The organism is Halomonas salinarum (genome assembly GCF_012062845.1).
GTDB lineage: Bacteria > Pseudomonadota > Gammaproteobacteria > Pseudomonadales > Halomonadaceae > Onishia > Onishia salinarum.
In genome coordinates, this window is the sequence record NZ_WWNB01000013.1 from 1 (window position 1) to 57,120 (window position 57,120).

Consider the following 57,120-nt stretch of genomic DNA (forward strand, 5'->3'; position numbering starts at 1 on the left):
GAACCAACTCAGCTTCCACCAGGCCGCCCACTGGATCATCAAGGAGTTAACGGTCCTCCCCTGGGTCTCGCCGGGGCGTGTGCCCGGTGTGATTCAGTCGATGCTGGAGATGGCGCCTGCCTTCGTCTTGCCTGAGCGACGCGAGCGATCTTACCCCCGATCAGTCAGGCGCCGACCCCAGAAGTACCCGACCAAGAGAAATGCCAGTCAGCGTTAACTGACTGGCATTAGGGCCTGAGCCCGGTTGCTGTTGGTCAACGCCAGCCTGGTTTGTCAGGCGAGATAACGCCGATCTACTCGCTGACGATGACCTGCTCGCGCAGTTCCTTGGGCATCGAGAAGGTGATGGTCTCCTCGCGGCCGACGAGTTCCTGCGGTGCCTCGGCGCCCAGCGCCTGCAGCCGCTCGATCACGCCATTGACCAGCACCTCGGGGGCGCTTGCGCCGGCGGTGATACCGATCTGATCGACGCCTTCGAGCCAGTCGGCCTTAATCTGCTCGGCGTCATCGATCAGGTAGGCCGGTGTACCGACCCGCTCTGACAATTCGCGCAGGCGGTTGGAGTTGGAGCTGTTGGGACTGCCCACCACCAGCACCAGCTGACTGCCGGCGGCGAGTTCACGCACGGCGTCCTGACGGTTCTGGGTGGCGTAGCAGATATCGTCCTTGCGCGGGCCTTCTATCTCGGGGAACTTGGCGCGCAACGCATCAATCACCCGGGCGGTGTCATCCATCGACAGCGTGGTCTGGGTGACGAAAGACAGTCGGCTGGGATCTTTCACCTCGAGACGCGCGACATCGTCTTCGTCCTCGACCAGGTAGATGGCGCCGCCATAGCTTGTATCGTAGCGCCCCATGGTGCCTTCCACCTCGGGATGCCCCTGATGGCCGATCAGGATGCATTCCTGGCCGTGGCGCGCGTAGCGCAACACTTCCATGTGTACCTTGGTGACCAACGGGCAGGTGGCGTCAAAGATCCGCAGGCCGCGCTGCTCTGCTTCTTCCTGCACCGCACGGGAGACGCCGTGGGCAGAGAAGATCACGATCACGTCATCGGGCACTTCGTGGAGTTCCTCGACGAAGATCGCACCGCGCTCGCGCAGGGTGTCGACCACGAAGCGGTTATGGACCACCTCGTGGCGGACGTAGATGGGCGCGCCAAAGACATCGAGGGCGCGATTGACGATCTCGATGGCGCGGTCGACGCCGGCACAGAAACCGCGCGGGTTGGCCAACTGGATATGCATGCTTGCCTAGCCTTGATGCCCGCGGGCATCGCTTGCGAAAAGAAGCGACCCGGGCCTCGCCCGGGCTAGCGTTCAGTGGGTGGTCGCGGGGGCGACCTTGATCACTTCGACCTCGAAGGTCAGCGTTCGTCCGGCCAGCGGGTGGTTGAAATCCACCTTGACCTGCTCACCATCGATATCGGCGATCACGCCGGGGAGCTCACCGCCGGCGGCATCTGCAAATGACATCACCGTGCCGACCTCGGGCACTTCGCCCTCGAAGTCATCACGCTTCATCAGCTGCACGTTCTGCGGGTTGTGCTGGCCGAAGGCATGCTCCGGGGTGATCTCGTAGCTGCCGGCGTCGCCGTCGCTGAGGCCGGTCAACGGCGCCTCGAAGCCCGGCGGCAGGTTACCGTCGCCGACCTGAAAGGTCGCCGGCGCCTTGTCGCGGGTGGAGTCCACCTCTGTGCCGTCCTCGAGCTTGAGCGTGAAGTGCAGGGTCACTTCCATGCCCTCGTCGATGCGATAGTCGCTCATTTGCTTGGCTCCGTCAGGAACTGGCTCGCCCACGGCGGGCGTCGCACAGGGATTCGATGATCAGGCCGATGGCCCCCAGGGTAATGGCGACATCGGCCAGGTTGAAGGCCGGAAAGTAGGCCTGGCCCCAGTGGAACGACAGGAAGTCGATCACGTAGCCATGCACCAGCCGGTCGTAGAGATTGCCCAAGGCTCCGCCGATGATCAGCGAAAGCGATACGGCCAACAGCGTCTCTCCCGCGCGCAGCCGACGCATCCAGATCGTGAGGCCAACACTGGCCCCTATGGCGATAGCCGCGAACAACCACCGCTGCCAACCGGCATGCCCAGCAAGGAAACTGAAGGCGGCACCGGTATTATGCAAGAGCGTCAGGTTGAAGACTGGCAGCACCTCAACCGGCCGGGCGTAGGCAAGCCACGCCGTGGCCAGCATCTTGCTGCCGAGATCGGCGACGATCACCACAAGCGACAGCCACAGCCAGCGCAGCGGCCGCCTCATTGGCGGCGCGCTGTGCTGATCGGCTGTCGTCGCGGCTGATGGCTTATCCTCAGGCGCAGATGGCTTCTCATCAGGCATAGTGGCGCGTCTCGCCGGGGCCTTCCGGCAGGTTGGTGATACAACGACCGCACAGGTCCGAGTGCTCGGAGTGACTGCCCACATCCGGGCGGTGGTGCCAGCAGCGCTCGCACTTGGTGTGCTCGCTTTCTGCCACGCTGACCTTGAGGCCCTCGAGCTCGGTGGCTTCGCCAGCCGAGCCTTCGGCGAGCGGCGCCAGGTGCACGTCGCTGGTCAGGAGCACGAAGCGCAGCTCGTCGCCAAGCTTGGCAAGCGTCGCCTCAAGGGCCTCATCGACGTAGAGGGTCACCTCGGCAGCCAGGCCATTCTTGATCTGCTTGGCGTTACGGGCGTCTTCCAGGCACTTGTTGACCGCCTGTTTGACCTCCAGCACCCTTGACCAGAACTCGCGGCCAAGCGAGGCATCCTCGGGAAGCGTCGCCAGCCCCTCGAAGTAGGTCTCGAGCAGCACACTGTCGGCACGCTTGCCGGGAATGTTCTCGAAGATCTCCTCGGCAGTGAAGGAGAGGATCGGCGCGACCCAGCGCGACAGCGCCTCGACCACCTGGTAGAGCGCCGTCTGGGCGCTGCGCCGGGCCAGCGAATCACGCTGGGTGGTGTACTGGCGATCCTTGATCACGTCCAGGTAGAAGCCGCCGAGCTCCAGCGAGCAGAAGGAGTGCACCTGCTGGTAGACATCGAGGAAGCGATACTCCTCATAGGCGGTCTCGATACGCGCCTGAAGCTGGGCGGCGCGGTCGACGACCCACTGATCCAGCGCCAGCATGTCCTCAAAGGCCACGGCGTCACGCTCGGGCTCGAAGCCGTTCAGGTTGGCGAGCAGGAAGCGCGAGGTGTTGCGGATCCGGCGGTAGACGTCGGCGGTGCGCTTGAGGATCTCGTCGGAGACCGCCATCTCGCCAGAATAGTCGGTGGAGGCCACCCACAGGCGCAGGATATCGGCGCCCAGCTTGTCCATGACCTCCTGGGGCGCGACCACATTGCCCATCGACTTGGACATCTTGCGGCCCTGGGCATCGACGGTGAAGCCATGCGTCAGCAGGCCACGGTACGGCGGGTGGCCGTCGATGGCGCAGCCGGTCAGCAGCGAGGAGTGGAACCAGCCGCGGTGCTGATCCGAGCCCTCGAGGTACAGATCCGCCCGCGGGCCTTCGCTGTGCCCCAGCTGGTGGGAGTCACGCAGCACGTGCCAGTGGGTGGTGCCGGAATCGAACCAGACGTCCAGGGTGTCGGAGACCTTCTCGTAATCGGCCGCCTCGTCGCCGAGCAGCTCGGCGGGGTCGAGGTTGAACCAGGCATCGATGCCCTTCGCCTCGACAAGCTGGGCGACGTCTTCCATCAGTTCTACGGTGCGCGGGTGCAGCTCACCGCTCTGCTTGTGCAGGAAGAACGGGATCGGCACGCCCCAGTTGCGCTGGCGGGAGATGCACCAGTCCGGGCGGTTGGCGATCATCGAGTGCAGGCGCGCCTTGCCCCAGGCCGGCACGAACGTTGTCTGCTCGATACCGTCGAGCGCCGCCTCGCGCAGGGTGCGGCCGTCGCGGGCGGTGACGTCCATGCCGACGAACCACTGCGCCGTGGCGCGGTAGATGATCGGCGTCTTGTGGCGCCAGCAGTGCATGTAGCTGTGGCTGATCCGCTTGTGCGCCATCAGCGCGCCGGCTTCATCCAGGGCCGCGACGATCTTGGGGTTGGCCTTCCAGATCATCATGCCGCCGAACAGCGGCAGGTCGTCGACATAGACGCCATCGCCCTGCACCGGACTGATGAAGTCGTCGAATTCCAGGCCATAGGCACGGCAGGTGTTGAAGTCATCCACGCCGTGGGTCGGCGAGGAGTGCACGATGCCGGTGCTGCCCTCGTCACAGGTGACGTAGTCGGCCAGGTGGACCGTCGAGGCACGCGCGTAGAGCGGATGACGGAACTCGACCAGGTCGAGGGCCTCGCCGCGGGTAGTGGCGACCACCTCGCCCTCGAGGCCGAAGCGCGCGAGGCAGCTCTCGACCAGGTCCTCGGCCAGCAACAGCAGGCGCTCGCCGACGTCGACCAGGGCGTAGTTGAACTCCGGGTGGACGTTGAGTGCCTGGTTGGCAGGAATGGTCCAGGGCGTGGTGGTCCAGATCACCACCGCGGCGGGCTTGGCAAGCTCGTCGAGGCCGAAGGCCGCGGCCAGCTTGGCGTCATCGCCGCTGGGGAAGGCCACATCGATGGCCTCGGACTTCTTGTCGGCGTACTCCACCTCGGCCTCGGCCAGCGCCGAGCCACAATCGAAGCACCAGTTGACCGGCTTCAGGCCCTTGAAGACGTAGCCGCCCTTGACCATCTCGGCCAGGGCGCGGATCTCGCCGGCCTCGTTGACGAAGTCCATGGTCCGGTAGGGCTTGTCCCAGTCGCCGATCACGCCCAGGCGCACGAAGTCCTCAAGCTGGCCCTGGATCTGCTCGCCGGCGTACTCGCGGCACAGCTCACGGGCCCGCTGCGGTTCCAGGCGCTTGCCGTGGGTGGTCTCGACCTTGTGCTCGATGGGCAGGCCATGACAGTCCCAGCCGGGCACATAGGGGGCATCGAAACCCGCCAGGCTCTTCGACTTGACGATGATGTCCTTGAGGATCTTGTTGACGGCGTGGCCGATGTGAATGCTGCCGTTGGCGTACGGAGGGCCATCGTGAAGCACGAAGCTCTCGCGGCCGCGGCGCGCCTCGCGCAGGCGCTGGTAGAGATCCATTTCCTGCCAGCGAGCCACCCGGGCGGGCTCTCGCTTGGGCAGCATCCCGCGCATCGGGAAGTCGGTCTCGGGCAGATTCAGTGTGTGCTTGTAATCGCTCATAGCCTTGGGGTCAGCCGTCATCTTGGTCGGTAGGGGCCGGGCCCACCGAGGAGTCAGAAGTCGCGGCTTCGCGCGCCAGCGGCGCCGATGCCAGAGGAAGTGCAGTAGAAAGTGCCGTAGCAGGTGCGCTTGAAGATGCCGTGTCATCCGCGGGACCGGCGGCGTCCTGCCGCGCCCCGCCTTGCTGGGTGCTCGCGCCGTCATTGGCGAGGTGGCCGGCAAAGAAACGCCGCGCCTGAGCCTGGTCGATCCTGATCTGCTCCTTCAGGGGCTCAAGCCCGTTGAACTTGATCTCACCACGCAGCCGGGCGCAAGGATAGACCCGCAGCCGCTGGCCATAGAGATCCTCGTTCACATCGAACAGATGCACTTCAAGCACCGGTCGAGTGCTCCCCACCGTGGGGCGCCAGCCGATATTGGCCACCCCGGGCAGGCAGCGGCCATCCGACAGCTCCGTGACGACCGCATAGACACCGCGCAGCGCCAATGGCTGTGGCAGCAGCGGCACGTTGGCGGTGGGAACACCGATGGTGCGACCCAGTTGCTGGTCGACGATCACGCGACCGGCTAGCCGATAAGGCCGCCCCAGCATGCGGGCCGCCTGCGCGAAGTTGCCGCTCTCCAGCAGGGTGCGTATGTGGGTGCTGGAAACACGCTCACCATCGAGCAGGAAGGTGCGGGTATTCTCGACACCGAAGCCGCACTCTTCCCCCACCTTGGCCAATAACGTGAAGTCACCATCGCGCTCGCGGCCAAAGCGGAAGTCATCCCCCACCACCAGGTGGCGCACCCCCAGGCCAGCAACGAGTGTGCGGTCGATGAACTGCCGCGCCGTCAGACTGCGCAGCGCATCATTGAACGGCAGGCACAGCACCTGGTCGACACCGTAATCAGCGAGCAACCGGGCCTTGTCGCGCAGCCGGGTAAGCCGCGGCGGGGCCTGTTCGCCGGCGAAAAACTCGCGCGGCTGCGGCTCGAACACAACCACCGTGACCGGCAGCCCCAGCTCGGCGGCGCGCTCGCGTAACTGATCGAGAATCGTCTGATGGCCGCGGTGAACCCCATCGAAATTGCCGATGGTGGCCACGCAGCCCTGGGATGCCTGCGGCAGGTTATGTAGTCCTCGAATCACTCGCATGCGTATCTCGCGCGCCAAGTAAAAGGTTCGATTATAACGGCCAGGCCGTCTGCCGCCTATCCATCGCGGCGGACACCCGGTCGCCAACCGGTCGACTGCTCGTCATGCAAATACGGCCGCCTTACCATCCTTCGTTCAAGCGCTAGCCATTCAAACGCTAGCCGTTCAAACGAAAGTGTCGAAGCCGGACACCTAGCGCCGCCAGCCAGGCGAAATAGGCAAGCGCCCCGCCGACAACCAGTGCGCCAAGGGTAGCAACACGTGGCCATAGCCCCCAGCCCAGCCAGACCTGCCAATTGGGCGCCAGTAGATAAAGGCCAAGCCCCATCACCGCACAGCCACCGCCCAGCTGCAGCGCATAGCGCCCCCAGCCGGGCTGGAACACCAGCACGCCCTCGCGGCGCAGCCCCCGGGCCAGTAGCCCGGCATTGAGGAAGGCCGAAAGTGCCGTGGCAAGCGCCAAACCGGCATGCGCCAGTGGCCAGATCAGCAGCAGATTGAAGGCCATGTTGGCGACCATGGCGATGATGCCGATCTTGACCGGTGTCTTGGTGTCCTGTCGCGCGAAGAAGCCCGGCGCCAGCACCTTGATCAGCATGAAGGCCACCAGGCCCAGGGCATAGGCCCGCAGGCTCATGGCCGCCATGGCGATGTCATGGTCGGTCATGGCGCCATAGTGAAACAGCGTTATCAGTAGCGGTTCGGCGAGCACGCCAAGGGCCAGCGCCGCCGGCATGCCCAGGAGCAACACAGCGCGCAGCGCCCAGTCGAGCATCTTGGCAAAGTGTTCCCTGGACTGCTCGGCGTGGCGTTTGGAAAGCGCCGGCAAAATCACCGTCCCGATGGCGATACCGAAGACACCAAGCGGCAACTCGACCAAACGGTCGGAGTAATAGAGCCAGGACACACTACCGGCCGCCAGCAAGGAGGCCAGCACGGTATCCAGCAGCAGGTTGATCTGGGAAACCGACACCCCGAACAATGCCGGGGCCATCAGGCGCAGCACCCGCCGCACCCCCTCATGGGCGAAAGAGGGCCAAGGCTTGGGCATGAGCCCCAGCCGCACCAGGAACGGCACCTGAAAGATAAGCTGGGCGACACCGGCAATCAACACACCCCAGGCCAGCGCCATGGCCGGGGCTTCCATCAGTGGCGTCAGCAGCAGCGCCGCGCCGATCAACGACAGATTCAGCAGTACCGGTGTAAAGGCCGGCACCGCGAAGCGGTTCCAGGTGTTGAGCACACTGCCGGAAAAGGCCGTCAGCGAGATCAGCAGCAGATACGGAAAGGTCAACTGCAGCATGTCGGCGGTCAGCGCCAGCTTGGCCGGGTCGCGACCAAACCCCGGCGCAAACACCCATACCAGCCAAGGCGCGGCGAGCATCGCAAGTGCCGTGATCAGCGCCAGCACCACCGTCAGGCTGCCGGCCACCGCATCGAGCAGCTCGCGCACCTCCTCGCGCGTACGTCGGGTAGCGTACTCGGACAACACCGGCACGAAGGCCTGATTGAAGGCACCCTCGGCGAACAGCCGGCGCAGGAAGTTGGGAATCTTGAAGGCGACGAAGAAGGCATCGGCGCCACTGCCAGCACCCAACAGGGCGGCGATGACCACATCGCGCGCTAGCCCCAGCACTCTCGACAGCATGGTCATGACACTGACCACCAGCCCCGAGCGCAACAGGCCGGCGCGAGCGACGGCCTTGCCAGCCGTCGAGGATCTCGAGGAATCTTGCTGAGACACGCGTGATCGCCTTTCTGTGTTCGAGCATCTACCCGGTGAACGCCATGTTCGCCTGGGCTGCCTACTGGCTTCGATGCTTGGCGGTAAGAAGCTGGGCCATGAAACGGCCATTCACAAAAGCGTCAGCCATAAAAAAACCGGCCGAAGCCGGTTTTTCCCTGAGGGCAAGATGCCTTACGCGCATTGCGCGCCGGCCATGCCCCTAGGTCAGCGTCCGGCTTACGCAGCCAGCGCCTTAATTCGCTTGTTCAGGCGGCTCTTGATGCGAGCGGCCTTTTTCTTGGACAGCGCGTCCTTGTCAGCAATGCGGTCGATGACCGGCTGAGCGGACTTGAACTCTGCCATTGCCTGGCTGTGATCGCCGCTTTGGATCGCCTTGATGACGCGCTTGACGTAGGTACGCACCATGGAACGCTGACTGGCCTTGTGTACGCGACGCGCTTCTGACTGAAGAGCGCGCTTACGAGCTTGCTTAGAGTTTGCCACCGTTATCTCCTTGGAGAATCATTACCGGATTTGCCGGCAACGCTATGTAAATGTTTGACCCTGCTGGGAAAATCACAAGATCCCCAGCCGGTTTGGCCGTAAAAGTCAACGGGCCGTGTCTGAGAGGATGGCATAGTCTAGCATGCCATCCTCGGCCTTGCTACAACCCCCGCCGCCTCTGGGCCTAGCCCCCTAGCGAGTACCTATGGGGCGAGCCCCTGGCCGGGCGCCTCTAGCCGAGCGCCTCTAGCCGGTCGCCTCTAGCCGAGCGCCTCAAATCACCACCAGATTATCGCGGTGGATCAACTCAGGCGCTTCCATATAGCCGAGCAGCCCTTCGATCTGGTTGCTTGGCTTGCCGAGAATACGCACGGCATCCTCGGCGCCATAGTTGATCAAGCCCTTGGCGATGCGCACGCCATGCTCATCGACGCACTCCACCATGTCGCCGCGCACGAAATCACCGGTCAGCGCCTTGACGCCAACCGGCAACAAGCTCGAGCCGCGTTCACGGAGTACCGTGACGGCCCCCGCATCCAGGGTCAGTCGGCCACGCACCTGCAGCTGCCCCGCCAGCCAGCGCTTGCGGGCAGCGATCGGCGCCTGCTCCGGACGCAGCAGGGTGCCCAATCGCTCGCCGTCGATCAGGCGCGTCAGCACGTCTGGCTGACGGCCACTGGCAATGGCCGTCACCGCACCGGAGCGGGCCGCCAGACGCGCCGCCCGCACCTTGGTGGTCATGCCGCCCCGACCGAGCACACCACCGCCACCGGCCATCGCCGCCAGGCGCGCATCATCGGCACGAGCCTCGGGAATCAGGCTTGCCTGCGGGTTATGGCGTGGATCGGCATCGAAGAGCCCTTCCTGATCGGTAAGGATGATCAGCGCATCGGCCTCCAGCAGGTTAGCGACCAGCGCCCCCAGGGTATCGTTATCGCCAAAGCGGATCTCGTCGGTGACCACGGTGTCGTTTTCATTGACCACCGGCACCACCCTCAACTGCACCAGAGTGCGCAGTGCCGAACGGGCATTCAGGTAGCGCTTGCGGTTGGACAGGTCATCATGGGTGAGCAGGATCTGCGCCGTCAGCACGTCATGGCGAGCGAAGTGGCTCTCGTAGCATTCGGTCAACACGTTCTGGCCCACCGCCGCGGCGGCCTGCAGGGCATGCACGGCACTGGGCCGCGATTGCCAGCCCAGACGCACCATGCCAGCGGCCACGGCGCCTGACGATACCAGCACCACTTCAATGCCGCGGCGATGCAACTCGGCGACCTGATCGACCCAGCCGCCAATCGCCGGCTCATCGAGGCCGCGACCGTCGTTGGTCAAGAGGGCACTGCCGATCTTCACGACCACCCGCCGCGCACCTGCCAGGGCTTCACGCCCCGGCGCCTGCTCACTGCCCGTCATCTCCTGCACTCCCGGTAAACCATCGCCAGATCCGTCATCGCCCAACCTGACATCGACACATCAGGGCGCGTATTCGACCTCGACATCGTAATCATCGTCGTCGAAATCATCATCATCGTCGTCGCCGAAGGTCTTGCGCTTGCGGCCCAGTCGCGCCTCGGTGCGCGCGACTGACTCGCGCTCCATGCGCTCGCGCATCTCGCGCTCGTGTTCGGCAACGGCCTCGTCTTCATTCTCGAGGCGACGCTGTTCGGTCAGCCAGCGATACACCGCTTGCACCAGCGGGTCACAGCCATCGCTTGAGATGGCCGAGACACGGAACACCGGCCCCTGCCAGCCAAGACGCTCGACGATGGCATTGGCCACGGTCTCGCGCTCGTCTTCGGGCAGCAGGTCGAACTTGTTGAGCACCAGCCAGCGCGGCCGTTCGGAGAGCGCCTGGGAGAAGGTCTCGAGCTCATGCACGATCGCCTCGGCGGACTCGACCGGGTCGGTCTCGTCGAACGGTGCCACATCGACCACATGCAAAAGCAGCCGAGTGCGCGTCAAATGCTTGAGGAAGCGCAGCCCCAGACCCGCCCCGTCGGAGGCGCCCTCGATCAGCCCCGGCACATCGGCCATCACGAAATGCTGATGCTGGCCGAGCTTCACGACCCCGAGATTCGGCACCAGGGTCGTGAACGGGTAGTTGGCGACCTTGGGTTTGGCCGCCGACACCGCGCGGATCAGCGTCGACTTGCCGGCGTTGGGCATGCCCAGCAGACCTACATCCGCCATCACCTTCATTTCCAGGCGCAGATTGCGACGCTCGCCATCGGTGCCCGGCGTGGTGCGGCGCGGCGCCCGGTTGGTCGACGACTTGAAATGGATGTTACCCAGCCCGCGTCGACCACCCTGAGCCACCAGCACTACCTGACCGATCTCGGTGACGTCGGCGATCACCTCGAGGGTATCCTCGTCGATCACCGTCGTGCCTACCGGCACCTTGACGTGCAGGTCCTCGCCGGCGCGGCCACTCATCTGCCGCCCCTGTCCGGGCCGACCGTTCTCGGACTTGTAGAAGCGCTGGTACTTGAAGTCGATCAGGGTATTGAGGGAATCGTCACCGATCAGGTAGACACAACCACCATGACCGCCATCGCCGCCATCCGGGCCACCCTTGGGCACGTACTTCTCGCGCCGGAAGCTCAGGCAGCCGTTGCCGCCGTTGCCGGCTTCAACGATGATCGAGGCTTCGTCGAGGAACTGCATCTGTCACTCTCCTGACGGGATATTACCGTCATGATACGAAAAGGCCCCGCCGGGGCGGGGCCTTTTTTACTGCAGGTTCGCGGCGTCTCAGGCAGAGACGACAGTCACGAACTTGCGGTTCTTCGGGCCCTTGGTCTCGAACTTGACCACACCTTCGTCCAGAGCGAAGAGGGTGTGATCCTTGCCGATACCTACGCCGGTGCCGGCGTGGAACTTGGTGCCACGCTGACGCACGATGATGTTACCCGGTTCAGCAGCCTGGCCGCCGAACAGTTTCACACCAAGACGCTTGGATTCGGAATCGCGACCGTTGCGGGTAGAGCCCGCCGCCTTCTTATGTGCCATTACGAAAACCTCCTGTTAAGGGGGACCGCTGCGCTTAGGCAGAGATACCGGTGATCTTGACTTCAGTGAACCACTGACGGTGGCCCTGACGCTTCATGGAGTGCTTACGGCGACGGAACTTGATAATCGACACCTTATCGCCACGGCCATGAGAAACGACTTCTGCCGCCACTTTGGCACCCTCGACCAGCGGAGCGCCAACCTTGACGTCATCGCCATCGGCGACCATCAGCACTTCGTCAAACTGCAGGCTTTCGCCGGTGGCCACTTCCAGCTTCTCGAGCTTCAGGGTCTGGCCTTCCTGAACGCGGTACTGCTTGCCACCGCTCTTGATAACTGCGTACATAGCGTATGTCTCCAAACACTCATCGGGTTGAGCTCTTCATCGGCCTGCGGCGAGTGGCGCCCCTTTTGGCAACCATCTGACAGGGAGCATGATGAGTCGGGGGGCGGGATTATAATCGCCCGGCACGCGCCAAGCAAGTCAAGCCCCCTATCTCGCGCCGCGCCTCGCTTGACGCCCTTACAGGCGCCCCATAGCATAAGCGCCATCATTCAAGCCGGCAGTGCCCACGAAGGCCGACTCCCACCTATATACAAGCAGCTAGCCCATGCAGCCTACAGCGTCGCCTATTCATGCGGCGGTGGCCGAGGACTTCGCCGCCGTCAACCGCACCATCCTGGCCCAGCTGACCTCCCGGGTCCCGCTCGTCGAAGCCATCGGCAACTACATCATCGAAAGTGGCGGCAAGCGGTTGCGCCCGCTGCTGGTGCTGCTGGCCGCTCGCGCGCTCGACTACGACGGCGACCGCCATATCACCCTGGCGACGCTGATCGAGTTCATGCATACCTCGACGCTGCTGCATGACGATGTGGTCGATGAATCTCATCTGCGCCGCGGCAAGAAAACTGCCAACGATGCCTGGGGCAATGCCCCCTCGGTGCTGGTCGGCGACTTCCTCTATTCCCGCTCGTTCCAGATGATGGTCGACGTCGGCTCGATGCGGGTCATGGAAGTACTCTCAGCGGCCACCTGCACCATCGCCGAGGGCGAAGTGCTGCAGCTGACCAATATCGGCAACCCCGATATCGACGAAGCCGCCTACTTCGAGACCATCCAGGGCAAGACCGCCATGCTCTTCGAGGCCGCCAGCCACAGTGGCGCGATTCTCGCCGGCGCAACCGCCGAGCAGGAAGCCGCGCTGCAGCGCTTCGGCCGCTACCTGGGCCTTGCCTTTCAGCTGGTCGATGACCTGCTCGACTACCAGGGCGACGCCAAGGCAATGGGCAAGAATGTCGGTGACGACCTGGCCGAGGGCAAGCCCACCCTGCCGCTGATACAGGCCATGGCCAAGGGCTCTCCCGAGCAGACCAAGCTGATTCGCCGGGCCATCCGCAAGGGCGGCCTTGATCATCTCGATGAGGTACTGGCCATCGTGCACGACACCGGCGCACTCGAGTACACCCGTGAGCGTGCCGTTGCCATGGCAGACAAGGCCCTAGCCGAACTGGACGCCCTGTCGCCCAGCGTTTACCGAGACACCATGGCCGAACTGACTCACCTGGCGGTCGACAGGCAGACCTGAGCCTAAACGGACGATAGCTGGAAAAAAGCCAATCACAGGGAGGGCTTGCATCCCACCAATGGATCCGTATAATGCGTCTCCGTTGGGTCGCAAGCCCAGCGCATCGGAGTATAGCTCAGCTTGGTAGAGCGCTGCCTTCGGGAGGCAGAGGTCGTAGGTTCGAATCCTGCTACTCCGACCAAAGAATTCAGTAAAAACGGCCACTTAGCTCCTCGGAGCGTTGGCCGTTTTTCGTTTGGCTCACCTCTAGGTGACATATAGGTGACAGGCGACGGAACCGAACATACTGGCTCTCGCTTGCCGAAACCATTCCTCCAGGGCCACTACCCAATATGGCGAGACGCCCTGTGCATGCCCGAAAAACTGAGCTAGCCATCACGCGGCGATGCCGCCCGGGGTGCAGTTGCCTGCGGCTGAAGAACCCCTCCCTACTAGCATCGGGTGCGCGCTAACTAAGATATCCAGATCCATCAGCCCATCCTCACTCAGTTTGAGGGAGGTCGATCCAGCACCACCCCGAAAGATGCATCGTCTCACCATTGCCGAATGCGTCCATAAACCGCCCTCCACATGACCATACCGCCTCGGGAGATCGCACTACTTGGCTCCGGAGCACAAAATCCAAAATAATCCTGCTCAGCACCTAGCTGCCATCGAGGAGCGGATGTCCCATTGCCTGAAAAAGTAATGGAACGATATCAACGATCATTTGCCAACTTACGCTGGAGATTTCGTAGCATTCTGCCATACGTCACTTATGCAGTTGCGGCATACAGCACCATCAGCGAATCAGGCTTTAAGGAAAATAACCTAGCAGGAAAATATATGGGAAGTTGCCGAAATCTTCGAAAAATGACTAATTCAAGAGACTCTGCATTTAGCTCGAAATCCTCTCAAGCGCACACTTGACTCAGCTCTATCACCCGACCTGGTGTTGTAAACTTTATGACCACATGGGCAGGATTTATTAATAAAACTCTCCTTAAAAAAATCTCGATCAAACTCCCTGACGTAAGTTATTCGACTGCTCGGCAACACCACATCAAAGCTGTAATTCTGATGCGCCTCCCCATTCCTCTGAGCATCAATGTGATGAGTATAGTCTGTGGTTATATGTAACTGGAGATGATCATCACAAAGGTGTCCAGTAAAATAAGGGAGAACTCTTACGTAGCTTTCCGTCTTAGCTGATGCAGGATCGGGCATGGCTGCGACATTGCCAATCACAACTTTTTGACTTTCCATGACAAACATGCATAAACCACTCTGCACCTGGAGCATACTATTTAGAAAAAGCTCCTCAATATGATCATCTTTGATCATTTGTCTAGCAGAGTAAACCGTATATAAGTAGCTATACCAGTGTAGCTTCTGCACAACCAAATAAGCCGTCTGATAAAGACATCCTTGCAATTTATTTTGAGACACCTTAGCAACCCTGGACTTAACAGGGGAGTCGCTCATCATAAATTCATTGTATGCAAGCAAGGCTTTATTGAAGACAAAAATAGAGATAGCTACAACAAAGGTTATGGCTGCCGAAGTTAAACTCACAAGGCTTTCTGCGCTTTCTTTTTTATCTTGGACCAACGCTGGGTCATTGCTTTGCACCAAGGCAGGATCGTAAACCCACCAAAAGCAAAAAAGATAAACTGGCATAAATATTATTAGGCCAGCAATCGCGCTATTAAGCGTGAGTTGCTGGCCATTTGACTTTATAGCAGACCTTTTAAGAGAAGGAGTGGACTTACATGTTATATAGCCGGACACCAATATAACCAGAACCGGCAGGAATTTAATTCCTGTCATTTGACTCTCATACGGTCTTTCCTAAAAGACTTCTTCAGCACTTTTATGTTATCACCAACTTTTTCTGATTTTATCAGTTTTTCAGAATCTACTGAAGCAGCTCCATAGCCAGAAACCTTCATACTGCGAAGGTGGCCGCTTTTCTTAGCGTCCATAAACGCTTGAAAACTGGTTGTCATAGCTACAACCTCCACAGGTTGTTAACAGCTTATTCACTAACGACGAATCATCATTCTAGCAAAACAACTGCACCTGCGAACCCCAGAAGACAAAGATCAGTGGTTTTCTTGACTTCGTAAGAAAGAGGTAAGCATCAACCTTGTCCACACCTCTACTTCGCCAAGCACAACATTTTGTGCCTTACAGAAGGAAATAGCACTATATATTCACTTTCAGTTACTCCCCCTCAAGCTCAGTCTAGCCCTCTGGCTCAGTAGGTGGGCAAGCTCCAAGACAGTGGCCATACCTATTCATGACGCGCCCCACTGGGCAGGCCGGAGCAGGAGCTGCTGGCCTGTCGGACACACTCGGCGGCTGCGGTGGCCATGGTGCTGCCCTTGGCTCATCAACCGGCCGGCCTCGACGCTCACTATCAGCCGGGTGGACTTAGCGAACCGCCTGGGATTCCTGCTCATCGTTCGTCCTCCTCTCCGTTGTCGTATGACAGGTCGATAGCGGGCGGCGCTAGGTCAAGCTCCGGCAGGCTGTCCAAGTCGATGGCCGGCAGCGTCTCCAGTTCAATGCCCTTTTCTAGCCGGGAAGAATCATCATTGCTGCCCTCCCGTAGCCGCAGGTACGCGTCCTGGGCGGCCTTCGACGGGCGGGCCTTGGAGTAAATGGTGTAGTACCTCTCAGAATTACATTAGCGGCTCGCCGACCGGCATTAGCCTTGCAGTGCAGCGACGGCTCGGCCTCGACTGCTGCCATCCAGGTGACCACATAGCGCTCGGCCACCGAGGCCATGGCCGGCTGAGTCATCAGCATCATGTACTTGGCCAGGTAGGACATGTCACACGCCTCAAGTGGGCATCGTGACGCTATCCACTCCAGGGCCTCACTGAAGCTGCCCAGCGCCTCGTTCTGAGACATCACTTTGCTCAGCAACGCAGTGGCCTGTTTGCGCCCTGCGTGGGCACTCTCCGCATGTTCAAAGCAGTCGTCGATGGCCGCCACTAGGTCGGCACGCGACGTGCGGCTCATCGGGCGCATCAGGTCTTCCAGCGCCTTGGTTGGCAGCGCTTCCTCAAGAGGGGATGCAATCGAGAACGGTGCTCGTAGGGGTTAAGAATCCCGATCCGCCCTCGCCTCGTCCCTGCCATATCGCCATCTCACAAGACGCTTGCGAATGACCTCGGCGCATCCGCCTGCTAGCAGACCCCAGAACGGATCGATGACAGCGGTAAAACCTGCCGTTACGGCAATCACTGGCCAGCACGATGGTCTGCAGTCAATGAGACGCCTGGTGAACGCCAGCTGTCCCGCCGTTACAAACAGAAGAGCCCCCAGCCCCGCCCCTGGTATGGCCGCGAGAACGGTAAGGCCAAACCCACCCGGTAACAGCGCGAATGCGATCAACGCCACGCCGATCAGGAGGGGAGCGCCGCCGCTTCGAGCGCCAAAGCGATAATGTGCCGCCAGGCCACCCGCACCATGACACATCGGCAACGCCCCCAAGGGGGTCAGGAACAGATTCGCAAGACCGCTACTGATCGAGAGCCTTACCGGCGTTACATGGGCAGCCCGGTCGCCGAAATAATCACCCGCGAGCAGGGCGGTGAGCAGAATGGCGTTGGTGAAGGTTAGCGAGAGTTGTGGCAGCACGAAAACCGACATTGCGCGTTCAATCTCGGCAAGCGAAGGCCAGGCGGGTAAGGCAACCAGCCCCGTTGGAAGTGTTCCGAAATCCAGTCCTGGCACGTCAAGTGCCTGGGCCAGTAGGGTCGCCGCTACCAACGCGACCAGGGTGGCGGGATAGCGCGGTGATACCAGCAGGCCAGAAAGCAACGCCAGCGTCACCATGGCAATCAAGGGCGCCGATGCCATCAGATCCAGGCTCATGTGAGCAAGGGCCAGCCCGAGCCCAAGCTGGAGGCCGGCAAGTACCGACTGCGGTACGAGGCGCGCTATTCGGTTGATCCCGCCCGTCCAGCCGAGAATCAGAAGGGTCACGCCGATAATGACGCCGCTAGCCGCAAGTCCACCGGGAGAGATCCCTGCGGTAAGCAGAGCGGCCGCTACCGCCTTCATCGGCTGCACCGGCACCGGGAGGCGGTAATAGACCGCTGAAGCGATATAAAAGACGGCAAACCCCAGCAAGACCGGGGCCGGAGCCAACCCGACCAGGGCGATCGTACCCAGCATCATCGGCAAGAGCGTGCCAATGTCGCCTAGCGCCCCGTTCACCTCACGCAGGGTGAAAACAAACCTCTCGCCCCTCATTCCAATGCTCACCACATGTTCTTACCTGCAAGAAAGTCAGAACATCCGGATCTGCAGCGTTCGGACCGGCTGACCACGCTTAAGGTGTGCGTACCCTACCCGTTGACACCGAATGCTCACTTCAATATGTAATAATATAGGCTTTACGGAAACGAGGATGATGTCGAAACCGACATGGTCGCCGTCGGCGTTAACTACGCCTACGCCAACAACACGACCTCCTCCCCAAACCAGGCACCGATGATCCATAACAACGACCTGCAGACCCGTCAGCTCTGTAACGAGGCGGGCAGTATCAAGCTCTCGCCTGATAACAGTTGGGCGACCTTTCTGATGCTCATGCCTTGAGCCACACTTACCTGGAGCGTCGCGCGTTCTGCGACGCAAGGTTCAGAATAAGATATGGAAACGACACCTTCCCGACATGGTCGGGTGTTGCACTCAGAATTTGAGGCCAAGGTCTGAAAAGCTCGCTTGCAGCGCAACGATCCGTGCACATCAGACCTTTACCTTGAGCACTCGTCGTCACCTAGGCGTTGAAATCGCCCGCTTTGCCGCAAACAGGACTCCTCTGGTCGTTGTTGCACCCGTTCTCAAGGGCACTATGCTGGACTCTGACAAAACAGATGATTACAACCACAAGGGATTTATCGATGCCGACTTACCTATCACGCCCTAATGCCTTGTCGTCGTCGCTGCGCACCGCGACGCTATCCCTGCTGACGCTCGGCCTCGCCGCAGCATCGCTGCCGGCCTACTCAGCCGGCATGGACTTTTCCAACGAATACAACGCCAACTCGATCCATGCCCAGGGCGATGCCTGGTTCATAGACCGGGTTGAAACGCTGACCGATGGCGACGTCGACATCACCCTGCACACTGGCGCCGCTCTGGGATTCCGTTCCGGGGATCACTTCTATGCCGTAGCCGACAACGCCGTGCAGATTGCTGACACCCTCTCCGGCAGCCTCGGCGGCATCGATCCCATCTTCCTGCTCTCGTCACTGCCCTTCTTGGCCGACGACGCCGAATCGGCCCACCGCCTCTATGAGATCGCCCGTCCTGAGTACGCCAAGGTATTCGAGGCCAATGACCAGATCCTGCTCTACGCCTCCCCCTGGCCGGCCAGCGGTATCTGGTCTGAGGAACCCGTTACCAGCATGGAGGCACTGGAAGGCCTCAAGATCCGCAGCTATGACCGCAATGGCACCGCCACGCTGATGAATGCCGGCGCCTCTCCGGTGAAGCTCTCCTGGGCCGACGTGGTGCCCCAGCTCGCCACCGGCGGTATCGAGGCGGTCCTCACCTCTGCCGAGGCTGGTGCCAACGGTAACTTCTGGGAGCACCTGAGCGACTTCAATGCCATCCAGTACGCGATGCCACTCAACATGGTGCACATGAACCGCGATGCCTTTGAGGCACTCAGCGAGGAAGAGCAGCAGGCCGTTCTGCAGGCCGCTGAAGAAACCGACGCCCATAACTGGGAAGTCGTGAAAGAGCGCGTCGCACAGAACTACGTCCAGCTCGAAGAGAACGGTGTCACGATCCACGACCCGGTGCCGGCCGAATTCCAGCAACACCTCGAGGAGGCCGCGCAACCGGTGATCAACGACTGGGTCGAGAGCACAGGCGAGCGCGCCACTCGCATTCTCGAGGAGTTCCACCAAGAGAGTGACCAATGAGCTCACAGCATCGTCGTGACGGCGCTGCTTTCCCCAGCGTCGCCACCCTTCTGGTCGATCTTCTCGGCCGGCTGACCAGCGCCCTTGCGGCGCTGGGTGCTGGTCTGGCCATGCTGCTCGTGATCTACATGCTTGGCCATATCCTGCTCGAAATCGGGCTACGCCTGTTCGGCCGCTCCACCTTCATCCTCGATGAATACATCGGCTACGCCGTGGCGGCGATGACCTTCCTCGGCATTCCCTACGCCCTGGAGAAAGGGGGATTGATCCGTGTGGAGCTGGTCTTAAACCGACTGCCCCAGGCATGGCGCTGGCCGTTGGAACTGTTCGCCAGCATCTCGGCGCTACTGGCCTTCGGCTGGATAGCCCGCTACTGGACCATCGCCGTAGAACGCAGCTTCCAGCGCGGCATCACCAGCGAAACCCTGGCCGAGACACCGCTGTGGATCCCGCAGGGCACGGTGCTGATCGGCCTCTACCTGCTGTGTCTGGTACTGATCACGCGGACACTTCGCATCCTGGTGCGGCGCAAAACCTTCGACAGCGGAGAAGACTGAATGGAAACCCTATTAGTCGGGGCCGGTGTCATCGGCCTGCTGCTCGCCGTGCTCGCGTTGGGCAGCTGGGTATTCGCCGGTCTGGTGATCGCGGCCATGCTATCGCTTTGGGGGCTTGGCGACTTCGATCCCCAGCGCATCGGCCTGATCCTCTCCAAGATCATGTTCCGCGCCGCCAACAGCTGGGAGCTCTCGGCGATACCGCTGTTCATCCTGATGGGCGAGCTGATCTTCCGCTCCAACATCTCCGAACGGCTTTTCCGCGGCCTGACCCCACTCACTCGACACATGCCCGGTGGCATCCTGCACACCAACGTTCTGGGCTGTACGCTGTTTGCCGCCGTCAGTGGCTCCAGCGCCGCCACCACCGCCACCATCGGCAAGATCACCACCCGCGAGCTGGAAGAACGGCATTACGACCGCAACCTGTCGATCGGCTCGCTGGCCGGTGCCGGTAGCCTGGGGCTTCTGATCCCGCCATCGATCGTGATGATCGTCTATGGCGTGCAGGCCGAAGTCTCGATCAGCAAGTTATTCATGGCCGGCGTGCTGCCAGGCCTGCTAATCGCCGCCCTGTATGTCGGTTATGTGACGCTGCGCTGCATGGCGAATCCGAGCCTGGCACCCAAGGCCGCCGATACCGGCAGCAGTATCTTCCAGGCGCTGCGCGACCTCGCCCCGGTACTGGGGCTGATCGTAATCGTCCTCGGCTCCATCTATACCGGCATCGCCACGCCTTCCGAGGCGGCCGCCGTGGGTTGCGCGGCCACTCTGGCACTGCTGCTGTGGGAGCGTCAGCTCACGTTTACGCTGTTCATCGACGCCTTGCGCGGAGCGCTGATCAGCGCGGTAATGGTGTGCAGCCTGCTGGTGGCCGCGGCACTGCTGTCTACCGCCATGGGCTACCTGCACCTGCCTCGCGAACTGGCGGGCTGGATTGCCGAGCAGTCCTTCTCGCCGATCGCCCTGCTGCTGGCCCTGGCCGTGTTCTACATACTGCTGGGACTATTCCTGGATGGCATCTCGATCACCGTGATGAGCCTGCCCATCACCCTGCCGATTATCATCCAGGCTGGCTACGACCCGCTGTGGTTCGGTGTCTTCCTGGTGATCATGGTGGAGCTTGGGCAAATCACCCCGCCGGTGGGCTTCAACCTCTTCGTGCTGCAGAGCCTGACCGGCGAGAGCATCGGTCGTGTGGCCCTTGCCGCCGCGCCCTTCTTCGTCCTGATGTGTGTGGCGGCATTGATCATTAGCGTATGGCCGAGCATTGCGCTATGGCTACCCACGGTGCTGTCTGGCTAACAACCGACCCGCCCGCCCTCGCCGGCAAACCGGCACATGATCGTCGCCCCCTTTTGGGGGCGATGGCTTTCTTGGCCGGCGACAATGGCTCAGGTCCTGAATCGCATGGGACTTGGGCCGTTGTCATCTCACGCAACACCCTCCTCAAGCGGCGAGCTCCCGCCGGAAAAAATCAGGGCAGTTCAATAAATGCCCAAACTCCATGCTGATCGCCAAGAAGAAGCGCGACGCGCTAGATGAGCTGGCTCGTCAAAAATACCAGGAGAGCCCCGCGCTCACCTCATGCGCCTTATCGTCTCCTTCCAGGCCTGCACGCAGATCCAGCCTATTGGCCAAGGCCACCCAATGCTGCATTAGCCATCGTGTGCGGCGGCTCTCGTTCCCTTTCAATCCATCGACATGAGTCACTTGCACGACGCTGCGTGCATGCAGGTTGGTCACCTGAAAGGGTGGGCGACGAAGTCAATCCTTGTGTAAGCGATTGACTTATAATAGGTTTTCAGCCCCTTTATAATGCTTAGTGCATTTCTGGGATCGACTCTCTTATTTAGTCCTAACTACTAAATAATGAAAGTAATTCAACAACACATTGGGGCAGCAAAATGCGAACTAAAATCGTCACAATCGCAGCAGCAAGCCTTTTCTCGATGCCTGCACTGGCTGATCAGAAGATAGGCGATTCATATCTCGGACTTCAATATGCCCAAACTAGCTATGAGGACGACAATGGAGTAGAAGCCGAGCCTTCAGCAGCAGTTGGCCGCTTGGGGCATTTCGTCACCGACAATTTCGCCATTGAGGGGCGTGCGGGCTTTGGCATCTCAGAAGATGAAGCCAGCTACTACGGCAGCAATACAAATGTGAATGTTGAAATCGATTCCCTCTTAGGTGTTTACGGTGTCGGGCATCTACCGATCTCTGAAACCGTTTCCGCCTATGCATTAGCAGGTTTCACATCAGGCGAAGCAACTGCGTCTAATGCGGCCGGGTCTGTGAGTGGTGATGACTCAGGATTTTCATATGGCATCGGTGGTGAGCTCAGTTTCACACCAAGGGTATCTGCAACGCTTGAATACATGTCCTACCTCGACAAGTCGGACTACCAGATTAGCGCCATCAGCGCTGGCCTGAACTTCAGTATCTGACTCCCTTGCCCCAGCGAGGCTGATAGCTTTGCTGGGGTAATATTCACACCCTCTCCATCTCGACCTTAGTTTCTCCGGTTCTGTGCTATATCGGGCATGTCTCCGCCCGAGACACCTGGCGGATATGTTGGAGTTCGTCACTACACCAACAACGTCACAACTGCACTAGGTCTTATATTGCAAATGACAGACATGTACCTTGAGCCATTGCAGGGGGTGAGCCACGCCGAGATATAGGGTTACTGAAAACGAATTCAAAGCCGGGGCCGTGGTAGAAGCCATGCACCCCAACACCCGTGAAGACGACTAGGCCTTCTTCCGAGCGCCATCTTCTAACTCGCTGAACACCCCCACAAGAAGGTGGCTGCAACTGAACTTTCGGTGTAACCCGACCATCCTTGAAAGCAGATGTGCTGACGGCGAGAGCGCCCTTTTTTCCGGCCCAAGTCAGGTGCATATTGTCAGCTGTACATCCGGCAACATAAGGAGGCCATCCGTGACTGCCGAGACCCAACCCCAACAGCTGCCCACCACCATGGCCGCCATGCTGCTGACAGGCCATGGCGACATCGACAAGCTCGTCTACCATGAGGACGTGCCGGTACCCCGGCCGGGGCATGGCGAGGTGCTGGTGCGCGTTACCGCAACGGCCAAGAACAACACCGACCGCAAGGCGCGCGAGGGGCTCTACCCGACCAAGAACAAGGGCGAGGTGACCTCATTTGCCATGGGCGGCTCGCCAACCCTGACCTTTCCGCGCATCCAGGGTGCCGATGTGGTCGGCCATGTGGTGGCGGTCGGCGACGGGGTGGCCAGTGTGCGGATCGGCGAGCGCGGCCTTCTGGACTTCAACCTCTACCCCGATACGCGGCCTGACCTGAACCTGGTACCGGACTACTACGGCCACGGCGCCGACGGCGGCTTCGCCGAGTACATCGCCGTGCCCTCGGATCAGTTCCATGCGGTCAGTAACCCGGGGCTTCACGACGCCGAGCTTGCCTCCATGGGCATGTGCTCCTACCAGACCGCCTACCACATGATGACCTCGGCCAAGGTCTCGGCCGGCGAGCGGGTGCTGGTCACCGGCGCCAGCGGTGGTGTGGGCACGGCGCTGATCCAGCTGTGTCGCGTTGTCGGCGCTATCCCCTACGCACTGAGCCAGCCGGACAAGGCCGATGCTCTGCTCGCGCTGGGTGCCGAGGCGGTGCTGGATCGCGGCGACATGGCAGAATTCACCGAACAGGTGAAGGCCGTGACCGGCGGCGCGCCCATCGATGCAGTGATGGACCTGGTCGGCGGCGAGATGACCGATCGTTTCATCGACGCCATGATCTTCGACATGCGTCGTCGCAGCACCTACCCGCGTCTCTCCATCGCCGGGGCCAGCGGCGGCAACGTAAGCGAGATCATGTGGACGCGCATCTATCTCTATCAGGTGCAGATCTTCGGCGTGTCCCACGGCACCCGCGAGGAAGCCGAGCAGCTGATCGAGTGGATCCGCGGCGGCCAGTTGAAGCCGGTATTGCACGCGGCTTTCAGACTCTCCGCGCTGCATGACGCCGAGCGTTACTTCGTCAATCGTGGCAGCAATTACCTGGGAAAGATCGTGATCGTGCCCGATGCCCAGTGGCCGGAGCACGGCGCCCCTTTTGCCCTGGAAGACGCCCCGCAGGAGAACGCATCATGAGCCAACCGCTGAGTTTCCAGCTGATCGATACCCATGCCGGGGGCGACGTCAGTCGCATCGTCATCGGTGGCATCGCACCGCTGCCCGGCGCCAGCGTACGCGAGAAGATGCATTATCTACGCGATGATGCCGACGGTCTGCGCCGGCTGCTGCTCGAGGAACCCTACGGGATTCCGGAAATGTCGGTGGATTTGATCGTGCCGGCCACCGACCCAATGGCCGCGGCGGGCTATATCATCATGGAAGTGATGGGCTACCCCATCTATTCCGGTTCCAATACTCTCTGCACCGCCACGGCGGTGCTGGAAAGCGGCATCGTGCCCAAGCAGGAGGGGCGCCAGCATTTCGCCCTCGAGTCGCCGGCCGGGCTGGTGCAGATCGAGGCGCGGGTCGAGAACGGCGTGGTCGAGGCCATCACCTGCGAGGGGCTACCCAGCTATATCGATACCTACCGGGCCCGCATTCAGGTGCCCGGCATCGGCGAGGTGACCTACTCGATCGCCTACTCGGGGGGCTTCTATGCGCTGGTGGATGCCGGCGCGCTCGGCTTCTCGCTGGTCCGCGAGGAGGAGCGGGCACTGGCTGACTGTGCCCACAAGATCGTCGAGGCCATTAAAGCCGAGCGAGGCTTCTCCCACTACAGCCTTGGGGACGTGGGCCCCCTGCCCTTCCTGCACTTCATGGGTCCGGTCGAGCAGATTGCGGAAGGCTTCTATCGCTCGCGCTCGACCACCTACGTACACCCGGGCGTGATCTGTCGCAGCACCACCGGTACCGGCACCTCGGCGCGCCTGGCACTGATGCACCACGAGGGGCGCATTCAGCCCGGTGACAAGCTAGAAACCGTCTCACTGCGCGAGACAGGCTTCATCGGTGAGTTCACCGGCACGCACCTGGAAGGTGATCAAGCGGTGGTCGAGAACACCATCACCGGCAAGAGCTATGTGCTCGCCCGCTCGGAAATCGTCGTCAACTGTGACGACCCGATGGTGGAGTGCCAGGGGCTGCGCCATATTTTGACGCAGGGCTAGCAAGCAACAGGAAAAAAGAGAAAAGAGGGAAGAAAGGACGCAGCCGGCTCCTATGACGCCGGCTGGATACGCAGCCCATGGCGCTGCATCTTGCGCACGACGCTTGGCTGGCTGATACCCAGCCGCTCGGCGATGGCATAGCTGCTGGCAAGCTCACTACATAGCGCGGCCAGTATCTCGCGCTCGGTGCGCGCCAGAGCGTCCTTGAGCCCTTTACCCTCAGCCAATTGCCGCCCGGCATCCCCCTCGACAGTAGCCTTAAGCGCCCGGGGCTCACGCTTAGGCAGCTCACTGAGGCCCGACAGTGCATCCGCTTCGGGCGTCGCGATCACGCCTCCAGGCGCTGACAGCCAGGCGCGCTCCAGCCAGTTTTCCAGTTCACGCACATTGCCCGGCCAGTCACGTCCCATCAGCTCCTGCCACACGCCACTATCCAGAATCTTGTCACCGCCGTAGCGATGATTGAGCTGCTTGAGCTGTCGCTCGACCAACCCCGGAATATCCTCACGGCGCTCCCGAAGCGGTGGCAGAGTCACGGGGATCACGTTCAGCCGGTAGTAGAGGTCGAGCCGGAAGCGGCCCTCCTCCACCGCCTCGGCCAGGTTCTGGTTGGTGGCCACCACCAGCCGGAAGTCGACCCGACGTGGCGTGGTGTCGCCCAGCCGCATCAGGCTGCCGTCTTGAATGACCTTGAGCAGCTTGGTCTGCATGGCAAGCGGTAACTCGCCGATCTCATCGAGAAACAGGGTGCCACCGGCCGCCTGCTCCAGCAGACCGGCCTTGCCCTTGGGGTTGCTGCCGCTGAAGGCCCCCGGCTGATAGCCGAACATCTCCGACTCGAACAGGCTCTCGGGAATGGCGCCGCAGTTGACGTCGATGAAGGGCCCCTCTCCCCGGGCGCTCCAGCGATGCAGCTGGCGAGCAAAAGCCGTCTTGCCCACGCCGGACTCCCCCAGCATCAGCACATTGGCATCGCTTGGCGCCACGCGCTTGAGCAGCAGGGCGATCTCCTGCATCACCCCGCTGCGCACTTCCAGCACACCTTTGAGACTCGAAAGCCCCGGGTCCAGCTCGCCAGTGGCGGCTCCCTCGCCGAGGCTACGCTTGAGGTGGTCACTGAAGCGCTGCTGCAGCAAGGCGTACTCCTCCTGCAGCAGCTGCAGGTCGGTCAAATCCATCGAGCGGCTGACCACACAGGCCAGTTGCCCTTGGCTGAAGACCGGATGTGCCTGGGCGATGACACGCCGGCCGGCGCCGGTATGCTGCAATAGCTGCGCCGGCTTGCCGGTGCGCAGCACCTCGAGGCTCACCGACGGCTTGAGCACGCCCTGCTCAACCAGCGTGCGGACATTGCTGCCGATAAGCGATTCGCAGGACATACCATAGACGGCAGCAGCGCCAGGGCTTACGTCGCGCACCCGACCGCTGGCATCGACCAGAAAAAAATGATCATGAGCGGTGTCGATGATGGTCCTGAGAATAGCGCTGTCCAGCTCGCTCATAAGATGCCCGCCCGATACATTTTTGAATCAATGATACGAGAGTGCATCACCAAGCGCCCGTCAGGCAATGCATTTTTGCATCATCTATAACGAAACGCCTTACTATTCAACCAACTAAGAGTTGGCATGCTTCCTGCTAAATGAACACCAACAAGGCATTCTCTCAGCACGGCTGACCTATCAGCACGCCTGACAACGACGCCTGTCGGGGGATGCCTTGAAGACCGACACCAAGAACAAGGAGCAGGACATGAGCGACTTCAATCAACCGCTGGGTGGCAACGACATGCCGCGGTTCGGTGGGCCGGCGACCATGATGCGGCTACCGGCACAGGCATCGGCTGCGGGCCTCGACGCCGCCTTCATCGGCATTCCGCTGGACATCGGCACCTCGAATCGTCCCGGGGCCCGCCTGGGGCCGCGCCAGATTCGCGATGAGTCCCGCATGCTGCGCCCTTACAACATGGCGACCCGCGCCGCGCCCTTCGACAGCCTGCAAGTAGCCGATATCGGTGACGTGCCGATCAACACCTTTCACCTGCCCAAGAGCATCGACATCGTCAGCGACTTCTACGATGAGGTCCTGTCACATGGCTGTGTACCGCTCTCGCTGGGGGGAGATCACACCGCTACGCTGCCGGTGCTGCGTGCCATCGCCAAGAAGCACGGCCCGGTGGGCCTGATTCATATCGATGCCCATGCCGACGTCAACGATCACATGTTCGGCGAGCCGATCGCCCATGGCACGCCGATGCGGCGCGCCCAGGAAGAAGGCCTGCTCGACAGCCGCCGCGTCGTCCAGATCGGCCTGCGTGGCACCGGCTATTCGGCCGAGGACTTCGACTGGTGTCGCGACCAGGGCTTCCGCGTGGTCACCGCCGAGCAGTGCTGGCACAAGTCGCTCGAGCCGCTGATGGCCGAAGTGCGCGAGCAGATGGGCGACGGCCCGGTGTACATCACCTTCGATATCGACGGCCTCGATCCGGCCTTCGCGCCGGGCACCGGCACCGTCGAGGCCGGCGGCCTGACCATGCCGCAGGGCATGGAGATCGTCCGTGGTGCCCAGGGCCTCAACGTGGTCGGCGGCGATCTGATGGAAGTCGCCCCTCCCTATGACCCCAGCGGCAACACCGCGCTGATGGGCGCCACCCTGCTCTACGAGATGCTCTGCATCCTGCCTGGCGTCAAGCACCGGGACTGAGCGTCAAGCGCTACGCAATGCCCAAGCAATACCCATTACAACTCCAACAGGTCATACCTCATGTCTTCCGCACTCGACTCAAGCGACGAGATCGCTACCCGCCCGGAGCCTCTGAACCGCCGGGCTTTGCTGAAATTCCTGATTCCGTCTCTGATCGGGGTCAGCCTGTTCCTGGTGCCCTTCTCCGTCGGTGACAGCATCAATATCGGCATGGGCCTGATGGCCGACGGCCTCAAGGCGGCCCTGGGTGACGCCCTGCCCGCCATCGCCGTGGTCGTGCTGTGCCTGTCGGTACTGCTGACCGCCGTGGTCAAGTTTGCCAAGCCGGCCTGGAGCCGTCAGGGCAGCGCCAAGGAGCTCTTCGATGTCGCGCCGCTGTGGTTCGCGATGCGCGGCCTCGGGGCGCTGTTCGCGCTGATGACCTATTTCCAGGTCGGGCCTGCGTTCATCACCGCCGCCTTCACCGGTGGCGTGATGCTCAACGACCTGGCTCCCGTGCTGCTGACCTTCTTCTTCTTTGCGGCCATTCTGCTGCCGCTGTTGGTCGACTTCGGCTTCATGGAGTTCATCGGCAGTCTGGTGCGCAAGCCGTTCCGGGTCATCTTCGGCCTGCCCGGCCGCAGCGCCATCGATGCCACCGCCTCCTGGATGGGCTCCGGCACCGTCGGCGTGCTGATCACCACCCAGCAGTACGAACAGGGCTACTACAACCAGCGCGAAGCGTCGGCCATCGCCACCAACTTCTCGATCGTCTCGATCGCCTTCGCCTTGCTGGTAACCAGCTTCATCGGCATCAACCATCTGTTCGTGCCCTTCTACCTGACCGTGGTGGTCTCGGGCCTGATCGCGGCGGTCATTGTCCCGCGTCTGCCGCCGCTGTCACGCAAGGCAAACACCTACCATGAGCCGGTCGGCTGCCAGATCGCCGAAGAGACCACCGCGGGCATGGGCCTTCTGCGCTACAGCCTGAGCATTGCCGTGGCCCGCGCCGAGACAGCCCCCGGTCCTCGTGCCCTGGCTCGCGTCGCCCTTTTCAACGTCGCCGATATCTTCCTCGGCCTGCTGCCATTGGTGATCGCCATCGGCACCGTGGCGCTGGTGCTCGCCGAGTTCACGCCGCTGTTCACCTGGCTCTCCTACCCGATGGTGCCGGTGCTTGAGTGGCTGCAGATTCCCGAGGCCGCCGCCGCCGCCCCGGCGACGCTGGTGGGCTTTGCCGACATGTTCCTGCCGGCGGTACTGGCCAAGGACATCGACAGCGAGCTGACCCGTTTCGTGATCGCCTGTTTGTCGCTGACTCAGCTGATCTACATGTCGGAAATCGGCGCCCTGCTGCTCAAGTCGAAGATCCCGCTGAAACTCTGGGAGCTGGTGGTCATCTTCCTGCTGCGCACCGCCATCACCCTGCCGATCATCGCCCTGATCGCCCACGTCTTCGTCTTTTGAGGAGTTCAATGATGACCTGTGCCGAACTTCTTATCGCCCTGCTGCGCGATCGTCATGGCGCCGATACCGTCTTCGGTATCCCCGGTGTGCATACCGTGGAGCTCTACCGGGGCCTCGCCGACAGTGGCCTGCGTCACGTCACCCCGCGCCACGAGCAGGGGGCCGGTTTCATGGCCGACGGCTACGCACGCGCCACCGGCAAGCCCGGTGTCTGCTTCATCATTACCGGCCCCGGCATGACCAACATCGCAACCGCCATGGGTCAGGCGCTGGCAGATTCGGTGCCGATGCTTGTGATCTCAAGCGTCAATCGCCGTGACACCCTTGGCCGCGGCCAGGGACGCCTACACGAGTTGCCGAGCCAGCAACAGCTGCTATCAGGCGTTTCTCGTTTCAGCCACACCCTGCTCGAGCCGTCGGCCCTGCCGGAGGTATTGGCCCGGGCCTTTGCGGTCTTTAGCAGCATGCGCCCGGGGCCGGTGCACATCGAGATCCCCATCGATCTGTTCGATGCACCGGTGCCAATGCCGACGCAATGGCAGGCACCCGTCATCCATCGCCCGGCACCGGACCCGGCCGGGCTCGCCACCGCCGCTGCCTGGCTGCATGACGCCAAGCGGCCGCTGGTGCTGCTGGGCGGGGGCTGCGTCGCGGCCCCCGCGGCCGCCCGCGCGCTGGTCGAACGCCTGGATGCCCCCACCGTTACCACCATCAACGCCAAGGGCCTGCTGGGACGCCACCATCCGCTGGATCTGGGCGCCAACGCGGCGCTGCCGGCGGTGCGTGAGCTGGCAAGGGAGGCCGATGTAATCCTCGCCATCGGCACCGAGCTCGGCGAGACCGACTATGACGTAGTATTCGACGATGGCTTCCTGCTGACGGGCCGGCTGATCCGGGTCGATCTGGACCCCGAACAACTGGTGCGCAACCAGTCGCTTGCGCTTGGCTTGATCGCCGATGCCGGCGCCACCCTGGAGGCCCTCGCGGCCCACTTCCCGATAGTTCTGCCGCGACAGGGACGCCGTCGCACCGCCGCCGCGCTCGAAGCCCTGGCGCTGCCCCAGGACCCGGCATTCAAGCCCTTCGTGCCGCTCTTCGAGACGCTCGCCGAGGTGGTGCCCGAGGCGATTCTGGTAGGAGATTCCTGCGCCCCGGTCTATGCCGCCAATCACCTGGTCGCCCAGCCCGAGCCACGGCGCTTCTTCAACGCCTCGACCGGCTACGGCACCCTGGGTTACGGCCTGCCCGCCGCGCTCGGCGCCCAACTGGCCCGCCCGGACCTGCCGGTGGTGGCACTGGTTGGCGATGGCGGGGTGATGTTCACGCTCGCAGAAATTGCCACCGCCGTGGAGGAGCGCCTGCCGGTGGTGATCCTCTTATGGCACAACGGCGGCTACGAGGAGATTCGTCGTTACATGGCCGCCAACGGCGTCACCCCCATCGGCGTGAACCTGCATGCCCCCGATTTTCAGACCCTGGCCGGCGGTTTCGGCTGCCTCGCCACGCGGGCCGAGGACCCGAAAAGCCTGGCCAAGGCGTTATCGCAGCGCCCCGAGAAAGGCCCCTTGCTGATCGAAATCGACGCTCACCGCTGGCCGGCCGGCTGACAACCTCGACTACTGTCTGCGACACCACGATCTATGACATCACGACCTATGACGGAGCGCGTCATGCACAAGCTCGACAAGCAGTTCATCAACAATCATTGGGTGGCCAGTCACGGACAGCGCCGACTGGCCGTCATGGATCCCTTCCGCGAAGAGATGATCGCCGAGATCACCGCCGGTGACGCCGCCGATGTCGAGGCCGCCGTTGCCGCGGCCCGCCAGGCGCAGCCGGCATGGCAGGCTCTGGGTGGCAAGGCGCGCGGCGACTACCTGGACGCCTTTGCCGAGGCACTGAGCGCCCGCCGCGACGAACTGATCCGGGTCTCGTCCACCAATAACGGCAAGGCGCTGATGGAAGCCGGCATTGATCTTGACGATGCCATAGCCTGCTATCGCTACTATGCCGGCCAGGCCCGGGCCCTGGAGGCTCGTCAGGGGCGCCTGGTGGAGCATGCCATGGAGGGCGTCGAAGCTCGCTGCTATGAAGACCCGGCGGGCGTGGTCGGCCTGATCGCGCCCTGGAACTTCCCCCTGGTGACCAGCGCCTGGAAGCTCGCACCGGCGCTTGCCGCCGGCTGCACCGCGGTCTTCAAGCCTTCGGAAGTCACACCGCTGCCCGAGCTGGCCCTGGCCGAGATCGCTCTCGAGATCGGCCTGCCCGCCGGTGTGATCAACTTGCTGCACGGTGACGGCGACGGCATCGGCGCCCCCCTGACGCAGCATCCCGGCATCGACAAGCTCTCCTTCACCGGCAGCAACGCCGTCGGCGAGAAGGTCATGCAGGCTGCTGCCCATGGCGCACGAGGTGTCTCCCTGGAGCTTGGCGGCAAGTCGCCGATTCTGGTGCTCGACGATGCCGACGTCGCAAAGGCCGCCGATTGGGTGATGGCCGGCATCTTCTTCAACAGCGGCCAGATCTGCTCGGCCACCTCGCGCCTGATCGTGCATGAGGCGATCAGCGAGTCGCTGTATGCCGCGCTCGGCGAGCGCATCGATGCGCTGACGCTGGGCGACCCGCTGGATGAGGCCAGCGACATGGGCCCGATGACCAGCGCCCGCCAGCGCGATGCCGTGCAGTCCTACCTGGCACTGGCCGAGCGCGAAGAGCTCGAGGCCGTGCGCGACGCCCGCCACCGCCGCCTGCCGTCTCAGGGCTACTTCGTGGCGCCGACGCTATATCGCGATGTGCCTGAGGATAGCCGCCTGTGGCGTGAGGAAATCTTCGGCCCGGTGCTGTGCGCGAGGAACGTGACAAGCGAAGAAGAGGCGATCGCGCTCGCCAATGACTCCGCGTTTGGCCTGGCCGCCACCGTGATCAGCGGTGATGCCGAGCGCGCCAAGCGCGTCGGCCGCGCCCTGAGAGCCGGCAGCATCTGGTTCAATACCGAGCAACTGGTACTGCCCGAAACCGGTTGGGGTGGCTTTGGCATCAGCGGCATCGGCCGCGAACTGGGGCCCTGGGGCCTGGCTGGCTATCTCGAGGTCAAGCATATCGTCGGCCCCGCCTGAGCCACGCGGCGATCCGACACCGGACCGCCGTTGCGCTTGCCAAAAAAAGAGACCGCCGCGGCGGTCTCTTTTTTCGTTCAGCTTGTGTTTCGTGTGCGCCTGTCAGCAGGCGCAGGAGCCATCAGGCGGCGCCGGGCACTTCAGCGAAGTGGTTACAGGCATGATGATAAAGGATGCTGGCATAGCCATTGCGATTAAGAAGCTTGTGGATCTTGGCCGGATCCTGATCTTCGAGGGCGCGGTGCAGCTTGGCCTGCTGCTCTGAATCGATAGCCTCATACCAGTGGAAGGGCGTGCCTTCGGCTTGGGCCTGTTCGGCCTTCTGCATGAGATCAATCTCCACTCGACCGCCCTGTTGATAGAGCAGGTCGTAGCCTTCCTGGCGCTCCGCGGCGGGAACATCACAGGGCTTCTCCATCGCTTCCAGTACATTGACGTAGTAATAGCTAAGCGGCTGCATCTCGGCTCCTTCTAAGGAAATTGTTGTCTCGCCAACGAGCGTTTTGCCGTTATTACCGGCCACTCCACCATGGGAGGGCTCACTTCGAGTGTATCTCACACACGGCGATCCGACAGCCATCTGAGCATGCCATATTGCGCTTCGCCCTCTGTGTTCTGAAAGCGTCCACATTGCCATTCTCATCACGACCCTGTAAGGATGAATTCTCCTACCTTCATTTCGCTGACCAGCAGATGTGCCATGACTCGACCCGCTTCGCTCTCACTGACAGAGACCACCTCACTGACAGAGGCCACAATGAGCGCTGACGGCTTGCCCGCCTGGGGCAAGGAATGCCTGATCTCGCTTTTTATCGCGGTCTGTCTCGCCATCCTAACACTTGGCGCCGGGATCCTTTTCAGGGCGCAAGGGCTTGGCTGGCTGGCGGTTGGCCCGCTGGTGGTGTCGGTTGGCTGGGTCCTGGCTTGGGGGTTCGTGCTGGTGCGTCACCTCCACAGATCGCTGACCGGCGCCCTGGGCTTCTGGCTTCTTCAGGGAACGCTATGGCACGGCAGCTACCGAGATGGGCCGATGAGTGGGCTCGAGACGGCGCTACTGGTCACCTGGGCACTCGCGCTGATTGGCCTGGCCATCGCCCTGGTATCGCTCTGGATCCAACAGACGCTCAGATACCAGGGGAGACGCATTCAAGGGACGACGACCGCGTTTTCACCCATCACCTGATAGCCCCTCCACCTTGCGCGCAGCACCACACACGCTGGCAAGCGGGTCATCTATACTGCTTGCAGCAGGCCTCGCCGGTCACCTACCAGGCTTCTCCAGAGGCTGGTTCCCGTCAAAGATATGCGCATACCGCATATCTCGTATCAGTATTCATCAGTTCCCGAATACTGCATGCCTCTCTAGAATGGCCAATATTCGTTAGGCAACGCCCACACCCTTCACGCGCTATTCAAGACATCAGCAGGAGCCTCATATGAGTCAACGTATTCTGATGGTACTGACCTCACACGACCAGCTAGGCGACACCGGCAACAAGACCGGCTTCTGGCTGGAGGAGCTGGCGGCGCCCTATTACGCCTGCCTGGATGCCGGCGCCGAGGTGACGCTGGCTTCGCCCAAGGGTGGCCAGCCACCGCTCGACCCTGCCAGTGATGCACAAGACAGCCAGACCGACGCCACCCGCCGCTTCAAGCAGGACGATGCGGCCAATGCGCAGCTCGCCACCACGCATCGTCTGGCGGACATCAAGGCCGACGACTTCGACGCCATCTTCTATCCGGGGGGCCACGGCCCGCTATGGGACCTGGTCGACGATGCCGACTCGATCCGCCTGATCGAGACCTTCTGGGCTCAGCAGAAACCCGTCGCGGCGGTCTGTCATGCGCCCATCGTGCTACTCCATGCCCGTGACGAGAAAGGCGAGCCGCTGGTCAAGGGGCGTGACGTTACCGGCTTCACCAATGGCGAAGAAGAGGCCGTGGGCCTGACCAACATCGTCCCGCATCTGGTGGAAAACGCACTGATCGACTGCGGCGCCCACTACTCCAAGGCCGATGACTTCACGCCCTACACCCGCCGTGATGGCCGCTTGATCACCGGGCAGAATCCGCCCTCTTCCGAGCCGGTGGCCAAGGTGCTACTCGAGGCACTGGGTCTGTAAACCGCCTGTATTCATCGAATGTGGATCATCCCGCCCTTGGATATGGCCGGGGTGATATCAGCGCTTTTCAGTCGGCTACCGACGCATGGCGACCTTGTGACCCACGACCGCTCGCCATGTACCGCTTCGCGATCAACGCTACGGAGACTGCATGACTCAGCACACCATGATGCCCAATCCCGGGCTTGGCACCTTCCGTCTCAAGGGCGACACCCTCAAGAGCGCCGTCACCACCGCACTGGAACTCGGCTATCGGCATATCGATACCGCCCAGATGTATGGCAACGAGGCCGAGGTCGGCCAGGCCATCGCCGATAGCCAGGTCCCGCGGGACGAGATCTTCCTGACCACCAAGGTCTGGTACGACACCCTCGCCCCCGAGGCACTCAAGCAAAGCGTCGACGAGAGCCTTGAAAAGCTTGGCACCGAGCAGGTGGACCTGTTGCTGATCCACTGGCCGTCGCCGAATGATGAAGTGCCGATGCGCGATTACCTCACCGCCCTGCGCGAGGTGCAGAAGGCCAGCAAGACGCGCCATATCGGCGTCTCCAACTTCACCACTGCGCAGATCGACCAGGCGGTGGATATCCTTGGCGAAGGCGCGCTGCTGACCAATCAGATCGAGGTCCACCCCTTCCTGCAGAACCGCAAGCTGGTGGAGCACTGCAAGCGTCATGACATCGCGGTCACCGCCTTCATGCCGCTGGCCGTGGGCAAGGTGATGGAGGACGAGACCCTCAAGCGCATCGCCGCAAACCACGATGCGACGCCGGCTCAGATCACCCTGGCCTGGCTGCAGGCGCTGGATATCGTGACCTTCCCGTCATCCACCAAGGCCGATCATCTCAAGAGCAACCTTGAGGCGCTCTCGATCACCCTGAGCCAGGATGAACTCGATGAGATCGCGACTCTTGACCGGGGAGAACGCATCGCCAACCCGGACTTCGCCCCCCGCTGGGACTGATCGCGAACGCAGCGCACTTCACAAACACCATGATTTAGCCGGAAACAGAGGACTGTAGACATGGGGCCGGAAACACAGGGCCGGAAACACAGGACCGCAAACATCGGGCCGTAAAACCGGCCGTTAAAATCTCCGGAAAAATGCGCTGACATGCAAAAGGGGCGGTGGCCATTAGCCACCGCCCCTTTTTTTACCTGTAGTTAGCGACTGCCCTGGCCACGATGCTCAGGTTCACCTCTTTGCCGAGTGACTGCCGTCGCGCCCCCACAAGCATTAACCCAAAGGCTTATGAGAAACCGCCCTGAGTGTCGCTCTCAGTGCCGCTCTCAGTGTGGCGATCAGCTGCGTTCGTTGCGCTTGCGCCGGCGGTTGCGGCGATAGGTTCGCGCCACTGCCAGCAGAAGCGCCGCCGACACCATCAGCCCAAGCGTCAGCCCCTGCCAGGGCCGGGCGGCATCCCCCATCACGGTCTCCAAGGTGATGACGGCCGTCAGGCCGGCAGCCTGGCTGCCGATGGCCAGGGCGCGCAGAATGTCGAAGGCAGGCTTGGCCATGAAAGCTCCGGGTGTAAATAACGCGATGAGTGTGAACAGAAAGACGAGGCGATGAGGCGCCACTCCCACGCATGGCGCCTCATCATACCCAAGATCGCCGCCGACGGGACGGCAAGGAAAACCTGCCGGATTAGCGCCCCGGCTTCAACACCAGCCGCCCGGGCTCGATATCCAGGGTCACGGCTCGGGAGGCCAGACGCTCCTTCCAGCCCCAGCCCATGGCATCCGGGTCCAGACGATAGACCGGCACGCTCTCAAGCGTCTGGGCAACCAGGCGCACCACCAGGTCGGTGACCGGAGCGATATCCATCGGCAACCAGGGCGCATCGATACGGCTATCGAGCAGCGAAAGCCGCCGCAGGTAGATCGCCCTTTCATCACTGTCGTAGTAAGGCGTACCTTCAAGGCTGAGCGCCACATCCGCGGGCAGGTTGGAGGCGAAGGCGTTGACGGCGACGCGGCCGGCCACCGCCAGGCGTATCACGTCGCGACCGTCGGGGCCGACAGCGAGATCGGTCGACTCAAGCGTCAACGACAGCGGCGAACCGGACTTGAGCTGGGCACGGTCGAAGCCTTCCACGGCCGCCGTCAGCTCCTCTTGCATGGTGGCCTCGCTGACCGAGTAGGACAGGCTGGAGCAGCCGCTCAGGCCAAGCAGGCAGATCAGAACCAGGGGGACAAGGTGGCGCATCGGGCAAGTCTCCGTGAGATGAGTGGGGCCATCCTGTCCCATTCCAGCCCCGCCGCCAAGAGGCAGTGCCTGCTTGTCTGTCGTTCTTCCTCCAAAACTGCGCCCGCTCGCCGTCAGGCATGAAACCGGCATCGAGAAAGCGAAGATCGCCAGCGTGACAGCCAACGAACGAGGCAGTAGGCTGAATTGCCCGGTTGCCTCGCGGCATGGGGACGACTTACCTCGACTGCCTCTCGTTTCTCACGACTCCCGGAGCCCGCTGACATGGATGCCCTGGCCCTCGGTCCGCTTCTGATCTCACTGCCGCGTCTCTATGCCCTGGCCGCAGCGCTGCTGCTGCTGGTGCTGAGCCTTGCGCTCCTCGGCCTGCCCCGTGGCCGCCATGTACGCTGGTTCAATGGTGTACTGCTTGTCTGGCTGATCGGCGCGCGCCTGGGGTATGTTGTCACCCATTTCGAAAGCTTCGCCGGCGCTCCGTTGGATATCCTCAAATTTTGGCAGCCCGGCTATCAGGGCCTAGCGGGGCTCTTCGCCGCCAGTGTCTGGACGATCTGGACACTGCGCGACCACATGGGAAGGCAGCTTGGCAGCCTGGCGCTATTGCTCGGCTGTTCGGCACTGTGGCTGGCGCTGGTCGGCTGGAACCCGCTGGGTGGCAGCCTCAGTCTGCGTTCGCTGCCCGAGTTGACACTTGAGAACCTCGACGGCGAGCCGGTGGCACTCGAGACACTCACCGGCCAACCGGTGCTGATCAACCTATGGGCCACCTGGTGTCCGCCCTGCCTGCGAGAGATGCCACTACTCGAGGACGTCGCCAACCGTGACGACATCACCGTGGTCGTTGCCAACCAGGGGGAAGAGCTTCTTCAAGTGGTGCGCTACCTGGATGACCAGAACCTCTCATTCGACCAGGCCCTGCTCGACCCGCAGCAGCGTCTAAGCGTGATCGCCGAGTCCCCGGGGCTGCCCACCAGCCTCTATTTCGATGCCGACGGCCGGCTGGTCGAGCACCATGTGGGCGAGCTCAGCCGTGCTCAGCTGGAGGCCTGGACGAGCCCTTGAGCGTGCTATCGGCGGTTTGAGCCCAACCACCTACTTAAGCCGCGCCCCGCTTTGCTGTAAGATACCGCGCCCTGTCGTCGCCGGCCCTTGTGCCGGTTGCGTGCGCATCGACCCTTTCAGTATCCGAGGCAGCATGAGCGAATTTTCTCCCGGCCAGCGCTGGATCAGCGACGGCGAAGCCGAGCTGGGTCTGGGCACCGTCCTGAACTGCGATTTCCGTACCGTCACTGTGCTGTTCGCCGCCAGCGAGGAAACCCGGACGTACAGCGTGCGCCAGGCGCCGCTGACCCGCGTGGTCTTCGGTAGCGGTGACCGCATCCAGTCCGCCGAGGGCTGGCAGATGCTGGTCGACGACAGCAAGGAAGAGCGCGGCTTGATCGTCTATATCGGTGAGGACGATCAGGGCCAGCTACGCGAACTGCCCGAAGCGCAGCTCGCCGACACCATGCAGTTCGACCAGGCTCGCGACCGCCTGTTGACCGGTCAGGTCGACCGCAATGACTGGTTCAACCTGCGTTTTCGTACCCTGCACCATCATAACCGCATCGAGCAGAACCCGGCGCTGGGCCTTGCCGGCCCCAAGGTCGACCTGATCGATCACCAGCTCTACATCGCCGATGAGATCACCGGGCGCCACGCGCCGCGGGTGCTGCTGGCCGACGAAGTGGGCCTTGGCAAGACCATTGAGGCCGGCCTGATCTTGCACCGCCTGCTGCTCACCGGCCGCGCCGAACGGGCGCTGATCCTTGTGCCTGACAGCCTGACGCACCAGTGGCTGGTCGAACTGCTGCGCCGCTTTGCCTTGAAGGTCACCCTGCTCGATGAACACCAGAGTCAGGCGCAAAGCGAAAGCAACCCTTTCGACAGCGGCCAGCTGGTGCTGGCAAGCCAACAGTGGCTGTTCAACAACCCGCACCGTCAGGCGCAGGCCGAGGCCTGCGACTGGGACATGCTGATTGTCGACGAGGCCCATCATCTGGATTGGACGCCGGACGAACAGGGTCCCGGCTACGCTTGCGTCGAGCGCCTATCGAAGACCATCGACGGCGTGCTGCTGCTCACCGCCACCCCCGAGCAGATGGGGCTCGAGAGCCACTTCGCACGGCTGCGCCTGCTCGACCCGGACCGCTACCAGGACCTGGAGCGTTTCAAGGCCGAGGAAGCAGGCTACGTGCAGGTCGCCGAGGCCATCGATGCGCTGGACAAGCTGCCCGCCGCCACCCCGGCCGAAGGCAATGAGGCCCGGGCGCTGGTCGATGCGGTGATCGACGACGCCGACAGCCAGGCACTGCTCGATACGCTGGCCGAGGTCGAGAGCGATGACGCCCAGCGCGAAGCCGCACGGCGCCAGCTCACCGAACAGCTGCTCGACCGCCATGGCACAGGCCGGGTGATGTTTCGTAACAGCCGTCGTCACGTCGGCGGCTTTCCCGAGCGTGAACTGCACGTCAGCGAACTCGCCCTGCCCTCGTCCTATCGCCGGGTGCTGCGCCGCATCGAGCGCGACGAGGACTATCTCGACGAACTCCTGATCGAAACCGGCCTGGATCATCCGGACGTGCTGATCTATCCGGATGCCATGTACCGGGCGCTGAGCGACGATCCGCTCAACGCCGAGCCCTGGTGGCAGTTCGATCCCCGGGTGACCTGGCTGCTTGAGCAGCTCACCGAGGTTGGCGACGACAAGGTACTGGTGATCGCCCATGGTCGCGATACCGCGCTGGAACTCGCCGAGGGCCTGCGGGTGCTGGGCGGCGTGCAGGCGCCGGTGTTCCACGAAGGCTTGACGCTGGTCGAGCGCGACCGCGCTGCCGCCGCCTTCGCCGACACCGAGGACGGCTGTCAGGTGCTGGTGTGCTCGGAGATCGGCTCAGAAGGTCGCAACTTCCAGTTCTGCCGTCATCTGGTGATGTTTGACCTGCCCCAGCAACCGGACCAGCTCGAACAGCGCATCGGCCGGCTGGATCGCATCGGCCAGCAGCACACCATCCAGCTGCATGTCCCGGTGTTCGAACAGAGCCCCGGTGCCCGACTGCTGCGCTGGTACCGGGAGGGCATGGACGCTTTCAGCGCCCCTCACGGTATCGGCAGCGAGCTCTTCGCTGCCTTCGGTGATGACCTGGGTGAGGCACTGCTCGACGAGGAAGGCCTCGAGGAGCTGATCACCGAGACGCGTGCCCTCTTCGAGACCAAGCTCAAGGAGCGTGAGGCCGGCCGCAACCGCCTGCTCGAGTACAACGCCTGCCGGCCGGCGCGTGCTGCCAGGATCATCGAGGCGATCCGTGAGCTCGACGATGACAAGGCGCTGCCACGCTACCTGGATCAGGCGCTGGATATCTTCGGCGTCGATAGTCAGGACCTGGGCGGTGATGTCATGCACCTGCAGCCGAGCCCGCAGATGCTCGACGGCCTGCCGGGCCTGGTGAAAGGCGAAGACGGCTTTTCCGCGACCCTGTCACGCCCCAAGGCCCTGGCCCGCGACGACGTCCAGCATCTTTCCTGGGAGCATCCGCTGATCCGCGAGATGATGGCGCGCCAGCTCGACGGCAACATGGGCAACACGGCACTTGCCCTGCTCAAGCACCCGGCGATTCCGGGCGGTCGCCTGATGACCGAACTGGTCTTCCGCACTCACTGCCCGGCACCGAAGAAGCTGCACGTCAACCGCTTCCTGCCGGCGACAGCGGTCCGCGTGCTGCTCGACGAAAACGGCAGCAATCTGTCCTCCAAGGTCTCCTTCGGCGGCCTGGCCAAGAACCTCACCAAGGTCAAGAAGGCGGTGGCCCGCGACCTGATCAAGGACCGCCACGACCAGCTGCGCGAACTGCTGGTTCAGGGCGAACAGGAAGCCGAACGGGAGCTGCCGAGCATTGTCGAGGCCGCACAGACCCGCATGCGCGAGACCCTCGACGGCGAGCTGTCGCGCCTCAAGGCCCTGTCGCGTCATAACCCGGCGGTGCGTGAGGATGAAATTGATGCCCTCGCCGAGACACGCGCCTCGCTGGATACCGCCATCGAAGGTACCCGGCTGCGCCTGGATGCCGTGCGGGTGATCGTCACCGTCGATACCGACTAGCCTTGCAACGGCGCTATCAGCGCTGGCGCCGGCTGCACGGCGCCAGCGAACGAACAGCTCGATAGAACGCCATGCGCCCGGCCACTTCGGCCGGGCGCATGGCGTTAGGGCGAAACGTTCAGGCGCATGGAAAAGAAGCGAGAAAGGCGTAACGGAGAAGATTTACCGAGAAAGGATCGCGGTCAGCGCCTGATCGAGCGTCGGGTACGCGAAGCTAAAACCGGCTTCCTGAAGGCGCTCCGGGCGCATGTCGGCACCGGTCAACAGAAGGTTGGCCATCTCGCCAAGCCCGGCCTTGAGGACAAAGGACGGTACCGCCATGAATGCCGGCCGATGCAGGTGTTTCGCCAGGGTGTCCGTGAACTCGGCGTTGGTTACCGGGTGCGGCGCCGAGGCATTGAAGGGGCCGCTGAGGTCCTCGCGCTCGAGCAGGAACTCAAGCAGCGCCACCATGTCATCGCGGTGTATCCAGGGCATGAACTGACGACCGCTGCCGAAGGGGCCGCCGAGCCCCAGCTTGAAGGGCGTCAGCATCTTGGCAAGGGTGCCACCGTTCTTCTCGAGCACCAGCCCTGTGCGTACCCGCACCACCCGCACGCCATGCGCCTCGGCCGCCTGCGCCTCACGCTCCCATTGCTCGCAGAGACGATGGGCAAATTCATCATTCGGCGGCGTATCTTCGCTCACCCGGGTATCACCCTGATCACCGTAGTAGCCCATCGCCGAGCCCGAAATCATCACCTTCGGCGCCGCACCGGCCTCGGCCAGCTGGCCACACAGGTTGACCAGCGCCCGGGTGATGTCGACGCGGGAGTCCACCAAGCGGCGCTTCTGCTCATCGGTCCAGCGCTTGTCGGCGATCGGTTCACCGGCCAGGTTGATGATCGCCTCCGGTTGTGACTCGACAAAGGCCATCACCGAGTCCGCGACCGCCGTGTCTGCCGGCAGCAGGTCACGCGCATTGGCGGGATCCCGGGACACCACCAAGAGCTCATGGCCCGCCTCTGCCAGACGACGACAAAGGGGTCTGCCCACGAAGCCGGTACCACCAGTGATCAGAATACGCATGCTGCCTCCTAAGATACTGTGTTGTGTGCCCTCACCTACGCAAAGCGTGGCTCAAGATACATAAGTCGTGCCAGCTACGTTTGCCTGTATCAAGTGCGATGCCCTTCATCTTTCCCCCTGGCGGGCCCTTGATCAGGCACCGGGTGGCCACGATGGCATCGCGGCACTACCAATTGTTATACAGATTTTGTACGATTCTGTTAATCTGATCATGTTTCGGGCTACGCCAGTCACTTGGAGGATTGATGTCCGCCAGCTCTTGCATCGCCATCATCGGCGCCGGTCTCTCGGGTCTTGCCTGTGCCCGGGTACTCGCCGATTGCGGCATCTCAAGCGAGATCTTCGACAAGGCCCGTGGCCCTGGCGGCCGCCTGACCAGTCGACAACTGCCCGGCGCGGTCGTCGACCTGGGCGCTCAATACTTCACCGCCCGCGAGAAACGGTTTGTTTCCCAGGTCGATGCCTGGTGCCGCGCTGGGCTAGTCGCCCCCTGGCCAGAGCGGTTGTGGCGAATTGACGCCGAGGGCTGGCAACTGCATCGGGACGCGCAGAGGCGCTTCAGCGCCGTGCCACGCATGAGTGCCCTGACGAGAGCGATGGCGGAAGGGCTTACCCTGCACACCCAGACGCGCATCACCGGCCTTGAGCAGTGTGCCGACGGCTGGTGGCTGGCCGACGACAAGGGGCACCATCATGGGCCCTATACGCGAGTGGTGATCACGGCACCCACTCCCCAGGCGTTAGAGCTGGTCGCTCCCCATGACGCGACTCTCGCCGCCGACTGTCGCGCCGTCACCCAACAGCCCTGCTGGGCTGGCTATGCCCTCTTCGATGAACCGCTCCCGGCGCTACCCGGGGTCGATGCCGATTGGCAGGCCGCCTTCGTCAATGTGGGGCCGCTTGGCGTGGTCAGTCGCAACGACGCTAAGCCCGGTCGCCAGACACAAGGCGAAAGCCTGACCCTGCTGGCCGGCGCAAAGGCCAGTGCCGACTGGCTCGAGGATGACGCCGATACCGTCGCCTCGCGATTGTTGTCTGCCTTCGAATCGCTCTACGCCCAACCGCTACCCACGCCACGACTGCTCGGCGCCCACCGCTGGCGCTATGCCAAGCCGGTTGGAGAGACCACCGGTCCCGGTTACCGGCTGAGCGCTTTGGGACTGGCGCTGGCCGGCGATGCCTTTCGCGCATCCCGAGTCGAGGATGCCTGGCTCTCCGGCCATGATCTGGGGCAGGCCCTGGCCGTCGAAATCGGCCAATGATCAACCGCCAGTTCAGACAACAAACGCTAGTGTCGATGGCGAGACACCAACGCTATCGATCAATAAGCCACCTTCACTACTGCACACTTCGTTTCCCAAGAGGTTTTCATGTCACACGCCCTGATCCTGCTTGCCCATGGTTCCCGTGACCCACGCTGGAAGGCGCCCTTCGAGTCACTTGCCGACACGCTGAAGGATCGGCGCTCCACGCCACTGCGCATGGCCTACATGGAGCTTTGTGAACCGTCACTTGAAGCCACGGTGCAAGAACTGAGCGAGAGCGGCATCACCCGCGCCGATATCCTGCCGCTGTTCTTCGCGGCCGGTCGCCATCTTCGCGAGGACGTCCCGGGCCAGATCACCGCCCTGGGCGAGGCACACCCCGATATCGAGCTGACGCTGCTGCCGCCGGTAGGGCAGCATCCGGCCTTCGTCGATGCCCTGGCCGGCATCATCGACGAGCGCGCCGGTGACTGACCAGACATGGGAACAGGACGCCTCTCTTCCCACAATTTGTACAACCTCATTGCCTTGTATAATAATTTGCACCATTCTTAGGCCCATCAGCGACGTCGCGCACAGCATCTGTACGTCGCTGATTCGACGACACAGCGAGAGGCTCACCAGCGCATGACTACCAAGGCGACCCACCCGGCCGATACGCCGCTCTATCCCATTCGTGAGGTCTCGCGATTGACAGGCGTCAACTCGGTGACCCTGCGCGCCTGGGAACGGCGCTACGGCCTGATTCGCCCGCAGCGCACCGCCAAGGGCCACCGCCTGTATGCCTACGACGATGTGGAGCGCGTCGAACAGATACTTCAATGGCTCAACCGCGGCGTGCCCGTCAGCCAGGTGCGGGAGCTACTCGACCAACCCGCTCCAGCCGAACCACAGGCGCCGGCCATCGGCGATTGGCTAGGTCAGCGCCAGCAATGGCACGCCGCCGTCGAGGCGCTGGACCTTGGCCGCCTGGATACGCTCTATCATCAGGCCATGACGCTTTACCCGGTCGCGACTTGTGTCGGTGAGCTGTTCAAGCCGCTCATTGCGTCTCTCGAAGAGGGCTGGGGCGAACAACTCGGCACGGCCCTGCAACGCGCGACGCTGGAATCCTTTCTGCGTAGCCGCATCGGTACGCGTCTCTATCATGGCAATCAGACCAATACCGGCGGCACGGTATTGATTAGCCGACTGCCGGACGCCCATGGCATGCTCTGGGAGCTTCTGATGGCACTGACGGCAAGCGATGCAGGCTATCGTGTCCACCTCTTCGACGACGCACTGCCCTTGAATGAAATGCCGCTGGCCGTTCAGCGCCTGGATGCCGCGGCCATGCTGGTTTGCAGTGGGCAGGCCGAGCGCACTGAGCTGTTTAGACGCCAGCTGCCCAAGCTCGCCGAGCAGATCAATGTACCGCTAGGCCTCTGCGGGCCAGTGGCACGTATCCGCGAGCAGGAACTCGCCGACACTCAGGTGGCGGTACTCGGCGATGATCCTCTGCAGGCGATTGCCCGGCTCAAGCCGCTGACACGGGCCCGGTAGCGTCAAGCGCGAGTCACCAGCACATGACGTCCTGACACGGCCCTCCCATACCGTCTTCTCTCACAATGGCAGGAGCGATCATGCAAAGTGCGACTCGGGCCAGCGAGCCCCCTCGACTGGTCTGGCTGCGCAGCGATCTGCGACTTCACGACAACACTGCATTGAGCGAGGCCGCCCGACAGGGGCCGGTGGTCGCCGTCTTCCTGCGCTGTCTGCCTCAGTGGCAGTCCCATGGCCACGGTGCCAACAAGCTCGATTTCCTCAACCGCGGGATTGTCGCCCTGGCCGAGGACCTCACCGGGTACAACATCCCGCTCCTGCACCGGGAAATCGCCCATTTCGACGAGGCCCCGGCCACCCTGCTGGGGCTCGCTGAAGAGGTTGGCGCCAGCGCCCTGCACTTCAATCGCGAGTACCCTCTCGACGAGTGGCGCCGTGACGAAGCGGTCATCGAGGCCTTCGAGCGTCAGGGCCTGTCGGTGCGGGCACACACCGATGCCATCGCCTTCGTCCCCGGCGAATTGCGCACCGGGCAGGGCGACTATTACAGCGTCTTCACGCCTTTCGCCAAGGCCTGGCATCGGGCGCTGACCCCGGAACAGCTGTCGCTGCGTGACGCTCCCCCCGTGCAGGACCCGCTGGGCATCGAGACCGAGCCAGTGCCAACGCTTCCTGCCCTGGACGATACGCCCGCCGCGCCCAAACACTGGCCTGCCGGCGAGCAGGCCGCCGCCGACCGCCTTGAGCGTTTCCTGCGCTTCCGCGGCCGCCACTACAAGGAACAGCGTGACCTCCCGGCCGTGGCTGGCACCAGCGAGCTATCGCCTTACCTGGCGCTGGGCATGATCTCCTGGCGTCAGTGCTGCCAAGCGGTGCTGGGTGAGAACGACGGTCAGTTGAACGAAGGCGATGCAGGCCTCACCGCCTGGGTCAACGAGCTGGTCTGGCGGGAGTTCTATCAGCATATCGTGGTCGGCTTCCCGCGCGTGTGCCGCCATCGCGCCTTCCAGCAACACACCGAGGCGTTGGCCTGGCGAGATGATGAGGCATCCTTTGCCGCCTGGTGCGAAGGACGTACCGGCTATCCGATCGTCGATGCGGCCATGCGTCAGCTGGTCGAGACCGGCTGGATGCACAACCGTTTGCGCATGATCACCGCCATGTTTCTTACCAAACACCTGCTGATCGACTGGCGGCGCGGTGAGGCCTTCTTTCTGCGCCACCTCATCGACGGCGAATTCGCCGCCAACAATGGCGGCTGGCAGTGGGCCGCTTCCACCGGCACCGATGCCGCCCCTTATTTCCGCATCTTCAATCCCACCACCCAATCCCAGCGGTTCGACCCGGACGGCGCTTTCATCAAGGCCTACCTTCCCGCACTGACGCACCTTCCCGCCCAACAGCGCCATGCGCCCCCGACAAGTGATCTTCTCGGTCAAGCCGACTACCCGGCACCGATCGTCGATCACAAGGCCGCCCGCGCTCGTGCACTGGATGCCTTCAAGGCTCTCAAGAAAGACGCGCCCTGAGAGGCGCGCCCTGTAAAGGAGTCATCATGTCTAAAGACACGGCACTGGACGCCTTCTGCGCCTTTTTCAATAAGCTAGACAAAACCTGTACAGGTAAGCTGTACAACGTATATACTGAGGATGTGGTCTTTCAGGATCCATTGCACCGCATCGAGGGTATTGAAGCGCTGGAAGGGTATTTTGCTGCCTTGTACACCCATGTCGAGGAATGCCAATTCACCTTTCACCACCGCCAGCGATTAGGTGATACCGCCTTCGTCACCTGGACCATGACCTTGCGTCATCCTCGCCTGGCCGGTGGGTCCTCCTATGCCGTGCAAGGGTGCTCACAGCTGATATTCGCGCCCAAAGCGGCAAATGATCAGGGAGGACAGGCGAAGGTCAGGTGCCACCGCGACTACTTTGATGCCGGAGAGCTGCTCTATGAGCGCCTGCCTGTGCTTGGCGGCGTTATCCGTCATCTCAAACGACGCGCCGGCACCTGAAACCCCTTTGCCAATGCCAACGTAGCTTACAAGAAGGCCATCGCCACAAGGACTGCATGGCAGCGTGCCCATCCAGGGCGACACGGCCGCCTGGCCAGGAGGAAGCATGACCCCATTAGCTCATCCGCAGCGTATCTGGTTGACCGGTGCGACCTCGGGCATCGGTCGTGCACTCGCCGAGCGCCTGCTCGATGATGGCCATCGGGTAGCCCTCAGCGCCCGAAGCACCGAGAAGCTCGAGGCACTGACAGCGGGCCGTGACAACGCACTGGCGGTGCCGCTGGACATTACCGACCGCGACGCCGTGGCCTCGGCCGGTAAACAGATCATGGACGCTTTCGGTGGCCTCGAACTTGCCCTGCTCAACGCCGGCACCTGTGAGTACCTGGATGCCCGCGACTTCGACGTCGATCTTGTCGAGCGGGTCTTCGCCCCCAACTTCCACGGCGCCCTTTACGCCATCGAGGCAGCGCTTCCGCTGCTTCGCAAGGCGCGAGACGCTGACGGCAGCCGCCCGCTGCTGGCAGCCACGTCCAGTGCTTCTGCCTATCTTGCCTTGCCGCGCGCAGAAGCCTACGGCGCCTCCAAGGCCGCCCTCAGCTACTTCATGGAATCGCTGCGTCTGGACCTCGCCGCGGAAGATATCGGGGTCAGCGTGATTCACCCCGGCTTCGTCAAGACACCGCTTACCGAGCGCAACGACTTCCCGATGCCGATGCGCGTCAGCGTCGATACCGCTGTCGAGGCGATTCTCAAGGGCCTCGAGAAGCGCTCGCTGGATATCCATTTCCCCAAGCGCTTCACCTATCTGGTCAAGCTGATGGGCATCCTGCCCCCGGGGCTGCGCTGGCGGCTCGGCAAGCGCATGACCCGCGATCGCGACAATCGCGCCTCAGGAGAGCCGTCATGAGCCGACAACACATCGCCGTGATCGGCAGCGGCATTAGCGGCATGGCCGCGGGCTACTACCTATCGCAGCATCACGACATCACCCTCTTCGAGGCCGCCGACCGGCTTGGCGGACACACGGCCACCATCGATGTCGCGCTCGACGGTCGCGACTATGCCATCGACACCGGCTTTATCGTCTTCAATGACTGGACCTACCCGCATTTCCAGGCCCTGCTGGCAGAACTGGGCGTCCAGAGCCAGCCCACCGAGATGAGCTTCTCGGTGCACGAGCGCGCCTATGACTTCGAATATAACGGCCATACGCTGGGCTCGCTCTTCGCTCAGCGCCGCAACCTGATACGCCCACGTTTCTATCGCATGCTGGCCGACATCCTGCGCTTCAATCGTACGGCCGTGCGCGATCTCGAGCGCGGCCGCCTGGACGCGGCACTGACCCTTGGCGACTATCTGGACGCCGGCGGCTATGGCGAGGACTTCCGTCACCGTTACCTGCTGCCGATGGGGGCCGCCATCTGGTCAGCCAGCATTCGTGACCTGATGGACTTCCCGTTGACCTTCTTCGTGCGCTTCTTCAAGAACCACGGCCTGCTGTCGATCAGTCACCGTCCCCAATGGCGCACCCTGGTGGGTGGCTCCCGGGCCTATATCCCGGCGCTGACCGCGCCCTATGCAGAAGGCATTCGTCTCCAGAGCCCGGTAGAAGGTATCCGCCGACACGCGGATGGCGTCGAGATATCGAGCCGCCACGGTGTCGAACGGTTCGACCAGGTGGTGATGGCCTGCCACGCCGACCAGGCGCTTGCACTGCTCGAGGATGCCAGTGACAGCGAACAAGCGATTCTCGGTGCCATGCCCTATCAGGACAACGAAGTGGTCCTGCACACCGACACCCGCCTGCTGCCGAAACGCCCGCGCGCCTGGGCAAGCTGGAACTACCGCATTGATGGTCGCGGCGAGAGCGCGCGCGTCTCTGTCACCTATGACATGAACATCCTGCAGCGCCTTGCGGCACCGCATACGTTCTGCGTGACCCTCAACGACAGCGCCAGCATCGACCCGCGCCAGATACTGGGGCGCTTCAGCTACGCTCATCCCTGCTTCACGCTCGCCGGCCAGGCGGCGCAGGCGCGCCACGGCGAGATCTCCGGCGTCGCACGACGTACTCACTTCTGTGGCGCCTACTGGCGCAATGGCTTCCATGAAGACGGCGTCTGGAGTGCCCGGCGGGTGGCGATGGCGCTGGGCGACACCCCCCGACCAGCGGACGAGAGCAGCGACACCTGCGCCGAGGCGGGCAGCGTCACGGAGACGCCTGCATGAGCACCACGCCCCGTTCCCGGATCTATCATGGCACCCTGCGTCATCAGCGCTACCGGCCCAGGACGCATGCCTTTCGCTATGGCCTGTGGATGGCCTGGCTGGATCTCGACGAGCTGCCGGGGCTGTTTCGCGGCGTGCCGGGCTTCGGCGAGGGGCGGCTGGCGCTTGCCCGCTTCCGCCGCGCCGACTACCTGGCACCCCACGAGCGTCCGCTCAAGGAGGTCGTCAAGGACGAGCTCGCGCGCCAGCTCGGCGACGCCCCTGACGGGCGCGTCTGCATGCTGACGCAGCTGCGTACCCTGGGGGTCGCCTTCAATCCGATCACCCTCTATTACGCCTATGACGCCGACGACCGGCTGGTCGCGCTGCTGGCCGAGGTAAGCAATACCCCCTGGGGAGAGCGAGTGCGTTACGCCTGCCGCGTCGACCCTGAGCGCCACAGCCACCAGGCCCGTTTCGACAAGGCGATGCACGTCTCGCCCTTCAATCCCATGGACATGATCTATCGCTGGCGTTTCTCGACGCCCGGCGAGCACCTGATGATGCACATGGAAACCTGGAAGGACGATGCCCTGCACTTCGATGCCACCCTGACCATGCAGGCGCGACCCGCGACCCGCGGTGCGCTGGTGGCCACTCTGGCCAGGCAGCCCTTGATGAGCTTGAAGACCCTGGCCGGCATCCACCTGGAGGCCCTGCGACTCTGGGCCAAGCGGGTGCCGATCCATGACCACCCCGATCGCGAGGAGACACCGCCGTGAGTGCGACCCGCTCTGCCACCTCAGCGCCACAGCCGGAAGCGAGCGATCGCCTTACCCGACTGCTCAAACCCCGCCTGCTTGCCCAGCTAAGTGCACTGGAGGGCGGCCAGATCATCCTGATAGAGGGTGACAGGAGTCATACGCTCGGCCGCGGCGGCCCCCTTTCCGTGACGGTCGTGGTCAAGCGTCCTCAGGCCTGGCGCCGTTTGGCGCTGGGTGGCACGGTGGGTGCCGCCGAAGCCTACATGGACGGCGACTGGGAGACCGACGACCTAGTCGGCTTGACCCGGCTATTCGCCGCCAACCTGGAGCGGGTCAACGGCGAAGTTGAAAACGGCAGCGCTCGCCTCGGTCGCTGGCTCTTGACCGCCGCCTACTCTCTGCAGCGCAACACGCAGCGCGGCTCCAGGCGCAATATCTCGGCCCACTACGATTTGGGTAACGAGCTGTTCGCTACCTTCCTCGACACCGAGCATTGGATGTACTCAAGCGCGGTCTTCCCGCATCCGGAGGCAAGCCTCGAGGAGGCCTCGACGCACAAGCTCGACGTGATGCTCGACAAGCTCGACGTGGGCCCCGACAACCATCTACTGGAAATCGGCACCGGCTGGGGCGGGCTTGCCATTCATGCCGCCAAGACCCGCGGCTGCCGGGTTACCACCACCACCATTTCCGACGAGCAGTACGCCCATACCGCCAAGCGTATCGCGGAGGAGGGGCTTGGTGAGCGCATCACCCTGCTCAAGCAGGATTATCGCGATCTCGAGGGTCGCTATGATCGGCTGATCTCGGTGGAAATGATCGAGGCGGTGGGGCATCAGTACCTCAATACCTACCTGGCGACGCTGGATCGGCTGCTGACCGACGATGGCCTGGTTATGCTGCAGGCGATCACCATCCGCGACCAGCGCTTCGAGGCCGCCAAGCGCGAAATGGATTTCATCAAGCGCTACATCTTCCCTGGCGGCTTCCTGCCGTCCCATCGCGCCATCCTCGATGGCATCACCCGCCACACCAGCCTCAATGTGCTCGGGCTCGATGAAATCGGGCCGCACTATGCCCGCACCTTGCGCGAATGGCGTCATCGCTTCGAGGCGAGCCTCGAGCGGGTTCGCAAGCTCGGCTATGACGAGCGGTTCATCCGCATGTGGCGCTACTATCTGTGCTACTGCGAAGGTGGCTTCCTCGAGCGCAGCATCGGCACCTGTCATTTGCTGATGGCAAAACCCGGCGCGCGCCGGGGCGCCTTGACGGGGGCGCCATGAGCCGGTTTTGCCTCAGCGGGTGGAAGGCCGCCGTGGTCAATATCGCGGCCTTCCAGATTGGCTGGTTTGCCTGTGCCCTGGGGGGCAGTGCGGTAGGCGGCGTGGTTGTGGCCGCGATCCTGGGGGCGCACCTTTACTGGCTGGGACGGCCCGGCGAATGGCGGCTGCTGGCAGGCTTCGCCGGCCTGGGGCTCATGATCGATGGCAGCTTTTCGCTACTCGGGGGCTTTAGTTTCGATGCCGCCTCGGGAGGAGAGCTTGCCCTGGCAGGCGCAGGCGCGGGTCCTTCGATGCCCCTGCCGTTGCCGGCCTGGCTGTGGCTCTTGTGGTTACTGTTCGCCACCCTGCCGCAGCACTCGCTGACCTGGCTATGGCCTCGGCCCTGGCTGGCAGCACTGGGGGGAGCGACGAGCGGCCCACTGTCTTACCTGGCCGGTGCTCGACTCTCGGGGGTCGAGTTGGCGCCCTGGTTGCTGCCAGCGGAAGCCGTGGTGTGGGCCTTGCTATGCCTCGGTCTCAGCTGGCACTACAGGAAGAGGCCAGCAGCCGAGTAAGCTAATAAGCAGATAGTTTCGTTAGCTGTAGAGCGCCATTAGTGGAGCGCTCCGTTAGTGAATAGCGCTTTGAACTAGACCGGCAGGCTCGCCATTCCCGCTGCAGATGATGTCGCGTTCCGGCCACTCAGGCGCGCCTCGATCTCACTGGCGGGTACCGGCCGCGAGAAGAGGAAGCCCTGGACCTCAGGGCAGCCTTGATCGCGCAGGAAATCCCGCTGCGCCGGTGTTTCGATGCCCTCGGCCACCACTCGCAGCGACAACCCCTCGGCCATGGCCAACACCGCGCAGACGATCGCCGCATCCGCCTTGTCGTCCGGCAGGGCCCGTACGAAAGCCCGGTCCAGCTTGAGTTTGTCGATTGGCAGGCGCTTCAGGTAGCTGAGTGAGGAATAGCCGGTACCGAAATCATCAATGGCAATCTGATGCCCTTTTTCGCGCAGCGACGTCATCCGCGGGTAGACGTCGCCCGCACGCTCGTCGAGCAGCACCGACTCGGTGAGCTCCAGCCCAAGCAGGCTGGTCGGCACCTGATAGCGGGCAAGGCAAGCGGCCAATCGAGACTCCAGATCGCCCTGAATCAGTTGCAGAGCGGAGATATTGACCCATATCGGCACCACCGGCAGCCCGGCCTGCTGCCAGTGCGACAGCTGGGTGATGGCCTGCTCAATCACCCAGCCTCCCAGCGGCGTCATCATGCCGTGGCGCTCGGCCAGCGGAATGAAGTCGCCCGGCGAGACCATGCCCAGCCGTGGATGACGCCAGCGCAGCAGTGCCTCCATGCCCACTAACGAGCCGTCCTTGAGGCTGTGCTGCGTCTGATAATGCAGCTCAAGCTGGTCGCCATGGGCAAGCGCCGCGCGCAAATCGTTGACCAGTTCGAGCTGCCGGTCTCCCGGCTGGTCGAGCGCGGGCTGGAATCGCTGATGGTTGTTGCGGCCATGACGCTTGGCACTATAGAGCGCACTTTCCAGACGCTGAAAGAGCGAACTGGAGTCACGTCCGTCATCCGGCGCGCGACAGCTACCGACGGTCAAGCCCAGACGCAGCGACTGCCCTTCCTGCTCGAAGGGGGCCGTGAGGTGATCGGATAGCTCGGCCACCCAGGCATCGTGATCATCGAAGGTGGTGGTGCGAATGACCATGAACTCGTCGCCGCCCAGGCGCCCCACCACTCCTCCGGCCACATAACGCGCCAGACGCTGCCCGAAACGTGCCAGTAGCCGATCGCCGGCCTCGACCCCCATGGCATCGTTGATGGACTTGAAGCCGTCGATATCAATCAGCGCCATGTCCAACCCTTCACCCGCACGCAGGTGGCGCAACCGCGAGCCCAGCAGTTCATGCAGACGACGGCGATTGGGCAGGCCGGTCAGCGGATCTTCGAAGCCGATGCGCTGCATGTCCTGCTCACGGGCCTTATGCCGGGAAATATCGGTAAAAAGGCCGACGTAATGCGTCACCTTGCCGCCATTTTCCTGATAGGCCTGCATGCGCAGCCATTCCGGATACTGATCCCCCTGCTTGCGCTGATTCCATATCTCGCCCTCCCACTTGCCCAAAGAGTTCAGGGACTGCCAGTAGCGCTCGTAGAAGGCCTTGTCGTGACGCCCGGCCGAGAGCATTGAGGGGTCCTGACCCCGAACTTCCTTGAGGGAATAACCGGTGATCTGGGTGAACGCAGGGTTGACGGTGAGGATGCGGTGTCGGGCGTCGCAGATCATGATGCCGTCCTCAGAGGCCAGCATCACCTGTTCGCCAAGCGCGCGGCGGGCATGTTCCTGGCGCGACGCGCGCCAGGCGTCCCAGATGCCCAGACCCAGCAGCAACATGGCCGTAAGGCGCGAACCGACACCGCCGGCCCAGGGCAGGGCAGCGAGGCCGAGCAGGCCCAGCCATATCAGCGGGCGATTAAGCGTAAAGAGCGGCCACATAAGGGATCATCAGTTGCGCTGTCCATGGACTAGGGCACAAAAGAAGTTTGCGCCTTTCATCTTTCTATCGGCGAACGCTACCATGGGTTTAGTGCTGAATGTTAAAAATGCTGACAAACCAACGAGCGCTCTGCTACTTGCCAGGCCGTTGCCAAGGGTCGCGACGTGCAATCATCTGGCGCTGCCAGTAGAATGGCTGGCAGTCTAGCTGGCCCTTGGCCCACCCTACCGTCGACTCTCGGACTGATTCTGTGATCAAGCAACACTCCTTTAGCCATGATGAGCTGCTGGCATGCAGCCAAGGTGAACTGTTCGGCCCGGGCAATGCCCAGCTGCCGGCACCCAACATGCTGATGCTCGACCGGATCTCCCACATCCATGAGGAAGGGGGTGAATACGGTAAAGGCGAACTGATCGCCGAGCTCGATATCCACCCGGACCTATGGTTCTTCGACTGCCACTTCCCCGGCGACCCGGTCATGCCCGGCTGTCTGGGGCTTGATGCCATGTGGCAGTTGGTCGGTTTCTACCTGGGATGGCTCGGCCATCCGGGGCGCGGCCGTGCCTTGGGCTGTGGCGAGGTCAAGTTCTCGGGCCAGATTCTTCCCGACGCCAAGAAGGTCACGTACCACATCAACGTCAAGCGCATCATCACTCGGCGTCTGATTCTTGGCATCGCCGATGGCACAGTGACCGTCGACGGACGCGATATCTACCAGGCCAATGACCTTCGGGTCGGCCTATTCACCTCCACCGCGAATTTCTGATCAGGAGGCTCCCATGCGACGAGTGGTAGTCACCGGCCTGGGCATCGTGTCTTGCCTCGGCAACGACCGTCACCAGGTCCTCGATGCGCTCAAGTCAGGGCGCTCAGGCATCCGTTTCAAGGACGACTACGCTGAACGCGGCTTCCGTAGCCAAGTGGCAGGCGTTGTGGACATCGACCTCGACGAATTGGTCGATCGTAAACTTCGCCGCTTCATGGGGGATGCCGCCGCTTACGCCTACGTGAGCATGGCCCAGGCCATCGAAGACTCTGGCCTCAGCCCGGAACAGGTGTCGAACGAGCGTACCGGCCTGATCGCCGGCTCCGGCGGCGCATCCAGTGCCAACCAGGTCGAAGCCGCCGATGTCATGCGCGAAAAGGGCCTGCGCCGCGTAGGTCCTTACCGGGTCACCCGCACCATGGGCAGCACCGTCTCGGCGTGCCTGGCGACCCCGTTCAAGATCAAGGGCGTCAACTACTCGATCTCCTCGGCCTGCGCCACCTCGGCGCACTGCATCGGCAGTGCCGTCGAGCAGATCCAGCTCGGCAAGCAGGACGTGGTATTTGCCGGTGGCGGCGAAGAGGAACACTGGACCCTGTCCTGCCTCTTCGATGCCATGGGCGCCCTCTCGACCCACTACAACGAGACGCCGGAACAAGCCTCACGCCCCTATGACAAGGCCCGCGATGGCTTTGTCATCGCCGGCGGTGGCGGGATGCTGGTGCTCGAGGATCTCGAGCACGCCAAGGCCCGTGGCGCCAAGATCTATGCCGAAGTGGTCGGCTATGGTGCCACCTCGGACGGCTATGACATGGTCGCTCCATCAGGCGATGGCGCGTCACGCTGCATGCGTCAGGCCATGGCGACCGTCGATGGCGACATCGACTACGTCAACACCCACGGCACCTCGACGCCGGTGGGTGATGTCGCTGAATTGAAGGCGATACGCGAGATGTTCGGTGACCAGACGCCGGCGATGAGCTCGACCAAGTCGCTGACCGGTCACTCGCTGGGGGCAACCGGCGTTCAAGAGGCGATTTACTCGCTGATGATGATGGAGCATCGCTTCATCGCCGCCTCGGCCAACATCGAGGAGATGGATGATGAAGCCGCAGGCTTCGACATCGTTACCAAACGACGTGACGACGTCGAGATTAGGCGTGTGCTGTCTAACAGCTTCGGCTTCGGCGGCACCAATGCCTGCCTGGTGCTGGAAAAGTTCAGCAGTTAACGCTTGGTGGCTAAGGCTGCCTTGTATTTCTTCCTGCCGACGCAAAGAAGGCGCCCCTTGGGGCGCCTTCTTTGTTGATGGGCTTTCGTATACGGCGTCAGCCGCTCACTGTCTCTTTGGCAGGTGCGCTTGCCGGCCGGGCCACCTCGGATATCTGTGCCAGGCGCCCCTCGATCCAGGCCTCGACGTCGGCCATCACCGCCTCTGCCGTGCGGCCCTCTGTCTCGATGGGCGGGCCGATCTCCAGCGTCAGGCGCCCAGGATTCTTGACCCAGTGCCTGCCCGGCCAACGCTCCCCGGCATTGTGCACCACCGGCAGCACCGGCACACCGGCACGGCAGGCGATCACCGAGCCGCTCTTGTTGTAGCGTCGACGCTCGCCTGGCGCCACCCGGGTACCCTCAGGGAAAATCAGCACCGACAATCCCTCATCGAGGCGCGCCTTGCCTTGAATGAGCACCTGCTTCATGGCGCGTGCCGGCCTGGAGCGATCCAGGGCGATCGGCTTGAGCAACCGCAGCCCCCAACCGAAGATCGGGAAATTCAGCAATTCCTGCTTGAGCACCGTACAGACCGGCGGCTTGATCAGCTGCAGGTAAATGGTCTCCCACTCACACTGGTGGTTCGAGAGAATCACGCAGGGGCCCTCGGGCACGTTCTCATGGCCACTGAATTCATAGCGGACACCACAGGTAATCCGGAACCAGGCAATCACGACATGGTTATATAGGTTCAGCAGGCGATAGCGCGAGCGCAGAGGCATCAGTGGCGCCAAGGGCAACAGAAAGATCCCGCTCAGAATCATGGCCAGGAAATAGCCGGCGTAGAAGAGCACGCTGCGTAAGGTATTCATGCCGTTCCCCCTTGCTCAGTAGGCCGATAGGCCTGGCACCAGGCATCCAGCATACGCCCCACCTCCAGGCGCCAGGGTTTCTGATGGACGCCGAACACGTGCAACACACGCCGGCAGTTCAGGACCCGCCGCAGCGGTTGCCCATGATGATGCTCCAGCGCCTTGAGTTCACCGAGCACCAGGGTCTGACCGAGCCCCTCAAGACGCGTCAACAGCTGGGTGCGCACCATCGAGGCGAAAGCAAAGGCACTGACGGGCTCGGTGCCGGCCAGATGATAGACACCCCAGCTTTCAGCTCCACAATGAATTTGCTGCAACATGCCGATAAGCGCCATGGCCACCGCATCGGCAGAGGTCGGGCAGAAAATCACATCCTGAGCCGCACTCAACTCTTCACCGCTGACCAATCGCTCGATCATGCTGCCAAGCCAGGCGCCACCGCCTTCCAGGGCGAACATCGGCCCCAGCCGGACAATAAGATGGCGTGCCTGATGATCGCGAATCTGCTGCCCGACAGCCATCAGCTGCCTGAGCCCCTCGTCGCGGGGCTCGGGTCGGGTATCTTCATCGATGGGACCGTCGAAGCCATCTTCGTAGAGCTGATCCGACACGCCCCACACCAGTGGTATACCGAGCTCCTGGCAGCAGGCCAGACAATGCTCGACTGCCTCGGCATGGGCTGTGACCACTGACCGGTCGACATCCATGGGCTGTACCAGCGGTGGAATCAACACCGCGTCCGGCTTGAGCTTGGCGAGCCTTCCGACCTCGATATCCAGACCGGCGTCGATCACCAGCTCGGTATCGGTACGACGACTGGCCTCACGGGCCAGGGCCAGGCTAAGACAATGCCCGGCATCCAGTATCAACAGCTTCACGACGACTCCTTCACGGGCACCGGGTCAGCACGGGAAATGGCTGGGCGCTTCAGAACGGAATCTCATCATCGAAGTCGTCGAAGCTGCCCGGATTGGGCGCGCCATAGTTGTTGCCCTGCTGCGGCGGCTGCTGAGGAGGTTGCTGCTGCGGGCGCTGGGGCTGGCCACCCTGTTGGCCGCCCTTCTGACCATAATTATTGCCCTGGGGGGGCTGCTGGGGCGCATTACCGTAA

General features: G+C 62.7%; 53 protein-coding genes, 1 tRNA gene and 1 pseudogene (1 of these 55 only partly in view). 31 read left to right on the forward strand and 24 right to left on the reverse strand.

Translation table 11 applies throughout. From position 1 onward, the window contains the following. Positions 1 to 217 (forward strand): annotated as a pseudogene (locus HF027_RS15495) (IS4 family transposase); the annotation flags it as partial. 76 nt (positions 218 to 293) lie between these two features. On the opposite strand, the gene ispH reads toward HF027_RS15495, so the two are convergent. The 11 genes from ispH to rplU all read right to left on the reverse strand — a co-directional run bounded on the left by ispH (position 294) and on the right by rplU (position 11,893). Further along, the gene (gene ispH / locus HF027_RS10245) at positions 294 to 1,247 is read right to left on the reverse strand and encodes a 4-hydroxy-3-methylbut-2-enyl diphosphate reductase (protein WP_168015413.1); all 954 of its coding nucleotides are present in this window, start codon (positions 1,245 to 1,247) and stop codon (positions 294 to 296) included. Positions 1,248 to 1,319: 72 nt separating this feature from the next. Next, complete coding sequence (gene fkpB / locus HF027_RS10250; RefSeq protein WP_136255867.1) at positions 1,320 to 1,766, reverse strand: FKBP-type peptidyl-prolyl cis-trans isomerase; 447 nt, start codon at positions 1,764 to 1,766, stop codon at positions 1,320 to 1,322. Between the two features lie 13 nt (positions 1,767 to 1,779). Beyond that, complete coding sequence (gene lspA, locus HF027_RS10255; protein WP_245184665.1) at positions 1,780 to 2,265, reverse strand: signal peptidase II; 486 nt, start codon at positions 2,263 to 2,265, stop codon at positions 1,780 to 1,782. 70 nt (positions 2,266 to 2,335) lie between these two features. After that, a complete protein-coding gene (ileS, locus tag HF027_RS10260) occupies positions 2,336 to 5,170 on the reverse strand; it encodes an isoleucine--tRNA ligase (RefSeq protein WP_209316437.1) in 2,835 nt (944 codons plus the stop codon). 10 nt (positions 5,171 to 5,180) lie between these two features. After that, on the reverse strand, positions 5,181 to 6,308 hold the full coding sequence (gene ribF, locus HF027_RS10265; RefSeq protein WP_168015418.1) for a bifunctional riboflavin kinase/FAD synthetase: 1,128 nt from the start codon (positions 6,306 to 6,308) through the stop codon (positions 5,181 to 5,183). A 157-nt stretch (positions 6,309 to 6,465) separates the two neighbouring features. Continuing rightward, positions 6,466 to 8,052 carry a murein biosynthesis integral membrane protein MurJ gene (gene murJ / locus HF027_RS10270; RefSeq protein ID WP_280730179.1) on the reverse strand — a complete coding sequence of 529 codons (1,587 nt, stop codon included), beginning with the start codon at positions 8,050 to 8,052 and terminating at the stop codon, positions 6,466 to 6,468. A gap of 219 nt (positions 8,053 to 8,271) precedes the next feature. After that, the gene (gene rpsT, locus HF027_RS10275) at positions 8,272 to 8,538 is read right to left on the reverse strand and encodes a 30S ribosomal protein S20 (RefSeq protein WP_168015422.1); all 267 of its coding nucleotides are present in this window, start codon (positions 8,536 to 8,538) and stop codon (positions 8,272 to 8,274) included. A 273-nt stretch (positions 8,539 to 8,811) separates the two neighbouring features. Continuing rightward, on the reverse strand, positions 8,812 to 9,951 hold the full coding sequence (gene proB, locus HF027_RS10280; RefSeq protein ID WP_168015424.1) for a glutamate 5-kinase: 1,140 nt from the start codon (positions 9,949 to 9,951) through the stop codon (positions 8,812 to 8,814). 60 nt (positions 9,952 to 10,011) lie between these two features. After that, positions 10,012 to 11,202: an Obg family GTPase CgtA gene (cgtA, locus tag HF027_RS10285; RefSeq protein WP_168015426.1), complete on the reverse strand. Its 1,191-nt coding sequence runs from the start codon at positions 11,200 to 11,202 to the stop codon at positions 10,012 to 10,014. A gap of 87 nt (positions 11,203 to 11,289) precedes the next feature. Further along, positions 11,290 to 11,547, reverse strand: coding sequence for a 50S ribosomal protein L27 (gene rpmA, locus HF027_RS10290; RefSeq protein ID WP_168015428.1), 258 nt, complete (start codon positions 11,545 to 11,547; stop codon positions 11,290 to 11,292). 34 nt (positions 11,548 to 11,581) lie between these two features. Continuing rightward, entirely contained in the window at positions 11,582 to 11,893 is a 312-nt protein-coding gene (gene rplU, locus HF027_RS10295; protein WP_092527040.1) for a 50S ribosomal protein L21, read from the reverse strand. Positions 11,894 to 12,158: 265 nt separating this feature from the next. Between rplU and ispB the strand changes: the two genes are divergently transcribed. Together ispB and HF027_RS10305 are read left to right on the forward strand one after the other, a co-directional pair. Further along, complete coding sequence (gene ispB / locus HF027_RS10300; RefSeq protein ID WP_168015430.1) at positions 12,159 to 13,133, forward strand: octaprenyl diphosphate synthase; 975 nt, start codon at positions 12,159 to 12,161, stop codon at positions 13,131 to 13,133. A 104-nt stretch (positions 13,134 to 13,237) separates the two neighbouring features. Continuing rightward, positions 13,238 to 13,314, forward strand: a tRNA-Pro gene (locus tag HF027_RS10305). A 680-nt stretch (positions 13,315 to 13,994) separates the two neighbouring features. Here the strand turns inward: HF027_RS10305 and HF027_RS10310 are convergent. From HF027_RS10310 to HF027_RS10325, 4 genes are all read right to left on the reverse strand, one after another. Further along, positions 13,995 to 14,942 carry a hypothetical protein gene (locus HF027_RS10310; protein ID WP_168015432.1) on the reverse strand — a complete coding sequence of 316 codons (948 nt, stop codon included), beginning with the start codon at positions 14,940 to 14,942 and terminating at the stop codon, positions 13,995 to 13,997. Next, positions 14,939 to 15,121, reverse strand: coding sequence for a hypothetical protein (locus HF027_RS10315; RefSeq protein ID WP_168015434.1), 183 nt, complete (start codon positions 15,119 to 15,121; stop codon positions 14,939 to 14,941). Before HF027_RS10315 ends, HF027_RS10310 begins: the two co-directional genes overlap by 4 nt. A gap of 571 nt (positions 15,122 to 15,692) precedes the next feature. Then, positions 15,693 to 16,142 carry a hypothetical protein gene (locus HF027_RS10320; RefSeq protein WP_209316438.1) on the reverse strand — a complete coding sequence of 150 codons (450 nt, stop codon included), beginning with the start codon at positions 16,140 to 16,142 and terminating at the stop codon, positions 15,693 to 15,695. 81 nt (positions 16,143 to 16,223) lie between these two features. Then, entirely contained in the window at positions 16,224 to 17,381 is a 1,158-nt protein-coding gene (locus tag HF027_RS10325) for a putative sulfate/molybdate transporter (protein ID WP_168015438.1), read from the reverse strand. A gap of 174 nt (positions 17,382 to 17,555) precedes the next feature. Here HF027_RS10325 and HF027_RS10330 point away from each other — a divergent pair, with 174 nt between their 5' ends. From HF027_RS10330 to HF027_RS10360, 7 genes are all read left to right on the forward strand, one after another. Further along, a complete protein-coding gene (locus HF027_RS10330; RefSeq protein ID WP_168015439.1) occupies positions 17,556 to 17,729 on the forward strand; it encodes a hypothetical protein in 174 nt (57 codons plus the stop codon). A 305-nt stretch (positions 17,730 to 18,034) separates the two neighbouring features. After that, complete coding sequence (locus tag HF027_RS10335) at positions 18,035 to 19,063, forward strand: TRAP transporter substrate-binding protein (RefSeq protein ID WP_168015441.1); 1,029 nt, start codon at positions 18,035 to 18,037, stop codon at positions 19,061 to 19,063. Next, entirely contained in the window at positions 19,060 to 19,620 is a 561-nt protein-coding gene (locus tag HF027_RS10340) for a TRAP transporter small permease (protein ID WP_168015443.1), read from the forward strand. Before HF027_RS10335 ends, HF027_RS10340 begins: the two co-directional genes overlap by 4 nt. Further along, positions 19,621 to 20,925 carry a TRAP transporter large permease gene (locus HF027_RS10345; RefSeq protein ID WP_168015445.1) on the forward strand — a complete coding sequence of 435 codons (1,305 nt, stop codon included), beginning with the start codon at positions 19,621 to 19,623 and terminating at the stop codon, positions 20,923 to 20,925. Between the two features lie 602 nt (positions 20,926 to 21,527). After that, on the forward strand, positions 21,528 to 22,070 hold the full coding sequence (locus HF027_RS10350; RefSeq protein ID WP_168015447.1) for a porin family protein: 543 nt from the start codon (positions 21,528 to 21,530) through the stop codon (positions 22,068 to 22,070). A gap of 535 nt (positions 22,071 to 22,605) precedes the next feature. Next, entirely contained in the window at positions 22,606 to 23,757 is a 1,152-nt protein-coding gene (locus tag HF027_RS10355; RefSeq protein WP_168015554.1) for an alcohol dehydrogenase catalytic domain-containing protein, read from the forward strand. Then, positions 23,754 to 24,788, forward strand: a complete 1,035-nt coding sequence (locus tag HF027_RS10360; protein ID WP_168015449.1) for a proline racemase family protein — start codon at positions 23,754 to 23,756, stop codon at positions 24,786 to 24,788. Before HF027_RS10355 ends, HF027_RS10360 begins: the two co-directional genes overlap by 4 nt. 50 nt (positions 24,789 to 24,838) lie before the next feature. Here HF027_RS10360 and HF027_RS10365 read toward each other — a convergent pair whose 3' ends face one another. Then, positions 24,839 to 26,290: a sigma-54 interaction domain-containing protein gene (locus HF027_RS10365; RefSeq protein ID WP_168015451.1), complete on the reverse strand. Its 1,452-nt coding sequence runs from the start codon at positions 26,288 to 26,290 to the stop codon at positions 24,839 to 24,841. Positions 26,291 to 26,540: 250 nt separating this feature from the next. On the opposite strand from HF027_RS10365, the gene speB reads away from it, so the two are divergent. The 4 genes from speB to HF027_RS10385 all read left to right on the forward strand — a co-directional run bounded on the left by speB (position 26,541) and on the right by HF027_RS10385 (position 32,053). Continuing rightward, on the forward strand, positions 26,541 to 27,491 hold the full coding sequence (gene speB / locus HF027_RS10370; protein WP_168015452.1) for an agmatinase: 951 nt from the start codon (positions 26,541 to 26,543) through the stop codon (positions 27,489 to 27,491). A gap of 60 nt (positions 27,492 to 27,551) precedes the next feature. Continuing rightward, complete coding sequence (locus HF027_RS10375; protein WP_168015454.1) at positions 27,552 to 28,937, forward strand: YjiH family protein; 1,386 nt, start codon at positions 27,552 to 27,554, stop codon at positions 28,935 to 28,937. A gap of 11 nt (positions 28,938 to 28,948) precedes the next feature. Continuing rightward, positions 28,949 to 30,544 (forward strand): 5-guanidino-2-oxopentanoate decarboxylase, encoded by a 1,596-nt coding sequence (locus tag HF027_RS10380; protein ID WP_168015456.1) that lies wholly within the window; start codon positions 28,949 to 28,951, stop codon positions 30,542 to 30,544. Between the two features lie 63 nt (positions 30,545 to 30,607). After that, on the forward strand, positions 30,608 to 32,053 hold the full coding sequence (locus HF027_RS10385; protein ID WP_168015458.1) for an aldehyde dehydrogenase family protein: 1,446 nt from the start codon (positions 30,608 to 30,610) through the stop codon (positions 32,051 to 32,053). Positions 32,054 to 32,174: 121 nt separating this feature from the next. On the opposite strand, the gene HF027_RS10390 is transcribed toward HF027_RS10385, so the two are convergent. Further along, positions 32,175 to 32,513, reverse strand: a complete 339-nt coding sequence (locus tag HF027_RS10390) for a hypothetical protein (protein ID WP_168015460.1) — start codon at positions 32,511 to 32,513, stop codon at positions 32,175 to 32,177. Between the two features lie 240 nt (positions 32,514 to 32,753). On the opposite strand from HF027_RS10390, the gene HF027_RS10395 reads away from it, so the two are divergent. The 3 genes from HF027_RS10395 to dkgB all read left to right on the forward strand — a co-directional run bounded on the left by HF027_RS10395 (position 32,754) and on the right by dkgB (position 35,140). After that, complete coding sequence (locus tag HF027_RS10395; protein ID WP_168015462.1) at positions 32,754 to 33,236, forward strand: hypothetical protein; 483 nt, start codon at positions 32,754 to 32,756, stop codon at positions 33,234 to 33,236. Positions 33,237 to 33,489: 253 nt separating this feature from the next. Next, complete coding sequence (locus tag HF027_RS10400) at positions 33,490 to 34,176, forward strand: type 1 glutamine amidotransferase domain-containing protein (RefSeq protein ID WP_168015464.1); 687 nt, start codon at positions 33,490 to 33,492, stop codon at positions 34,174 to 34,176. A gap of 151 nt (positions 34,177 to 34,327) precedes the next feature. Then, complete coding sequence (gene dkgB / locus HF027_RS10405; protein WP_168015466.1) at positions 34,328 to 35,140, forward strand: 2,5-didehydrogluconate reductase DkgB; 813 nt, start codon at positions 34,328 to 34,330, stop codon at positions 35,138 to 35,140. Between the two features lie 338 nt (positions 35,141 to 35,478). Here dkgB and HF027_RS10410 read toward each other — a convergent pair whose 3' ends face one another. Together HF027_RS10410 and HF027_RS10415 are read right to left on the reverse strand one after the other, a co-directional pair. Next, positions 35,479 to 35,694, reverse strand: coding sequence for a hypothetical protein (locus HF027_RS10410; RefSeq protein ID WP_168015468.1), 216 nt, complete (start codon positions 35,692 to 35,694; stop codon positions 35,479 to 35,481). A gap of 130 nt (positions 35,695 to 35,824) precedes the next feature. Continuing rightward, positions 35,825 to 36,385 (reverse strand): YceB family lipoprotein, encoded by a 561-nt coding sequence (locus tag HF027_RS10415; RefSeq protein ID WP_168015470.1) that lies wholly within the window; start codon positions 36,383 to 36,385, stop codon positions 35,825 to 35,827. A 264-nt stretch (positions 36,386 to 36,649) separates the two neighbouring features. On the opposite strand from HF027_RS10415, the gene HF027_RS10420 reads away from it, so the two are divergent. Continuing rightward, positions 36,650 to 37,447: a TlpA family protein disulfide reductase gene (locus HF027_RS10420; RefSeq protein WP_168015472.1), complete on the forward strand. Its 798-nt coding sequence runs from the start codon at positions 36,650 to 36,652 to the stop codon at positions 37,445 to 37,447. Positions 37,448 to 37,580: 133 nt separating this feature from the next. Then, positions 37,581 to 40,523, forward strand: coding sequence for an RNA polymerase-associated protein RapA (rapA, locus tag HF027_RS10425; protein WP_168015474.1), 2,943 nt, complete (start codon positions 37,581 to 37,583; stop codon positions 40,521 to 40,523). 162 nt (positions 40,524 to 40,685) lie between these two features. Here rapA and HF027_RS10430 read toward each other — a convergent pair whose 3' ends face one another. After that, entirely contained in the window at positions 40,686 to 41,591 is a 906-nt protein-coding gene (locus HF027_RS10430; RefSeq protein WP_168015476.1) for a TIGR01777 family oxidoreductase, read from the reverse strand. Positions 41,592 to 41,836: 245 nt separating this feature from the next. Between HF027_RS10430 and HF027_RS10435 the strand changes: the two genes are divergently transcribed. From HF027_RS10435 to HF027_RS10480, 10 genes are all read left to right on the forward strand, one after another. Then, a complete protein-coding gene (locus tag HF027_RS10435) occupies positions 41,837 to 42,853 on the forward strand; it encodes an NAD(P)/FAD-dependent oxidoreductase (RefSeq protein WP_168015478.1) in 1,017 nt (338 codons plus the stop codon). Between the two features lie 108 nt (positions 42,854 to 42,961). Beyond that, positions 42,962 to 43,330, forward strand: a complete 369-nt coding sequence (locus tag HF027_RS10440) for a sirohydrochlorin chelatase (protein ID WP_168015480.1) — start codon at positions 42,962 to 42,964, stop codon at positions 43,328 to 43,330. A 153-nt stretch (positions 43,331 to 43,483) separates the two neighbouring features. Then, entirely contained in the window at positions 43,484 to 44,398 is a 915-nt protein-coding gene (locus HF027_RS10445; RefSeq protein ID WP_168015481.1) for a MerR family transcriptional regulator, read from the forward strand. A gap of 80 nt (positions 44,399 to 44,478) precedes the next feature. Further along, entirely contained in the window at positions 44,479 to 45,927 is a 1,449-nt protein-coding gene (gene phrB / locus HF027_RS10450; protein WP_168015483.1) for a deoxyribodipyrimidine photo-lyase, read from the forward strand. Between the two features lie 26 nt (positions 45,928 to 45,953). Further along, entirely contained in the window at positions 45,954 to 46,412 is a 459-nt protein-coding gene (locus HF027_RS10455) for a nuclear transport factor 2 family protein (protein WP_168015485.1), read from the forward strand. Positions 46,413 to 46,518: 106 nt separating this feature from the next. Then, the gene (locus HF027_RS10460) at positions 46,519 to 47,322 is read left to right on the forward strand and encodes an SDR family NAD(P)-dependent oxidoreductase (protein WP_168015486.1); all 804 of its coding nucleotides are present in this window, start codon (positions 46,519 to 46,521) and stop codon (positions 47,320 to 47,322) included. Further along, on the forward strand, positions 47,319 to 48,644 hold the full coding sequence (locus HF027_RS10465; RefSeq protein ID WP_168015488.1) for an NAD(P)/FAD-dependent oxidoreductase: 1,326 nt from the start codon (positions 47,319 to 47,321) through the stop codon (positions 48,642 to 48,644). The genes HF027_RS10460 and HF027_RS10465 overlap by 4 nt, the downstream gene beginning before the upstream one ends. Beyond that, on the forward strand, positions 48,641 to 49,405 hold the full coding sequence (locus HF027_RS10470) for a DUF1365 domain-containing protein (protein WP_168015490.1): 765 nt from the start codon (positions 48,641 to 48,643) through the stop codon (positions 49,403 to 49,405). The genes HF027_RS10465 and HF027_RS10470 overlap by 4 nt, the downstream gene beginning before the upstream one ends. Continuing rightward, on the forward strand, positions 49,402 to 50,670 hold the full coding sequence (locus HF027_RS10475) for an SAM-dependent methyltransferase (protein WP_168015492.1): 1,269 nt from the start codon (positions 49,402 to 49,404) through the stop codon (positions 50,668 to 50,670). The genes HF027_RS10470 and HF027_RS10475 overlap by 4 nt, the downstream gene beginning before the upstream one ends. Further along, positions 50,667 to 51,224, forward strand: a complete 558-nt coding sequence (locus HF027_RS10480; protein WP_168015494.1) for a DUF2878 domain-containing protein — start codon at positions 50,667 to 50,669, stop codon at positions 51,222 to 51,224. Before HF027_RS10475 ends, HF027_RS10480 begins: the two co-directional genes overlap by 4 nt. Before the next feature lie 74 nt (positions 51,225 to 51,298). Here the strand turns inward: HF027_RS10480 and HF027_RS10485 are convergent, their stop codons facing one another. Beyond that, positions 51,299 to 53,158, reverse strand: coding sequence for a putative bifunctional diguanylate cyclase/phosphodiesterase (locus HF027_RS10485; RefSeq protein ID WP_168015496.1), 1,860 nt, complete (start codon positions 53,156 to 53,158; stop codon positions 51,299 to 51,301). A gap of 251 nt (positions 53,159 to 53,409) precedes the next feature. On the opposite strand from HF027_RS10485, the gene fabA reads away from it, so the two are divergent. Both fabA and fabB read left to right on the forward strand, forming a co-directional pair. Further along, entirely contained in the window at positions 53,410 to 53,925 is a 516-nt protein-coding gene (gene fabA, locus HF027_RS10490) for a 3-hydroxyacyl-[acyl-carrier-protein] dehydratase FabA (protein WP_136255908.1), read from the forward strand. Between the two features lie 13 nt (positions 53,926 to 53,938). Next, complete coding sequence (fabB, locus tag HF027_RS10495; protein WP_168015498.1) at positions 53,939 to 55,156, forward strand: beta-ketoacyl-ACP synthase I; 1,218 nt, start codon at positions 53,939 to 53,941, stop codon at positions 55,154 to 55,156. A 97-nt stretch (positions 55,157 to 55,253) separates the two neighbouring features. On the opposite strand, the gene HF027_RS10500 is transcribed toward fabB, so the two are convergent. The 3 genes in view from HF027_RS10500 to HF027_RS10510 are tightly spaced (at most 49 nt apart) and all read right to left on the reverse strand, a layout consistent with a single transcriptional unit that may run on beyond the window. Beyond that, positions 55,254 to 56,009 (reverse strand): lysophospholipid acyltransferase family protein, encoded by a 756-nt coding sequence (locus HF027_RS10500; protein ID WP_168015500.1) that lies wholly within the window; start codon positions 56,007 to 56,009, stop codon positions 55,254 to 55,256. Further along, complete coding sequence (locus tag HF027_RS10505; RefSeq protein WP_168015502.1) at positions 56,006 to 56,887, reverse strand: sugar nucleotide-binding protein; 882 nt, start codon at positions 56,885 to 56,887, stop codon at positions 56,006 to 56,008. Before HF027_RS10505 ends, HF027_RS10500 begins: the two co-directional genes overlap by 4 nt. A 49-nt stretch (positions 56,888 to 56,936) precedes the next feature. After that, positions 56,937 to 57,120: the end of a single-stranded DNA-binding protein gene (locus HF027_RS10510; protein ID WP_168015504.1), read on the reverse strand. Its footprint extends 449 nt past the window's final position; the window shows 184 of its 633 coding nt (coding positions 450-633); the start codon falls outside the window, past its right edge — the gene reads right to left on this strand; the stop codon is at positions 56,937 to 56,939.

Bases quoted from the DNA above. Each gene is read 5' to 3' on its own strand.
- HF027_RS10335 (WP_168015441.1), top strand. From the start codon at position 18,035: ATGCCGACTTACCTATCACGCCCTAATGCCTTGTCGTCGTCGCTGCGC.
- HF027_RS10320 (WP_209316438.1), bottom strand. From the start codon at position 16,142: ATGAGCCGCACGTCGCGTGCCGACCTAGTGGCGGCCATCGACGACTGC.
- HF027_RS10400 (WP_168015464.1), top strand. From the start codon at position 33,490: ATGAGTCAACGTATTCTGATGGTACTGACCTCACACGACCAGCTAGGC.
- HF027_RS10395 (WP_168015462.1), top strand. From the start codon at position 32,754: ATGACTCGACCCGCTTCGCTCTCACTGACAGAGACCACCTCACTGACA.
- ispB (WP_168015430.1), top strand. From the start codon at position 12,159: ATGCAGCCTACAGCGTCGCCTATTCATGCGGCGGTGGCCGAGGACTTC.
- ileS (WP_209316437.1), bottom strand. From the start codon at position 5,170: ATGAGCGATTACAAGCACACACTGAATCTGCCCGAGACCGACTTCCCG.
- dkgB (WP_168015466.1), top strand. From the start codon at position 34,328: ATGACTCAGCACACCATGATGCCCAATCCCGGGCTTGGCACCTTCCGT.
- proB (WP_168015424.1), bottom strand. From the start codon at position 9,951: ATGACGGGCAGTGAGCAGGCGCCGGGGCGTGAAGCCCTGGCAGGTGCG.
- cgtA (WP_168015426.1), bottom strand. From the start codon at position 11,202: ATGCAGTTCCTCGACGAAGCCTCGATCATCGTTGAAGCCGGCAACGGC.
- HF027_RS10420 (WP_168015472.1), top strand. From the start codon at position 36,650: ATGGATGCCCTGGCCCTCGGTCCGCTTCTGATCTCACTGCCGCGTCTC.
- HF027_RS10435 (WP_168015478.1), top strand. From the start codon at position 41,837: ATGTCCGCCAGCTCTTGCATCGCCATCATCGGCGCCGGTCTCTCGGGT.
- HF027_RS10380 (WP_168015456.1), top strand. From the start codon at position 28,949: ATGACCTGTGCCGAACTTCTTATCGCCCTGCTGCGCGATCGTCATGGC.
- ribF (WP_168015418.1), bottom strand. From the start codon at position 6,308: ATGCGAGTGATTCGAGGACTACATAACCTGCCGCAGGCATCCCAGGGC.
- rpmA (WP_168015428.1), bottom strand. From the start codon at position 11,547: ATGGCACATAAGAAGGCGGCGGGCTCTACCCGCAACGGTCGCGATTCC.
- speB (WP_168015452.1), top strand. From the start codon at position 26,541: ATGAGCGACTTCAATCAACCGCTGGGTGGCAACGACATGCCGCGGTTC.
- HF027_RS10455 (WP_168015485.1), top strand. From the start codon at position 45,954: ATGTCTAAAGACACGGCACTGGACGCCTTCTGCGCCTTTTTCAATAAG.
- HF027_RS10460 (WP_168015486.1), top strand. From the start codon at position 46,519: ATGACCCCATTAGCTCATCCGCAGCGTATCTGGTTGACCGGTGCGACC.
- HF027_RS10310 (WP_168015432.1), bottom strand. From the start codon at position 14,942: ATGACAGGAATTAAATTCCTGCCGGTTCTGGTTATATTGGTGTCCGGC.
- HF027_RS10355 (WP_168015554.1), top strand. From the start codon at position 22,606: ATGGCCGCCATGCTGCTGACAGGCCATGGCGACATCGACAAGCTCGTC.
- HF027_RS10365 (WP_168015451.1), bottom strand. From the start codon at position 26,290: ATGAGCGAGCTGGACAGCGCTATTCTCAGGACCATCATCGACACCGCT.
- rplU (WP_092527040.1), bottom strand. From the start codon at position 11,893: ATGTACGCAGTTATCAAGAGCGGTGGCAAGCAGTACCGCGTTCAGGAA.
- HF027_RS10445 (WP_168015481.1), top strand. From the start codon at position 43,484: ATGACTACCAAGGCGACCCACCCGGCCGATACGCCGCTCTATCCCATT.
- lspA (WP_245184665.1), bottom strand. From the start codon at position 2,265: ATGAGGCGGCCGCTGCGCTGGCTGTGGCTGTCGCTTGTGGTGATCGTC.
- HF027_RS10470 (WP_168015490.1), top strand. From the start codon at position 48,641: ATGAGCACCACGCCCCGTTCCCGGATCTATCATGGCACCCTGCGTCAT.
- HF027_RS10375 (WP_168015454.1), top strand. From the start codon at position 27,552: ATGTCTTCCGCACTCGACTCAAGCGACGAGATCGCTACCCGCCCGGAG.
- HF027_RS10500 (WP_168015500.1), bottom strand. From the start codon at position 56,009: ATGAATACCTTACGCAGCGTGCTCTTCTACGCCGGCTATTTCCTGGCC.
- HF027_RS10410 (WP_168015468.1), bottom strand. From the start codon at position 35,694: ATGGCCAAGCCTGCCTTCGACATTCTGCGCGCCCTGGCCATCGGCAGC.
- HF027_RS10465 (WP_168015488.1), top strand. From the start codon at position 47,319: ATGAGCCGACAACACATCGCCGTGATCGGCAGCGGCATTAGCGGCATG.
- HF027_RS10360 (WP_168015449.1), top strand. From the start codon at position 23,754: ATGAGCCAACCGCTGAGTTTCCAGCTGATCGATACCCATGCCGGGGGC.
- HF027_RS10385 (WP_168015458.1), top strand. From the start codon at position 30,608: ATGCACAAGCTCGACAAGCAGTTCATCAACAATCATTGGGTGGCCAGT.
- HF027_RS10325 (WP_168015438.1), bottom strand. From the start codon at position 17,381: ATGAGGGGCGAGAGGTTTGTTTTCACCCTGCGTGAGGTGAACGGGGCG.
- fabB (WP_168015498.1), top strand. From the start codon at position 53,939: ATGCGACGAGTGGTAGTCACCGGCCTGGGCATCGTGTCTTGCCTCGGC.
- HF027_RS10345 (WP_168015445.1), top strand. From the start codon at position 19,621: ATGGAAACCCTATTAGTCGGGGCCGGTGTCATCGGCCTGCTGCTCGCC.
- rapA (WP_168015474.1), top strand. From the start codon at position 37,581: ATGAGCGAATTTTCTCCCGGCCAGCGCTGGATCAGCGACGGCGAAGCC.
- HF027_RS10390 (WP_168015460.1), bottom strand. From the start codon at position 32,513: ATGCAGCCGCTTAGCTATTACTACGTCAATGTACTGGAAGCGATGGAG.
- HF027_RS10430 (WP_168015476.1), bottom strand. From the start codon at position 41,591: ATGCGTATTCTGATCACTGGTGGTACCGGCTTCGTGGGCAGACCCCTT.
- HF027_RS10315 (WP_168015434.1), bottom strand. From the start codon at position 15,121: ATGACAACCAGTTTTCAAGCGTTTATGGACGCTAAGAAAAGCGGCCAC.
- ispH (WP_168015413.1), bottom strand. From the start codon at position 1,247: ATGCATATCCAGTTGGCCAACCCGCGCGGTTTCTGTGCCGGCGTCGAC.
- HF027_RS10480 (WP_168015494.1), top strand. From the start codon at position 50,667: ATGAGCCGGTTTTGCCTCAGCGGGTGGAAGGCCGCCGTGGTCAATATC.
- HF027_RS10340 (WP_168015443.1), top strand. From the start codon at position 19,060: ATGAGCTCACAGCATCGTCGTGACGGCGCTGCTTTCCCCAGCGTCGCC.
- HF027_RS10440 (WP_168015480.1), top strand. From the start codon at position 42,962: ATGTCACACGCCCTGATCCTGCTTGCCCATGGTTCCCGTGACCCACGC.
- fkpB (WP_136255867.1), bottom strand. From the start codon at position 1,766: ATGAGCGACTATCGCATCGACGAGGGCATGGAAGTGACCCTGCACTTC.
- HF027_RS10330 (WP_168015439.1), top strand. From the start codon at position 17,556: ATGGTCGCCGTCGGCGTTAACTACGCCTACGCCAACAACACGACCTCC.
- HF027_RS10415 (WP_168015470.1), bottom strand. From the start codon at position 36,385: ATGCGCCACCTTGTCCCCCTGGTTCTGATCTGCCTGCTTGGCCTGAGC.
- phrB (WP_168015483.1), top strand. From the start codon at position 44,479: ATGCAAAGTGCGACTCGGGCCAGCGAGCCCCCTCGACTGGTCTGGCTG.
- HF027_RS10485 (WP_168015496.1), bottom strand. From the start codon at position 53,158: ATGTGGCCGCTCTTTACGCTTAATCGCCCGCTGATATGGCTGGGCCTG.
- HF027_RS10350 (WP_168015447.1), top strand. From the start codon at position 21,528: ATGCGAACTAAAATCGTCACAATCGCAGCAGCAAGCCTTTTCTCGATG.